The sequence below is a fragment of the Ruegeria sp. CDSB013 genome (genome assembly GCF_059611165.1).
In genome coordinates this window covers 1-56129 of the sequence record NZ_JBXWPA010000018.1, presented here as the reverse complement: position 1 = coordinate 56129, position 56129 = coordinate 1, and the positions used below count along the sequence as shown (strand labels likewise).

The window sequence follows — 56129 nt, the reverse complement described above, 5'->3', positions numbered from 1 at the left end:
ACGATGAGGGGTATCCCAATCCCGAAACGCAGCCATCCTGGAACTGCCAGATCGCCCCACCCCCAGACGCCAAGTAAAATGAGGATGCCGAATAAGGAGAAGGTCGGCACCCAAACCAGAACGGGTGTGAAAGCTGTGTAGCGCTTAGGTGGCCAGATGCGACGCTCTGGAACGGCGATTGACCAAAGGATCGAAGCCAGTGTCGCTGCTGCAAGCCCCAGACCGAGAAAGAGAAGCGTCGATTCCATCATGGTCCGGCCTCTTCATGCCCATAGAGTCGCGCGCCATTGTGCGCATTCTTAAGATCTTCCAATTCAAGCGTGGAATGCCGGATGCCGAACTCCTCGGCTAGGCGCGCCTTTACGGCAGCTTTGATCCCTTCACCGGATGCGCCATCAGCGGTCACGACATGGCAATCCAGCGCCGCTTCATTCTCCTGCATCTGCCAAAGATGAACGTGGTGAACGTCATGGACTCCGTCGACGTCCCTGATTGCAGCGACAACCGCGCCATTGTCGACGTCGGGCGGGCTACCGAGCATCAGGATGCGGATAGGGCGGCCGATTTCAGTCAGAGCGAGATAGAGGATGTAAAGCGCGATACCGATCGTGATCGCAGGATCGACCCACCACATGTCATAGAGCAGGATGAGGGAGCCGCCGATAATCACAGCAACAGAGGCCAATGCGTCCGACAGGTTGTGCAGGAAGAGAGCGCGGATGTTCACGCTGCTTTTTTGCATCGAGTAGGTTAGCACGGCGGTCAATGTGTCGACGACCAGCGCCACTGAGCCCAGGATCACCACGGTCCAACCGGCCACCTCGGTCGGTTCGATGAGCCGCATCCCGCCTTCGTAAATCAGATAAACGCCGACGAGGATGAGGGTGGTGTAATTGATCAATGCAGCGACGACTTCGATCCGGCCATAGCCGAAGGTCATGCGTTCGTCGGCGGGGCGTCTGGCGATCTTTCGCGCAGCAAAGGCGATCACTAAGGATGCCATGTCCGAGAAATTGTGCAGCGCATCCGCAATAAGCGCGAGGCTGCCGGACAGGATCCCACCGACGATCTGCGCAACCGTCAGAAGTGCGTTAGCCCAGATCGCAATGGAAACACGGCGATCTCCGGACGCCGGGTCAATATGCGCGTGACCCTGATCATGAGGCATGACGTGATTCCTCGTGCTTATGATTAGGCAATGCCACGCTAGGAAGCTGCGGCACGCTACCTGATCTGATCCGGCGCACGCGGGCGTTCATCCAATGGCGGATGATATGGCGGTACAACAGGCCCTTTACGAAGCTGAACGACTGCTGATGTTTTGCGTAAAAGTCGTCGGGCGTCGCGAAGGTCCCGAAATCCTGAACAATGCCTGTCTCTTGGATGTAGGTGTCGCCACCCGTCCACTCCACAGGTGGAGCCTGCAGGCAATCTGTCCCTGCCCCGTATCCGCAAAGACTGGGTGTCCCGGAGAAAGAGGATTGCAGAGCCGTCAGGAACGCAGCGTCAAGGATAAACCCTTCGAGGTTCACCCAACCCGACTCTGTCTCCACCTCAACCCAGGAATGGATGATTTCCTCGGGTGCGATGGGATAGACCAGTTCCGGAACGACACCGCGTTGCAGCGCCTTGTGAATAGTGAAGCCGTGAAGACGGCAGCGTACGCCGACCGCGCGCAACAACGCCATGAGAAGCGTGCCTTTGGTGTTGCATTGACCAAAACCGTCAGCGAGCACATCGGTGGCAGAGATGTCGTCTGAGCGGTTGTACCCAAAGGCAATTTCATTGCGCACGAAATCGTAGACAGCCCCGATCCGATCATGTGTCGACGGGGTGTTCCAAGCTCTATCCTTGACCAGTCGTGCAATTGACGGATGGTCGAAGTTCAGGATTGGGGTTGGTGCAAGTAACGGTTCAGCGATTGTCATCGGCACTCTCCTTGATTCGATTTAGGAGAGTTGTAATTGCTATAGTTACTGTAGCTTCAAGTACCAAATTTGCTAGCTAATCCAGCGTCAATGTCAGGCAGTGCCCTACGGAAAACCCGCGCGCATGTATGCAATTATTTTCCAGACGTCGTCTTCGCTTAGTACTTCTTCAAAAGCTGGCATATCAGTTCCAAAACGCTCACCGCCTTCGAAGATCGCCCAGAGAAGGTACTCGTCTCCCGCCATAGGCATTTGCACGAATCTTTGCAGAAGAGCCGGGGACGGAACCAAAGAGCGTCCGGCCTCACCATCTCCGAGGCCTTTTGCGCCATGGCAACTTGCACAGGAATTCGAATAGAGCGCCTTACCGTCCGCGATGATCTGTGCCGTGCCCCGCACCGTACTGCGGGCACCGCGATAGGCTGTGGGAACCCCTTCGTTCATGTACGTCCAATGCCGCTGCATGCGCATTTGTTGTCCGGGCCCCATGTTGCCCCAACCCCAACCTTGCATGTGATCGGACCCCATTTGGCCGGAACTCATCCGACCGTGCCCCCACCAGCCGCCATTATTCTGTTGGGCCAATGCGCCAATTGACCCGACACTAATTGCCGCGACTACGGCGAGACTAAGAAATGTTCTCTGCTTCATGGCGGGTCGCTCCTATGGTTGGTAATTCCTCTCGACAAAACTGACACCGAAACTGATCTACGTCATTGATACAGATCAACGGTATTGCCAAGTTGTTCATGCTGAGTGACCCGGATAAATCGCGCTTATGAACATGCCAACGATTATGCCGCGCCTGAAGGGCTTTCGCTTTCCTCGTGAGATCATTGCTTACGCGGTTTGGGCTTACCATCGCTTTGCGTTGAGCACCGCTGACGTCGAGGATCTGTTGGCTGCGCGGGGCGTGATCGTCAGCCGGGAAACAGTTCGGTTGTGCGTCAATCGCTTTGGTCGACATTTTGCAGATTGCATCAGGCGGGATCGTCCACAGCCAAACGACAAGTGGCACGTGGACGAAGTCGTGATCATTATCCGAGGCAAGAAGCACTGGTTGTGGCGCGCGATCGCCGCAAACGTGGACACGCTCGACATTCTCGTGCAAACTCGCCGAAACGCCAAAGCTGCAAAGCGGTTTTTCAAAGGGTTGGTTGCCAAATTCGGCGAACCCAGAGTCGTCATCACAGACAAACTGCGCAGCTATATCAAACCAATCAAAGTACTGGCACCGGACGCTGACCATCGTGCCCACAAAGGTCTCAATAACGCGATCGAAGTGTCCCACCGACCGACCCGCAAAAGAGAGAAGCTATTCGGCAAGTTTAAGTCTCATCTACAGGCTCAGAGATTTCTGTCTGCCCATGACCAAATCAACCTGATCTTCCGTCCCCGCCGATATCAACTCACCGCAAAATCATACCGCCAAGCTCGCTCGGACGCATTCAACCTCTGGGACGATTACACCGCGGAAATGGCGGCCTGAACCTACCATTACCAATACCACACAAGCCCACGTCAACAACTTGGCAATACCCGCCAACATGATCCGGAAACAGCAATTCTCCAGCGCTGCCACCTCGGGCTTTCGGGCGTTAGCTGAGATCGCAGGATAAGTGTGTCCGGCAAGAGGTGACTCTGGTCGATCCAAAAGTTAGCGGCACAGCCTTGATTTTCACGGCAGTGCAATATCCCTACCCGCTTTGTACGCAAAAACCGACGTTTTTGATCGCTACATTTGTCATATCACCAAACCCTTATTACATTCGATAAGTTCCCCTTATTACGTATGATTGAAATTTGCCGCGAAGCGATGCAAAATGCGCCCCATGACAGCCCCTGCCCCATACCTGCCCGACGCTCCCCCTGCCCTTTCAAAGGAAGATCAGGACGCGCTCACGGATCTCTATGTCCGCGGCACGCCGGCCAATACGCTGCGGGCTTATGAGCGCGACCTGCTCTACATCACCGCCTGGAAAACAGCGCGCTTTGGCGCGGTGTTGGACTGGCCGGAGAGCGAGCCTACCGCCCTCGCCTTCATCCTTGATCACGCCCGTGATCTGAATGATGCACCAGAAACGGATGTGGCGCGCGAAACCGCAGAAGCGCTCATTGCGCAAGGCCTGCGCAAATCGCTGGCCTGCCCGGCCCCTTCGACGCTGGACCGGCGCATCGCCTCCTGGCTGGCCTTTCACCGGATGAAGAACCTCGCCAGCCCCTTTAGCGCACCACAGGTGAAACAGGCCCGCGCCAAGGCCCGCCGCGCCGCCGCCCGTCCCCCTGCCCCGAAGTCGCAGCACCCGATCACCCGTGAGGTTCTGGAGCAACTGTTGGCCACCTGCCGGGGGTCGCGGCGCGATTGCCGCGACCGGGCAATCCTGATGCTCGGCTGGGCCAGCGGTGGGCGCAGGCGGTCGGAGATCACCGGGCTGATGCGTGAGGATGTCTCTCTCAAGGAATTCGACAAGACCGGCGTGGTCTGGCTCTCACTGCTGGAGACCAAGACCACCCGGAAAGGTGAAACCCCACGGCTGGTGCTGAAGGGTCGCGCCGCGCAAGCATTGGTGCATTGGATCGAGGTCGGACAAGTCACGAACGGGCCGCTGTTCCGCCCTGTCTCCAAGGCTGACAATGTGTTGAAGCGTCGTCTCAGCCCGGATTCGATCTACCAGATCGTCAAACACCGGCTGGCACTGGCGGGACTGCCGGAGGATTTTGCCTCGCCCCACGGGTTGCGCTCGGGTTTCTTGACCCAGGCCGCTTTGGACGGTGCCCCGATCCAGGCCGCCATGCGCCTGTCCCTGCACCGCTCCATGGCGCAGGCGCAGAAATATTATGATGATGTGGACGTCGCAGAAAACCCGGCAACCGACCTGTTGGGGTGATCACTTACTGATTATTCAAAGAAATCTCAGCCTGAGGGAAACTCTGACTGCAGTGCCTATGTCTTTTTCCCTGCCGCATCCATCAAAGTGACCAGCCCGGAAACATGTCGTGGCAAATTACAACGGGAATGCAAGATATCGACTATGATCACACTATCCGGCTGGTCCAGGTAGACGAGGAAATGCTCTCCTGCCTGTACGTATCTGAGATCAGCCGCCTCCTCGACCAATAATGAACAGCTACGGCTGGCCACCCTGCCCTCCGTGATGGCCTGACATCGCGCTATCAATTCTTGTTCATAAAGATCGGCCTGATGCGGTCCGAACTTGTCAATTGTCCATCGGGCAATTTCCACCAGGCTGGATTCAGCACGGCGTGTCAGTCGAAAGGGTCTGGTCACGCTTTGGAACGTGCCCTTGCAAAGGCACGACGGATCGCATCCGAACCGCTGCCTTCTGCCAGATCTCCAGTCTGAGCCTGCGTCACACCCTCCTGCAGGCCTTGTTTGAGAGACACCAGTCCCGCTTCTTCCCGTTCTAGAAGCCGAAGCCCGGCACGCAGCGCTTCACTGGCGTTCTGATAACGACCGGACGCAACCAGATTCTGCACTAGTTGATCCTGCGATTCTGTAAGTACCACATTGCGGGTTACCATGGCATAAGCCTCCTGATTGGCAATATATGCCAAAGAGGAGGTTGGTTCAACAGTTGGGAATTCCACACGCGGCAAATTAGTCAAGCTGTTCTTATTGCCGGCCTAACGGAGCAGTTGAGTGCCCACTGTCGTGGCTGGGTAAACCATCACCCCTCCACTTTCGCACATTCCAAACACTGGGCCGACCTCATTGCCCCGAACGCCTATCTGATCACCCTTGATATTCTCGAACATCAGATGGTCACCAGCCAAGGTTCGCGCCGGGACTCCCCTGACCGGACGATCCTATTACCGGACTGAACTCAGTTAGATGGCAGCGTTCGGTGTTCGGCGCGCCTTATTTTGGAGGCGGGAGTGTCGCTGAAGAAATTCAACGAGAATGACCTAACTTAGGTGTCGCCGCAGGTAGTTGAGACCACCCCAAAACGCGAGGCTCCACGGTTAGTGCGCAAGGGTCGCGCAGCGAGGCCGCTGGCGTGTTGGATCGAAGTGGGTCACGCCGAGGACAGCCCCATGTTTCACTCGGTCTCGAAATCTGGCCGGATACGGAAACGCCGCCTCAACCCGGACGCCATCGACCAGATCGACAAACACTGACTGAAGCTAACAGGACTACCGTAGGATTATGCCTCACCGTAGGGGCTGCGTTCGGGTTTCCTTACTCAAGCCCCGCAGGAGGCACACCGATCAAGACCGACTTGCACCTATCGCACTGGCCCAGAAATGCGGTGACGACGACGATATCGCCGACAATCCGGCAACCGATCTATTGGAATGAAACCAACATCGGTCCAATTGATAAGCAACTTCAGTATACCTTGGTTCACAGGGCAGTTGCTCCAAAGACCAGCACTGGAAGAGTATTAACTACACCATCAAATTAGCGGACACAGAAAGTCAGCTACTAGAACACCGCCCTGCCCTGGCAAAACAATGAGCTTGTCAGCACTTTTCAAGAATAACCACCAATTGGGCTTTTTAGTGGAGTGGGGCTCAATACTAATCTGATTTAATCATCTGCAACTTGAGCAAAACGTGAGCGCATTGCAGTATTTCTGGCAGGATTTCGCTTGGCTGAAAAGACAAAGTGGCCGGCGTCTGGCAACCCTCTAATCTCGAATTCCGAAGGCGAACTTTTGCCGCAAGCATGCAACCTCAAAGCGCCTCTTAAGCACCCAATGGAGACGTGAGTTAACAGCTGTTAACTTCGGGACGCTTGTGCAGGCTTCGCAACGACCCACAAGTTATTGATTTTTCTCTTGACATGAATCGGAATACGAGTGCCTAAATGTACTCAAGTTGCGCAACCAAACAAAAAAGAGCAGGAAATCTGCAACTATGTTACAAACCACACCAATTGCTGCGACGACGCAGTCTCACGTTACACGTGAAATCTCTGATCGTCTACAAGTTGCACTGACGACCCACTTAACTCAGGCGTATTCTCCTGAGTTGTCAAAGACCCTCCGACTCTTCAGCGCGACAGAGGTTGCCGACCTGTTTGGCACAACCGGACAGTTCTTGCGAAAGGGCCATGCTGAGGGCTCTCTTCCAGAGCCGGAGTTCAACAAGAACGGACGTCGCTTTTATTCCGGAGCCGAAATCAAAGCAATGCGCCAGATCCTTGAAGGAAGTTCCAGAAAGCCCGGAAAGTACCTTCCCGGTCGTCGCGATGCCGACCAGCTTCAGGTTGTTCAACTCATGAACTTCAAGGGTGGTAGTGCGAAATCCACCTCAGCCATTCACCTTTGCCACTATCTTGCACTTCAAGGTTATCGCGTTCTGGCTATCGACCTTGACCCACAAGGCAGCTTGACCGGATTCTGTGGAATTCAGCCAGAAATCGAGTTTGAGGGGAATTCGATCTATGATGCTCTGCGCTACGAGGACTCGGTCCCGATGTCAGAGTGCGTCCGGACCACTTACTTCCCTGGCTTGGATCTTTCCCCCGCCCAGTTGATCCTGTCAGAGTTTGAAACGGAAACCGCTGTCTACGCCCGCAAAGGCGTTCCCTTCTATAATCGTCTTGCCAGCGCAATCGAAGAAGTCGAAGCAAACTATGATGTAATCATTATCGATAGCCCGCCTTCTTTGGGTTTCTTGACGCTGGCAGGATTGTTTGCCGCAACATCTGTGATCGTACCGCTGACACCGAGCATGTTGGACGTGGCCTCCACCCAGCAGTTTCTTGAGATGACTTCGGCATACCTGGAAGAGTTTGAGAACTCCGGGATTCCGATTGTCCATGACAATTTCCGGTTCCTCATAACACGGGACGACCCCTCGGATACCCCATCACAGCAAATTGTAAGCCTTATGCGGGCGCTGTTTCAGGATCGAGTAATCGGAGCAACTGCGCTGCGAAGCACGGCGATTGCCGATGCCGCGATGCTGAAAATGACAATGTACGAAGTTGTTCGATCAGAAATGACACGGTCTACCTATGACCGCGCCCGATCGAGCATGGATGCCGTCGGGCACGAAGTCTCAAACATGATTCAAACCGCGTGGGGCCGTTGAAATGGCACTTAAACAAAACAAAACCAGCATGGCTGCAGCAATAGCGGCGGCAGCCGGAAACCCTCCCATTCCGCCTACGAAAACCGAGCGTGCCAATGCCGCGCTTCCACGAGGCACCATAGCCTCCGTCCGTGTTGGCGCCGGCGGAATCCAAGAAATTGATACCTCGCTCATATTGCCTTGGGGTCCGAAGGACAGGCTTGGAGTGGAGTTAACACCTGTTAACTCAAAAGCCGAGCCCAACGTCGATGCAGCTGTTCTGGAGCTGGCCGAAAGCATCAAAGACGCAGGAGGCCAACAGGTTCCTGTCCTCTTGCGTCCGTCTGAGGAAGTGGACGGCCACTTCGAAGTTATTTACGGCCGCCGCCGTATCCTGGCCTGTCAGCATCTAAATCAGCCTGTACGCGCGCTTGTACGGACTCTCGATGACAAAGAGGCGCTTCAGGCAAAAGGTTTAGAGAACTCTTCTCGTGTTGACCTCAGCTACTACGAGAGAGCCCGGTTTGCTCGAGAGATTCTGAACCAAGGATATGACCGTTCGGAAGCGATCACGGCGCTGGCAATTTCTAAAAACACGCTGTCGCAATTGGAGCGAATTACAAACGATATTCCCGAAGATCTTGGCGATATGATTGGCCCAGCACCGAAATCCGGACGGCCCAAATGGACGGCACTCGCCGATGCGTTACGAAAAAAGGTGATAACAGCGGACAAGGCTATGAAGCTCTTGGAGACACTCAACCCAGGTAGTTCAGACGATCGGTTAAATGGGCTTTTAGGCAGCCTGGCTCGAAAAAAAGAAGCACAAGAAAACCGACCGGCACCCGACGTTGTTATCAAGACCAGCAATTCAGCGGTGAATATGACGATCAAAAGAGCAGGGGAGAATGAAGCCTACTCACGTTGGCTTACGGAAAACCTTGCTCAGTTAATTCAGGAATCCTACGAGCGCTTCAAAGAAAACGCCGAGGAGTAAGCGAGTTAACAATTGTTAACTCTACATGAGGCAACGAGCAAAGAGGAGGAAAGCAAAGAAGAAACCCCCGAAACCTAAGGCTCCGAGGGCTGAAAACCAACTAGTGGTTATAGATTTGACACCTAAACCCTAACAGCCCGCGAATCACGAGACAACAAAAAACGCCTCTGGGTGAATAGGTTTTCTTTGTCTGCTGACATAAAATTATGAAAACAGTAACAGCATTGGCTCCAAACGGAGCAACCTTGTTGGGAACGGCAGGGCAGGGGGGTAGTACGCCTAAAAAATGGTTGCTTCTTCGAGCCGTCGAGGAAGCCAGAGAACCGCTTGGGCTTAAATCCACTTCCCTCAACGTCCTGAGAGCGATGATTTCCTTTGTGATTGGAGATCAGATTTCACCAGACCAGGATGATCACCATGTTTGTTTTGCCTCCAACGCTGCGATCGCCAAACGAACTCACGTCAGTGTACAGACCGTTGAACGCCATATCTCGGCGCTGGTTGAGCTTGGGCTTATCCGCCGCGTCATGAGCGCCAACGGAAAACGTTGGGCACGCCGGGATCGACAGGGCAGGGTGGTCGCAGCAACTGGACTGTCCCTGATGCCTTTGTCTGAACGGCACGCTGAGTTCATCGAGGAAGCCCAGAGGCATGCTGATCGAGTTCTGGAGTTCACGGTGCTCCGCGACAAGGTTTCTACAGCTCTGGCGCGTCTCAGAGAGCTCGTGGCAAACGACGCCACAATCTCAGATTTGATGGTCACCGCACGCAATGCTCTGCGTCGCAAACCAGATGCAAATGTACTCAGCGAACTGCTGGCTGAAATCTCTGTGGAAATCTCTGAGATAAAACGGACAGATTCAGATAATTTGAGGGACAGTGACAATGAAATTGAGGGGCACAAAGAGGACTCTTTGAATCCAATAGTTAAGAAAGAAGAATATTCTCAGATTCAAGTTTCTCCAGATCAAATGGAGCGCAGCTTTCCACGTTTGTGCTCGGAACTTCGCTTTGCCCGGGATCAGGCACATTGTGACCGACTTATGGACGATATCGCCGAGTACCTAAGATTTGGTCAGACCTGGTATGCTATGAAATCGACATATGGCCCAGCTCTCCGTTTCTTAGTGCTCGGATATATTTTCCAACGAGCGGAGAACATAAAATCCCATCAAGCCTATTTGATCTCACTGATTTCAAAAATCGATCAAGGAGACATACAACCAACCGCATTGTTGACGCAAAATTCAAAATAACCGCAGAAGTGAAGGCCGCACCCATGATTTCTCCTCACGCTCATGAGTTCAGAACAACAGGTGCGGTACATGCCATCGGTCTATTGTGAATTTCATTCAGATGTATTACATTGTACTACAACACGGAAACAGGTGATTGCGATGAGTACCAGCCCATATTCAATCCGTCTCGATGAAGACCTGAGAAAGACCCTGGAACGGGAAGCTGCGATCGAAGACCGACCGCCTGCACAACTCGCCGTACGGGCAATTAGAATGATGTTAGAATCCAAAGCCGCTAAACGTGCAGCCATTGATGCGGCTGTTGAAAAAGCAGACCAAGGCAAGTTCATCACGGCAGACGAAATGAATGCCTGGATAGACAGCTGGGATACCGAGAATGAACTTTCGGCTCCGGTAGCAAGCGGGCAATCCAACAGCCAATGAAGATTGTATTTCTCGAAGATACGGCCAGGGACATTCAGTGGTTCCGTTACTACTACACGTCAGTTTTTCCTGAAGGCAGCGAAAGGGCACGAGCTCAGCTCAAAGCCATTCAGCTTACTCTTGCAGCCAACCCTTATGCTGGTCACCCAAGTGACACACGGCAAGACATACGGGAGCTTTCAGTACCCCGAACCCCATTCACGCTAATCTATCGTGTAATGCCTACTCAGATAGAGATTCTTCGTCTCTGGGATACCAGGCAGGGTGCGGATTACTGAAACCAGGAGTTTAAATTGGTGGCATCAGGCGGGCAGGGTAGGGGCGGGCAAGCAACCGAACCTACTTTGCTGTTAGATCGCTAGATTCTGCACAGAGGGCGGGAAGCGGTCATTCGCTGCGGTATACGCCAAGGTCTGCTCCGCGCGATAAGCGCCAGAAACCTCGGTCCTCGTAGTGACTGCTCCACTGCCCAAATCGGCATTCGTGCTGAAAGCTCGTTCGTTTGGATGTGGGTATAAAAGCCGCTATGTCGTGTATCTGCTGAGAGCGCAACCCGAGTGCTCGCGACTGTTTTCTAAAACAACGTCATCCAGCAAGAACAATGGCTAAGCGTTCAACCAACGCTCGTTGAACGATAGCAAATCTGGGAGTGTTCGCTATTTCCTCCAGCGTCGCGACCCAGAGCGGAACCTCAATTTCTGGGGTCACGTCGTGCGACTTTCGAAGCCGGGAATCCGCGTCGCCCAAAAACGTGGGTAAAAACGTTTTTCCGACTCCTGCAGCGGCCATCTCCTGTAGCACCAAAAAACTGTCTGCCCCGTTGGTCATTTCGTCAGCACTGACATTCGTTTCCAGCCATTTGGCAGGAAGTGAACGGCTTAACGCCCCATCAAGCCTCATCCATTTGCTATTGGGAGAGCCGTCGTCAAAGACGCCGAACGACAGTGTTCCGGCACGCTGCCCAATCAGCCCCTCCCCGAGCTTTATCGATGGCCGCACGGCGATGTCTGCGCTCAACCGGGATAGATCATGGTGACTATTTCCGCTTAGCAAAGTCAGCTTCAGGCCGGGGTAAAGCTGTGAGATCTCATATAGTATTGGAGGTAGAACAATCCGGCAAAGACTGTCGGTAGATGTAATGCGTACCTGACCCATAGGAGACCGATTTGCTCCGACAACTGCCCGCTCAACCGACAGCACCGCTTCTTCAACGCTTTCCATGGCCGAAAAGACCGCACTGGCTTCGGGGAGAACGGAATATCCTGACGGGTTTTTCTGAAAAATCCGGCAACCATGGCGCTCTTCGAATGCGGCCACTCTGCGCAAGACTGTGGCATGCGTAACGCCCAGAGCCGCCGCCGCCGCGTTCAACGAACCGTATTTGCTTACTGCTAACGCGTACCGAATATCATCCCAGTTTTCATTGTTCATAAATTAACAGGTGACGACCAATAACAAACAATTACAAGTAAATTCGTTCAAGGTAACATTCGGAGTATTGAACAGGGAGACACACCATGATGCAGAAAATTTCGATCTTTGCGGCCGGTATATTATCGGTGGCTGCAATTGGCACAGCCATCGCCCACGAAAGCGAAAACCCGGCTGTGAAAGCTCGAACCTCAATCATGCAACTCTATGCCTTCAATCTTGGTACACTTGGCGGCATGGCCAAAGGTGAGGTGGATTATGATGCCGAGGCCGCAACACGGGCTGCAAACAACCTTGTTGTACTAACGCAGATCGACCAATCCGCGATGTGGCCCGCGGGATCCGACAATGTATCCGATCCGTCCACCCGAGCGCTGCCTGCGATCTGGGAAAACTTCCCTGACGTTGGTGCGAAAGGGCAAGCCATGGCAGAGGCAGCTGTTGCGATGCAGGCTGCAGCCGGACAAGATGTTGATGCCCTGAAAGCTGCGATGGGCGATCTGGGTGGAAGCTGTTCGGCATGTCACAAAGCGTACAGAGCACCGAAAGACTAATTGGTAGATAGTTGTGAAGCGGTTTTTCCTTTTCGCCGCTTTCGTTGCACTTTTAGTTGGGTTGGCTGGTTTGGTGCTGACCCGACCACAAAGAATGGATCAGTCTCAACTCGACGATCTGAACCCAGATCTCGCCAGAGGTGAAATCGTGTTCCACGCCGCAGGATGCGCATCCTGTCATTCAGCGCAGGGCGCGATTGGAGAGGACAAGCTCATGCTCTCCGGTGGTCGTAGGTTCGAGACGGATTTCGGCACGTTCATTGCCCCGAACATATCCAGTGACCCCGAGGTTGGCATCGGGTCCTGGTCTGTATTGGATCTGGCCAATGCCCTAATCCATGGAACCGGGCCCGAAGGGCAACACTATTTTCCTGCGTTTCCTTATACGTCTTACGCCCACATGACGACCGATGACGTTGTATCGCTCCATGCCTTCCTGAGCACCCTTCCTGCGGTCACGGCAGAAAGCAAAGCGCATGAGGTTGGTTTCCCTTTCAACGTTCGACGCGGACTGGGCGGATGGAAGCTATTGTTCATGACGCCAGAATGGGTGGTCGAAGGTGATCTGACCGACCAACAAAGACTTGGCAGGTATTTGGTCGAGGCGCTGGGTCACTGCGCTGAATGCCATACCCCGCGAAATAGTCTAGGTGGTTTGAAACGAGACCTTTGGCTGACAGGTGCACCAAATCCAAACGGGAAAGGTCGTATCCCCGGCCTGACCTCAGACCAGCTTGAATGGTCTGAGGCAGACATTGGCGAATACCTGAAATCTGGTTTCACGCCAGACTATGACAGTGCAGGTGGTGAGATGGTGGAGGTCATCGAGAACACGTCTCGCCTTACGGATGAGGACCGTTTGGCGATTGCAGCATATCTCAAGGCGGTTCCTGTTTCGTCGGCCGTGCTTGCATCAGAGTAACAGTCGTTTGGCGCCATGCAAGGGGGCCAGATGCTGTCGTAGGTCGCCGGTAGGAAGCCACAGGGCCTATTCCCTTTTCACCAACCACCTGTTTTACGTTTTGAACGTCGGAACTCAGCATTAACCCGAGTTTCTGTTCATGATTGATTGAGGGTTGTGGCCAAATGACACAAAAAATCGCTCTTTGGTCCATTCCAATATCCATTGCGGTACTGGCCCTGAAACTGCTGGCCTGGTGGCTGACGGGCTCGGTGGCGTTGTTGTCGGACGCAATGGAATCAACTGTAAATGTCGTTGCGGCGCTGCTGGCGTATTTTGCGGTTCGGATTGCCAATATACCCCCTGACGAAAACCACCCCTTTGGTCACAAAAAAGCCGAGTATCTTTCCGCTGTCGCCGAGGGCGTACTGATTGTGCTGGCGGCGTTCTTGATCATCAGAGAAGCTGTGCTGGCACTCCCGAACCCGCATCTTGAGGATGCGCCACTTCTTGGAATCGTCGTCAATGTCATTGCAACTGGTGTGAATGGCGCATGGGCTTACCTATTGCTCAAAATCGGCAGGCGCGAGGGTTCGCCTGCATTGGAGGCAAGCTCCCGGCACATTTTCACAGATGTCATGACCTCAGTTGGTGTCATCGCAGGTCTGATACTGGCGCTTGTCACCGGCTGGTTGATCCTCGACCCGATCCTGGCAATTCTTGTTGCTCTGAACATCTTGTGGGAGGGATGGAAAGTTATTCGGGCTTCAGTCGATGGTCTGATGGATGTGACACTGTCGGAGCATGACTTGCAGACCGTTTCTAAAGCAATCGAAGCAAACCTCGGCGCAGCCTTAGAATACCACGACCTCAAAGGGCGCAGGTCCGCAAATGTCATCTTCGTGGAGTTTCACCTTGTTGTGGACGGCACAATGCCAGTCAGCGCGGCGCATGATATATGCAATGACATCGAGGAAGAATTGGATCGTTTGTATCCGGGTTCCGTCTTTGTCATTCACCTCGAACCCGATGACGAGTTGAAGGGTGACGGGGTCAGTTCCCACTAAACTGGTCACATGGCTCAACAAAAACTCTATTGGTTTGACTGATCTGACTAAGACGTTCGGCTTGAAATTCGTCAGACCTAAGCCCGATGTGGAAAAGCCGAACCAGAAGTAACCTGTCTCCAACGTCACGAAGCGTGACGCTCAGAAATGGAGGCGAAAATGAAAATTCAAAGAAAACTGGGCCAACTTCTTAGTACTGCGGCGTTGGCTTCGTTGATCGCGGCGACACCTTATGTGCCAGTGTTCGATGCCGATGGTCGCCTACATTTTGAACCGTCCTATGCCTTTGCCAAGAGCGGCAAGGGAAAAGACGGGGATGGTCGCGACGATGATCGGGATGATGATCGTGACGACGACAGAGATGATGACCGCGACGACAACTCGGGGTCGGGCAATAGCGGCCGTGGTGGTGACCGGGACGATGATCGTGATGACGATAGAGACGATGATCGCGACGACGACCGAGATGATGATCGTGACGACAATTCGGGATCAGGCAAAAGTGGTCGCGACGATGATGACGGTGACGATGACGATGATGACTCGAAACGCTCCAATAGAGGCAGCGGAAAGAAGGACCGGTCTCAAGCAGGGGGCAAGCCGTCGGGTTCGGCTGGGATAACAAAGGTCGAGACAAACGCCAGCGGCATTGAGGTGCGTTACGCCGACGGAACCAAGGAGGAGATCGAAAACGGGCGGTATGAGAGGAAAAATGCTCAGAATCGAACTGTTGAGGAGCGCCCCGCGACTGGTGCTGACGTTTCAAGGCTTCGGTCTTTGTCGAATGGTATCTCAATCGACAACGTGCGCTCTTCTGGGCAAGGCGGCACTGCTGGAAGTCGACCCACGAAAATCGAACGCCAGGGCAACAATATCGAAGTGAACTATGCCAATGGTTGGAAAGAGGAGATCGAGTTTGGGCGCTACGAGCTGAAAGACCCGTACAACCGGACTGTTGTTGAAAGAAACGCAACGGCCTCTGATCGCCGGAGGTTACAGTCGGTTGCCAACTGAACAGGAACTCTAGTCGATGATCCGTTGGCGGCTTCTCTTAGTGAGGAGCCGCCATCGTCGTCAAAGAGACCGCGGTTAATCTCCCTTGTTCCAAACATCATGTGCGATAAGCGCGGCCTCTACCCGATTGCGCGCATGAAGCTTGGACAGGATTGCCGTCATGTAGTGCTTCACGGTTTTTTCCTGAAGGTCTAACTCGTCAGCGATTTCACGGTTACTCAGTCCTTTGGCCACACGTCTCAGTATTTCTTCCTCACGATGCGTAAGGTCATCGAGAATGCTGCTGTTAATAGACATGCCACTGTCAGCATTGATTTGCAGCAATACTCGCGAGGCCAAGCCAGGAGAAACGAACCCTTCACCTGCGGCGATGCTGCGTAAGGAAGCGGTTAGTTCGCTCGCGGTTACTCCCTTCACAATGTACCCAATCGCGCCCGCCTCCAAGGCGTCCGCGACATCGCTGCTGTTCTCTGAGACCGTCAAGATTGCAATGACGGGTGGATTTTCCATTGCCGCAATTTCACGTGTCGCGCTTATCCCGCCACCGGGCATAGAGAGGTCAAGAATAGCTATGTCCGGCTGATGCGTGCCGACCAGCGATACTGCTTCTTCAGCGCTGGACCCAGCAGCTAAAACTTCAAAACCATCAGTTTCATCCAACGTGCGTTGCAATCCATCCCTGAAAATCGGATGATCATCGGCTATGATGACAGATGTTGTCATGATGCACTCATTTTTCTGGAAAACAGTGTCATAGCAATGGTGGTGCCTTCACCCGGTCTCGATGCGACTTCGAACCTGCCACCAATACTCTCGACCCGATCTCGCAAGCCCATAAGTCCCTGGCCACCATCATCTCGCAAAGCGGTTTCTTCTGACCTGTCAAATCCAGGTCCGTCGTCTGTGACCTTCACAACTATGCAGTCGCTCTGCGCCTCAGAGATAACAGTGCACTTGGAAGCTGGAGCATATCTCGCGGCATTGGAAAGCGTCTCCTGAAGGAACCGAAAAACGCACAGCTTGTCGGACAATGACAACTCTGGGGCCTGACTACCCAGGAATGATATATCCGGTCGCAACGGGCTGTGTTCAGCGTGATCCTCTACGGCTCTCTTCACGACATCGACGAGCGCCAGGTTGTCGATATCCGGCGCGGACAGCCCTCGCGAAATTGCACGAATTTCAGCCAGAGATTTTTGCAAAGACTGCTGAATTTCCTCTGCCTCTTTAGGCCTTTCGGACTCTTTGGAAAACGCCGCCTCCAGTCTAAGAGCGGCGAGGGACAGGTATTGCGCAGGACCATCATGTAGCTCAGCACCAAGCTTCTTGAGGAACCGATCTGTTTGCGTGGCATATCTTTCTGACGCCTCGACGACACGCGAGCGCAGCCGGGCATTCTGCTCGGCCATCCTCTCACTTTCTGTCAGGCGCTGTTTAAGAAGAGCCCCTTGTCGTCGAATTGTTTTGTCACCAATTGCGACGATGGAATACAGAACAATAGTACTTGCGAGAAATGCGGAACCGACGACCAACCAACTTGTTCGCCTGGCCTTGGCTAAGTCTAACTCAAGCTGATCAGCTCTTTCGTAGAACTCCGCAACTGCGATGATTTCGCCGGACCAGAGTTCGCGGATGGGGCTGTAAACTTCAAGTAGTGGTATCCCCAATGCCGCCTCGGCGGCGCTCTCGGCATGATCGAGCTCTTCGAAAGAGCCGGAGATATCACCGCTCCACGCCCGCCTTAAGTCATCAGTTGGATTGAAACGGTTTCCAATGATGTCTGTATCCGAGGCATGCGCAATCACACCGCCTTGCTTCCAGAATTTGTAGGAGACGATGCGGTCACGCATTGGCTGGGTCATGAAAATCTCGTCCAGCGCTCGGCTTGCCTGCTCAGAAAGATGGTCGCCATGTGCCAATTCCTGGCTGAGCGGGGATACTACGCTTTCCATATACAGCGCTGCGGAATTGGCGGAGTTTTGCACGACGGCGTTCTGAATTCGATTTGACACCCAGACCCCGACTATTGCGGTCGCGGTGCCCATCACAACGATGCTGGTCGCAAGGAAGACTCGCGACAACGACCAATTGCCAATCATCAGGTCAGCTACTTTCGCTCTCATCGTGAAATCGACTATGAACTACAATCTGTTACCGCACCACAGACCTTGGTCTGACGCGATCTGGCTAAATCTCAGACCCTTTGATTCCGCCCAGCGGCCAGAGTCAGATATTGTCCATCGTTCTCAGTCTTTGCAGCATCGGGCATTGAACGTTTCCGCTATCACAATTGGCCGTAAGCTCACTCAAGGCGTGCTCCAGGCGTCTGAGCTCATCAATCTTGCTTCGAACGCTGGCAATGTGTGCCTCGGCCAATTCTTTCACTGACCGGCAGTCTTCCGCACTTCCTTCTGACAGCTCCAAAAGCGCCTTTGCGTCAGATAGAGGAAACCCCAGGTCGCGGCATTTCTTCAAAAACCGAAGTCTACCCACATCGTTTGCGGAATAGAGGCGACGATTGTTCAGAGCTCGTGCGGGTCTTGGTACGATACCTTCGCGTTCGTAATAGCGGATGGTTTCTACTCCGACCCCGGATTGCCGGGAAGCCTCACCTATCGCAATCATGTGAAGTGTCCCCTCTTGATCCTGTAGTAACTACAGGAGTTATACGCTCTGAATGCCGGTGCCTCAACACAATCAAATCGCCTACCCAAGGAGCGAGAGATGAAGAAGTATGTGACATTCAGCTACCTGGGATCGGTTTCCGCTCTGGGGGTGGCGGCATGCTGTGTTCTTCCAATGGCCATGATGTTGTTAGGCTTGGGTGGCAGTTGGTTGGCGGTATTCGGAAGAATAGCGGCGGCAAGCTACTATGTTCTCGCCATCTCAACAGCGCTGGTCGCGGTTTCATGGATCGTAGCGCATCGAAACGGGACGATGGCAAATCTGAAATGGTGGCTTGTTGGAAGCTCAGCGATCACCGCGCTGGCATGGGTCATCGTGTTCAATGAGGCTCAAATCAACGATTATCTAATCATGCAGATGTGAGACAATGACAAAACAAACTGTGGTGCTGGATAGCACTTTGACTTGCCCTGAGTGCGGGCACATTGAAACCGAGAAAATGCCAACCGAAGCGTGCCAGTGGTATTATGATTGCAAGTCGTGCAGGGCAGTCTTGAAGCCTTTAGAAGGCGATTGCTGTGTTTTTTGCTCCTACGCTACCGTTCCGTGTCCTCCTATCCAGTTAGGGGACGGCTGTTGTGGATAGCTTTTCTGTGGGTTGGTTTCTTTGACTGCGGGCAATGCCGAAAGAGTACAAGATCGAATATTTCGGGCCAAACCGGCCGTTCGGCACAGGGTTCTTGAACGACTGATATGGGCCGGACTTCCCACCGTGGGAGGCGAATGCAAAATGAAACGTTGCTGATGGCTGAGAACCATACTAACTGCAAAGCTTCGGGGAACTTGCGCTCGTGATTTTCCGGCCGTAGAACATCAGGCGGACTCCAGCCCAGTATGCCGCGGCTTCACACATGGGACATGGTCGGGAGGATGAGTACATGACCGATCCGGTCAAATCTCGGTGATTAAGGCGTCGCGCGGCATCCCTGATCGCGGCCATTTCAGCGTGGGCCGTGGGGTCTTGATCCAAGATGACCCTGCTCCATGACTGGCCAATAATGACATTGTCGCGCACCACAACTGCGCCATACCCTTGATCTCCATGGTCAATCGCATACTGACGCATCTCGAAGGCGCGCTCCATGAATGAGGCATCTTTGGGATCACTTGGCTGAGGTATAGCGTCGTCCGCACCCGAAGAAGTTTGGCCCAGGACAGAGCCACTCAAGCCGACCGTCAGCGCGCCAAAGCCTGATGCAGCAAGAAAGCTGCGCCTCGCGCAAACAAGCGCGCTGTAGCCGACCTGTTTACTTTTTCCGATCTTGTTCATTTTGCCGTTGTCCTTGGGATGTCTTCATCTTTGTCGCCACTCTACCACGCCGAGACCTTGACCCGAGGTCGGTCATATCCAAGCTGCCATCGGTGCCTGTCCGGTGAAACTCACCGCTTCCGCCTGCCGGACAGGCCTCAATCCTCTGTTCTCAGCCGCTCTGCCATCTCGGAAAATCCGCGAAGTTCGGCGTGTTCGAGTGGGGTAATTCCGTTACGATCGGCAAGCGATCTGTCAGCACCCGCAGCCAATAAGGCATCCAGAACCGCAAGATGATCCGGGCCGCCGTCGCCAAGCACAACGGCTTCGATAACGGCTGTCCAATGAAGATTGTTCACATGGTCCAGAGGCGCGCCGGCGGCGATCAGCCGTCTGACAATCTCGACATGACCGAGATGCGCGGCCGCGATAAGAGCGGTTCCGTCATAAGGGCTGGTCGTGAGGCCGGGATCGTTGCCGAGCTCAATGGCGAGCGTCATCAGTTCCGGATCATTTGCAACGGCCGCAATCGTGACCACGTCGTAGGCCTGATCTTCAAGTGCATTCATGTCGGCGCCAGCCTCAGCCAGTGCACTCAATGCCTCGTCCTCTGAAGCAAACGCGGCCACATGGGCTGGTGTGCGACCCCACGAGTCCCGCGCGTTGACGTTTGCCCCTGCCGCAACGAGTTGCCGGATCATTTCTTCGTTGCCGGTGTGAGCGGCTGCGAAGAGACCGTCGTATTGCGCGACCTCATCAGCCGAAGGCGGTGTCTGCGCCGCACCCGCGTTGGCGGCAAGACCCATCACGAAAGCAAATAGTAGAAAACGAAACATGGCAGATCCTATTACCTACATATTGGTCAGCTATAGTAGTAGCGGATGCATTCGATGTCATTTTCCGTTCAGGATCAGGGTCCTTTCCCGGGAATTGATTTCGCAATGTCATTGGACAGAAGGGCTGAATTGACCGACAATCGCGTCATGGAACTGACAGCAACGACACCTGTCCACCTGATCCATGTGGACCCCGACGTTAACATGGCGCGGTTCTATGGAATAGAGTTGCAGCCGACGTTGTTTGGCGAAGTTTCTGTTCTTCGTACCTGGGGACGTATCGGCACAAACGGGCAAGCCATGTTGGTGACGTACGAAGACGCAGCCCAAGCTAGTGAAGCGCTTCATAACCTTGAAAAGCAAAAGCTCCGACGAGGGTATGTTCCGGTCGGTGAGTGATTTCGGGCTGCGGCCTTTGTCCCTTGGCAAATCCCGAGCCAGCTGGCTCGTGACCGGGCTCTAGGTTTCAGTCGGCATGCCGGCTTCCACCCAGAACACCCCAGAATGATCTCCCTGTCCCAGTAGCCCCTGAACCGTCTCTTGCGAGCCGGGCAGGGGCTTTGGGTCATGGTCGGTCCATGCCGTGGTGATCTGCCCGTTCGGGTGACGATCCCTTTTGCGCTCCCGCAGGATCAAAGATCCTTTGGCTTCTTTTTTGTTGGTCAGGCGGGATTTGGGCAAGCCAAACGCCCCCCCGACGTCAGGGGGAAGGCGCGGCCTCCCCCCTCGGACAAGACAAATAGACAAGACCGTGTCCTCGCGCGTTGCGCTGCGGGCCGCACCACTCTTGTCGATTTGTCCTGTCTCGCCCCTCTCCGCGTTCGCCACGGGGCAGGTTTTAGAGACGACGCCCTTTCAGGGCTCGGCTCAAAACCAGCACCAAAGGGGATCAGCCCCGGAGGTCACACCATGAGAGGAGAGACGGTTTTGAACCTTGAGACGACAAATGACATCGAAAATGACACCAGCCTTCAGGCGGCAGAGATTGCGGTCCAGAATGACCTGTTTCGGAAAGCCCTGATCGATCCGACTACAGCGATTGAGATGCACTCCAACGGCATTCAGGGTCAAGTTCTCGTCACACCCGGCGTGTCAGGCGAAGGGATGGAGTTCCAGACCGCAGCTTTGAAGGCGGTGGCGTCGGATGACCAGTTCGATGAAGGCAATGACCCTTATGGTGATCACACATTCGGGACGGTGATCGTCAGCGGCCAAAAGCTGTTCTGGAAAATCGATCTTTACGACGCGGATTACACATACGGCTCCGACCGCCCGTTTGACCCCGCAGTGACGCGTCGCGTCCTGACCATCATGTGCCCCAGCGAATACTGATCCCAATCCCAAACCAGAAAGGAGGTGAACACCATGAGCAATGAAATCTTGCAGCAGCGTATCGCAGAAGCGTGGGCGCTAATCAGGAAGGGCGATGACTTCGACATCGGACGCCGCTTCCTGATCCAAAACGCAGCCGTTTAAGCGGCCTCGCTCTACCCCCACGAGGGGTAGGGCACCCTTAACACAAAGCAAAACACTCAAACAAGGATTTGCCCCATGAGCAAACTCGAAACATTCACCGCACCGGAAACCATCGAAACCGTCGCTCTGTCTGATCTGTACCTGTCGGACATCAACCCGCGACAGGAGGTTGCCGAAGAAGGCATTGCCTTGTTGGCCGACAGTCTTGTCATGTGCGGCCTGATCCAGAACCTCAGCGGTCTGCGCGACGCAGATGGCAAAGTTGCCATCGTCGCTGGTGGTCGCCGCCTGCGGGCTTTGACCATCGCTGTGACCGAGCGGGCCGATCTGGCACAGGTTCCCGTGAAGATCACAGACAATCCGTTTGTGGCCGAGCAATGGGCCAATGCAGAGAATACTGCCCGCGAAGAACTGGACCCGGTGGACGAGGTCCGCGCCTATGGCAAGATGGCGGAGAAATCCCTGTCTGTTGCCAAGATCAGCAACGCGTTCGGCGTGACCGAAGCCCATGTGCGCCGCCGCCTCGCATTGGCCGGTCTGCCTGCCGCCGTATTGGACGCGCTCAAAGCCGATGAGATCAGCATGGGGCTGGCCAAGGCCATGACAGTCAGCACCGAGGAAGAGAAAATTCTGGAGGTGCTGGAACAGGCCAAAGAGTGTCGGTGGTTTAGTGAGCATGATGTCAAACAGGCCCTGACCTCTGAGGCTGTCAGCAGCACCAACCGCAAGGCTGTGTTTGTCGGGCAGGAGGCTTATGTTGAAGCCGGCGGCACGGTCACCACCGATCTCTTTGCCGATGAGACCCTGTTCAATGAAGGTGAGCTACTGGACCGTCTCTTTGCTGAGAAACTGGCGACAGAAGCAGAAAAGCTGCGCGAAGCGGAAGGCTGGGACTGGGTGGACACCCATGACGAAAGCTACATTCCCTATCGGTTCTCGGGAAGTGAAGGCATGCACCGTCTGGAGATGGTGAGCCGGGACTTCACCGAAGAACAGGCCGAGCGGTATGACGAACTGGCCGAACTCTATGAGGCTGAGGCTCTGGATGAAGATGGCGAAAAGGAGCTTGCAGCGCTCGAAGACTATGCCGCGCCGTTTTACTCCGACGATCAGCGCATGCTGTCCGGTGTGTTTGTCTATGTCGGCAACACTGGCGAGATCAAAACATCCTCGGCCTATGTCGCGGCGGAACATCTCCAGGCCGCCATTGAGGCCGGTATTCTGGCCCCGGTCAAAGAGTCCGAGGCCAAAGAGAAACCAAAACCTGCCTATTCGCAGAAGTTCATCGACGACATGGTGGCGATCCGGCTGGCGGCGGTTCAAACGGCTTTGCTGGACAAGCCTGACTATGTGCTGAGCCTGTTTGCGTTCTTCACCACCCCGGCCTCCGGTCTGACCAGCACCTTGTTTGGCTTTGGCGGCGCTGAACGGAATACGCCGGAAATCGACGACCAGTTCATCCTCGACCCGCGTCTTGGCGGGGAGCGGGATGCGGCAGCAGAGGCAGCCTATGATCAGTTCCACGAAATGGCCGCACAAGGCAACGTAGAGGCGTTCAAAGCGTTTCGCGATCTGGGCAAGAAGACCCGCAATGGAGAGATCACAGCTTTTCTGGCCCGGCGGTTCCTGACCCAACGCCCGGAGTTCATGGGCGAGATCGAGGCTGAGATTGGTGCCGGCATGCGCGCGATCTGGACCCCCTCTGCTGAGAACTGCTTCAAACGGCTGAAAGGCTGGCAACTGGATGATCTCTACAAGGACCTGCTGGACCTGCATGGCGACACGGATATGTTCAAAGCCTTTGCGAAATCCAAGAAAGGCGCGAAGAACGAGGCGATGCACAAGCTGTTCAACGATGCAGAACATCAGGTGGCATTGGGTGTGTCAGAGGCACAGAAAGCGAACATCGACGCTTGGGTGCCGGATTGCTTCTGAACCCAATGGGGCAGGGCGCACAGCGCCCTGCCTATCAATCTCTGGCTGTGTCATCCTCAATGAGGAAAACTCAAAGTGGCATTGCGTGAACACCCCGTCGCGCATAGCTAACAGAGGTCGGTCACCCGGCTCATTCTCAAAAGCGATCACTTGATCAAAACGGATTTGGATAGACCCATGGACACCACTTCGAACAAGCTCGAAAAAGCCGCTCGCCGTGTCTGGAAATCCGCGCAGATGTTTGTCGGGTTTCATACGGATCAGAAGGGCAAACCGCGCGAACAGCCAAAGCTCTGGCCGCCGAAAAACGGGAGCGCGTCGATCCATGGTGACCCCAGCGCGCAAGAGGCCATCGTTGTTGTGAAAGCGGCTGATCCAGAGGCGGCACAGGACGTGCAGATCAAGCTGCATCCGAACCGTATTGTTGTGCGCCGCGATGCGGAAATGTGGTGGCAGGGTGTCGCCGTGGATGAGCATTCTGTGACGGTCCGCATGGCCGACAACACGATCATCGAAATCCGACATGACGGGTCGGTCATACGCCGCTCGGCGGAAGATGAAACCCATGTTGAAGCCGATGGCAGTATCTTCAAGTTCACCGAGTTTGCCGAGGCGCATATGACGGGTGACGGGGTGGAAATGACCCGCCGCACCGAGGATAGGATCGCTACGATATCAGCCGACGGTGTTGTCGATCGCGCGCGCAAGCGTTAGCCTGGTTTCAATACCTCGAGACTTTCCTTCGGTTAAACTTGTGGCCCGCTTCGGTGGGCCTCTTTCTTGCGGGAAAGATTGTCGGCAGAGGCTTGCCGAAGTCGCCTCTATTCCTTCCATATGCCGTTCCAAACCCATGTTGACTGTTGTCGCCAACCTAGCCAATGTCGCGCGTTCGTATCGATGCGTCTGCCTCAGCGTAGATGTGTTGGAGCCGATGAAATCCCACAAGGAAGCGTAAGCAACATGACCGATGACTGGAACGACTATGCGGATGGCTGGGACGACAACAGCGACGTTAGACGCTACGCAAACCACGCTTTTGCCTCGCTCGACGACCACTTGAATCTTCGTGGGAAGGATTGGCGATCAAAACGCGTGCTCGACTTTGGATGTGGTACCGGATTGCTGGCGGAGAAAATTGCACCGCATGTGGCGGAAGTTTTCGCGGTTGATACTTCGGAGAATATGATTGACGTCCTTCAGAACAAACAGCTGCACAATGTCAGGGCCGTTCACGGAGATATGCTGGCTGGAGATGTTCCGGAATTAGGGAATGAGTTTTCAGAATTCGATTTGATCTGCGCGTCTTCCGTTTGCGCCTTTCTTCCAGATTACAGTGGCGCCGTGGCAGTACTGGCGGGTTTGCTCAACAAGGGTGGGCATTTTGTGCAGTGGGATTGGCAAGCGTCAGATGATGACGGCTTTGGATTGACGCTGAACCAAATGAAGGCCGCGCTGGAGGCGGCACGACTAGGCTCCATTCGGGTCGAACAAGTATTCGAAATCAATTCTGATGCGCGGACGATGCCGGTTTTGATGGGAGCGGGCATTCGCAATCCGGAATGAATTTGAGTGTGGATGGGTGACAACCAGTGCGTCCAGTTAGCCGGCCATTGATATTGCTCAAGTGCGTTCAAGACTTTCGGATGAACAGGTACCCTTTCCTTGAAAGCTTCGTGCTCCAGTTCGCCCGATGAGCCTGGACCAGGCAATTCTGCTTCTGGCAGCGAAGCTCAAGTCTGAGTGGTGGCGGAAGTTATTTGGTCAGATTCCACCCCGCCAAATTGAGTCCGGCTGATCACCTGATCCGCGCAAGCGCGGACTAGGGCCGGACCGTCCGGTCTTTGGCCTCCGCCAATTCAACAGGGCGACTTGCACCGCTAGCGGCCCTCCATTCTTTAGGACGAGTGTCATACCGGTTGAGAAAGGACACCCCGCACTCCGCACTCGAAACTGTGCGCCGCGCCTGCGTCGGACCGAAGCAATGTTGCTGCCATAAACTACATCGCTACGTTCAAATGACCCGCGTGCAACGATCCCAGAAATTTTTGCCTTTTCACTTGGCCTGACAGTTTCAAACTCGTTGCCTCAGAAAATCCTAGGCTGCCGTGTTTCTGAAGGGATGAACATAAGCGGGCAGTCGGGGAAGACGCGCGGTGCCCGGTCCGGGCATCGCGCTTCAACAGGGGATTTCCCCTGCGCCTGCGGCGCATTCCGCGCGGACCAAATTCCCTGCTGACGTCCCCTTGATGCCCGCTTTTCCCATGTTCACCGAAACACGTCATAGCGAGGATCAAACAATGGCAACTCAAACTCTGAAACTGAACGTCAAGACCGGTGAAAAAGAAGGCAAAAACTTCTGGGATCGTTGCGGGGTTCTCTTCGTCAACACCGATGAGACTGGCAACATCACCTCGATCCAGGTCAAGCACAGCATGTTCCCCGGCGTCGAGATGGTGGCCTTCCCGAAGCGCACCGATGACGATCCCGTCACCGAATGACATAAGGGCAGGGCGGCACAAGCCGCCCTTTCTTCTGCTCCGGCCAAAACCCGGACCACAGATGCGCCACGTGTGGCGCGCGGTCCAAGGACCGGGCAGGGGCGGTGACCTTCCGCGGTGCGGCAGCTCTCAACCCTGCCACACCCGCCGCGCATGCGGCGGGAAACAGAGCGCGCTGAGGCGCGCGAATAATGCCATACTGACCTTGAACGTGCCGGTATGTGACGGGCGCTGTTCGGGGCAGCCCACGCTTTGCGTGATTGCCCTGCGCCAGTCCACCGGCACCCACGCCTGCTGGCTGGAAAAGGGGCGGGACCCTTTTCCCGGCGTGGAGATTGCCTCCAAGAGCAAAACTGTTCCGAGGGCAATTTTAGAAAATGCGGATTTCTAAAATCACCCCCGGTTTCCTCTTGGAGAGTATGACAGGATAAGGTAGTTGTGTTACAAACTGAAAATACAACCAGAGGTATGCATTGAGCAAGCCCGCCGATACCACTGTCTTTTCCGTACGCTTGCCAGTGGATGCGCTGGAGCGTTTGGAGGCAGCTGTAAGTGTGCTGGGAGCCAAGAGCCGCAATCAGATCATCCAGCGTCTGATCTATCGGTTGATCGGTTATCTCGATCCCGACCCTGCTGTTGTGGATCTCTGGCAGAAGCACTTGCGGCAGGTTCAGGGTGGATACACCAACCTCAATCAGCTTGCGAAATCGGCTAAGCGCGGCACGGTGATCTGGACGGATGACGACCGCCGCGATGTCGAAGATCTCCATCGCGCGATCATCCAGCACCGGCAAGATTTGAAGGCGATGATCACAGCGGCCCGCCGAAACCGAGAGCCAGAATCCGCCATTCGCCGGATCTTGCGCGACGACGATTGGACACCAGAAAAATGAACGCCGCAGCCCACGGTCTGACAGCCGGAGACTTCCTGGAACTTGCCTTCCGTGAGGCTCAGAAGGGTGTCGATCGTTCCAAGCGGATCAATCAGCAACTGCAGACAGCCAAGCGTATGAAGTTCATGGTTTCGCGGGCGTCGTCCATCAAGGCGCGGCTTGGTGCCGTGCTCGGAAAGCCCGAGGCGGTTGTGAAACACGTCCGCAAAGGCGGGGTGAACAACGCGCATGAGCTGCGCCGCCAGATCAACTATCTGACCGTCAGGGCAGAGGGTGTGTTGGACATCCGAGACAATGGCGTTACCCCGCTCGATGCCGATCAGGTCAGTGATTTGATCGAGACTTGGGCAGAGGATTTCAACGGGAAAACCAACTACGGATATACCCGCCATATGATCGTATCCTTCCCGGAAGGGACTTATCCGGATGCGGCTCATGAGGCGGGTCTTGAGTTTGCAGATCGTCTGTTTGGAAGCGGTGATTTTGGCGATACCTGGGACTACCTGACGGTGTTCCACAACGACACTGACAACCCCCATGTCCACATCGTTGTGAACAACCGAGGCGTCGAACGTGGGCAGTGGTTGGCTATGGGAATGAGCAGCGAAATGAACATCGACGTTCAGCGCTCTATCCAGGTCGAGGTCGCTGAGGAATACGGAATTGAGCTGACCGCGACGACCCGCGTTGAACGCGGTTTGCGGCAGGAAGTTGAGACCGACACTTGGAAAGTTCAGGCCGGAATGTCGGTTGTTGAAAGCACTCCGGAAGTCGAAGTTATGGCCCGCGACATGGCCGCCGATGTGATGACTCTATCCATCGCAAGAATGTCGGATCTGTTTGATGAGCGCGCCAACGCCGTCAAAGACCGGATCGAAGAGTACGCCATCATGCTCGTTGAAGGAGAGGAACCTATGGTATCGAGAATGGAACATCTGCTGGATCAGGCCCATCATTTTGATGATTACGGCGAGCCAGGAGACCCGTCTTACGTGTCGCCCGAAGTCATGAGCAACTTGCGGCGACACATCGAATTAGGCGGTTCTGAGTTAACAATAGCACCCGAGCTGAAGGCTAAGGTTGTTGCCCATATCAGCGACGTTCGGGACAACGAACAGAGCCATCCGTATCTGTCTGCCCTTGCTGATATTGTCGATGACAAGGCGTTCCAGGCGTCCGCTGATTATGCCCCGGCAGCACGCCGCTACGAGGTCTATATGCAGGACACCTTGGGTGAGGGGGCCTATGAGGACTTCCAGACTCAGACCAAAGATTTGTTGCAATCCATCGACAAGATGGAAGGGCTGGCCCGTGAGGTTGACGACCCTCATTTGCGTGTCGCTATGGATATTCAGATTGGCGAGCTGAAGGGCGACGTGGCGGATCTGCGCACCAACGATCCGGACCTTCAAGCCTTCATCATCGAGGACCGTAGCTATTCAACGATGATGGGAACGGGCACCGCCGAAATGGATGTCTTGGATTACCCAGAGGCCGACAAGTGGGCGGCGATCCGCAACGAAGTCAGCGACACGGCCAGCAGCTACGGCCTCGATGGTGAGGCGTTCGTTGCCCGTTTTGGCGACCATCAGAACGTCACTTTGGGCACAACAATGGGATGGCGCAGCGACGATATTTCGACCGCCGCAGCCCACTTCCAGGCTCAAGGATTGTCGGACAGCCACGACCGCGCGGAGGCCGTTGTTGACGAGCTGCACCAGCTTGCTTCTTCCAAGATCATCGCAATCTCAGAAGAACTCTCAGAGGTTCACGCCCACGCAACACACCCGCTGTTGCAAGGGCGCGGTGACGATGACGGACACAGTTTATAACACTTCACCCGGTCTGCCTGATGAGCGCGCCAACGCCCCAGGCAGAACCCTCACAGAGTTTTCCATCAGCTCGCCAAGGAACAACTATGGTTTCGCGTACAGACTATCTTTTGAACGAAGTCGAACACTTCGCACCCTATTCCCAATTTGATCAATCCGCCCCGCGCGAGGATCGCGTTTCAGAGCAGATCAACATTATCAAGAAAGAACAGCGGGCGATGGGCTATGATCGTGCCGCCATCGCTTCAAACAGCTTCGACATCGAGGACCAGGCGAGCCGTCGTGTAGATGAACATACGGCGCAACAAGATCTGGTCGAAGAACTGAAAATCGAGTTAGAGCCTGCGGAGCGGTCAGGGGAGCCCGTTGATCTGAGCGATATGCAGGCTTTGGTTTCTCAGCACATGAACGATGCTCAGGAATACGACCTGTTTCACCCCTACTATTCGTCCCTTGCGGATCTGTCCGGCGACAAAGGTTTTCAGGATTCCGACGAATACCAGTCTCCCGGTGATCGCTATGTTCAGTATATGCAATCCGCTCTGGGGCAGGCCGGTTTTGAGAACTACGAACAGCAGACCAAGGATATTGTGAACTCTATCGAGAATATGGAAGCTCTTGCACGAGAGGTCGAAGATCCGCACTTACGTGCCGCCATGGACGTGCAGATCGGCGAGCTAAAGGGCGATGTTGCAGAATTGCGCCCATACGACACTGACCTGCAGGCGTACGCTGTTACTGATGACAGTTACACCACATCCATGAATGCGGCCGAGTTGGACAACCTGGACCCGTCCGACGCCGAAAAATGGCTGGCAGTGCGTGACGACATTGTTGCAACCGCCAACAGCTTCGGACTCGATGGAAACAAGTTCCTGGCTCGCTACAACGATCATGACAGCGTTTCAGTCGGCACAACGGCGACTTGGAAAGGCGCGGACATTTCCACCGCTGCTGCCCACTTCAACAGCCAAGGCGTTCCGGACAGCTACGAGCGCGCCGAGACCGTTGTCGGTGAGCTGCACCAGGTTTCATCCAGCAAGATTGCCGCCGTGGTGCAAGAGATTGCCCATACCCGCGAACAGGCTACCCACGTCCATGAGTATGATGGACACAGTCTGTAATTGCCGAGCAGAAGGTATTTATTGATGCAACAGGGCTAAATTCAGGCTCGGCGCAAAACAGGGCGGGATGGAATCTTCCGTACAGGATTTTTGGAAAACGACCCTTCGCTGCCGTTGACGTGTGCGACCGCAACGCGGACGGAGTTGCCGTTTGCTTTCGCGGATATTACTGACGCAGCATTTGCTCGCACTTGCAGCACGGCCATCTTTGCACTGCAGCCGAGGTCACTAGAGCGGCCATTGTAAACGGGACTGTTGCATTAATCGGCAACTTTGGTGACTTTCAGTGTGTTGGGGTTGCTAATGTCCCGTAAATCGCCATTCAAACACCTCCGCTTCCCGCGTAAGATTATTCTGTGCGCTGTTCGTTGGTATCTTCGGTTTCCACTGTCCTACCAAGACGTTGTCGATCTGCTGGCCGAACGGGGCGTAGACGTTGACAGGTCGACAGTCTTTCGGTGGGTTCAGAAGTTCGGCCCTGACCTGGCCAAACGAACTGAGAAACACCTGCGCCGTGCTAGCGTCGACTGGCACGTAGATAAAACCTACATCCGCGTCGGTGGCAAGTGGCGCTACCTTTGGCGCGCTGTCGACGCCAACGGCCAGATGGTTGACTTCTGGCTCACAGCCCGGCGAGATGCAAAAGCCGCCAAGGCCTTTCTGAACAGGGCCATTGAACGCGTCCGCTTGCACAGGCCCGTGACCATCGTGACTGATAAAGCCCCCGCCTATCGGCGTGTGATTCACGAAATTAATCGTCGTTATGATCCGCGCTTCGACAGCATTCGGCACATTGACCGAAAGTGGCGAAACAATCTGATTGAGAGCGATCATGCGGCACTGAAACGGTTGCTCGAATACCGCCAAAGCTTTCAATCCTTGCGATCAGCAAAGGCGACCCTGAGCGGCAGAGAAACAATACGAACCATCAAACGCGGCCACATCTATTACAAGCAACCAGGCGTCATCGCGGAGATCCAGTTCATCGCGCGGCTGTTTGAGACCGCTTGATCCGAAGGCATTCGACCGCATCAATCCGACCTCGGAAGATTAACGCAACAGTCCCTCGCAGCCTGCTCGCCGAGTTTGGTGTCATCATACCACAAGGAACCGGAGCCGCGGTCAAATACGCCTAAGGTGTTCTCGAAGGAGAGAACCCGGCCCTACCGCAGATCGCAATCGATGTTCTCAGACAACTCAGCCACCAACTGGTTGCGATGCACCTCCGGTTCCGTCGGTACGTGATGCGCATGCGGCTTCACTCAAAACTGGACAAATGGGTTATGCTTCTGCGGACGATCCCAGGCGTTGGGCCTGTCACTGCTTCAGCCATTGTTGCGACAGTCGGCGATGCTAAACAGTTCAAGAATGGTCGACAATTTGCGGCATGGTTTGGTCTGACGCCCTTGAACTTTTCGAGCGGCGGAAAGGAAAGATTAGGGCGCATTACAAAGATGGGCGACCGGTACATCCGGCGCCTTTTGGTGACCGGCATGACCGCGCGATTGCGACAAATGAAAGTGAATCCTGACCGCGTCGATCCATGGGCGATCGGTCTTCTCGAGCGCAAGCCCGCTCGACTGGCGACCGTCGCGATGGCGAACAAGACCGCACGCATTGTCTGGGCGGTGCTGACCAAGAACGAATATTATCGACCTCACGCAGCCTAAGAAAAGTAACACCCGAGACAGAAAGACCTTTGAAATGATGGCGCACAGTCAGCCCGCCAACCAAGACACCCCGTCGAATGTCCGGGACACATTGTTGTTCGATAAGCCGTTTGGGACTTGGCCGCGGAAATCATTAGGGCCAGAGGCTACGAGTGCCGCGCAAACAGGCCGGACACACGTCTGCTTCTGACCAGTGCAAAATTACGTCAAAAATGTCTTGCTATGCAGGAGCTATCCACACAGGCCATTCGGCTTGCCGTGCGGAAGTTTATTTTGCGGGACGGCGCTGGCCTGGGAAAAGCCGCCGTTCAGGTGTCCATGGATAGGGCTGCACCAGCCCAAAAACGACGTTATGTTTCGGCTGGATGCGCGCGTTGTCTGTGTTCGTCGCACAAGCGGAGATACAAAAATCGGCAGATGCATAAACAGGATGCACCATAGAAACGCTGCAAACCTGCCCGAAATGGTTGCCTCACTTTAGGCAGCACACGTATATTTGGGCGTCCGGCAAGTTGGTTGTGCACTAGGTCCACTGCCCATCTTTCAATGCTTTGCGGTGTTTCGGCTCGATCCTTCCAAAGTTTGGCTTTGACCCGGCGCTCCGCGGTCTCCTGTTCTGTCGAAAGTACCACAGGTTCGGACCGCCCCTGACATTCCCAAAATATACCGTCATTGCCTACACCTGAAATCTCGTGCATCAATTGGTTTTGTAGGACACTTGGTTTGGTGGGAGCACCCTTGTTCATGATGTCGCTTGGCCTGAATTTACTTCGCCTACTTAAGGCAATTGGACGCTCTTGGAGCATTCCCGATTTTCGAGCTGGATTTGTGCTCGCATCATTGATTCTTTTTTCAGGCACCGTGTTTTATCGTAGCGTAGAAGGCTGGAGTTGGACGGACTCACTCTATTTCAGCGCCACCACAGTATCCACGGTAGGTCTGGGCGATCTGTCGCCGCAGACTGATCTGGGGAAGATTTTTACCGTCGTTTACATCTTTGTCGGAGTGGGGGTTTTCGTTTTGTTGTTTACACAATTTGCTCGGGCTCTAACCCATGTTGAGAATGAGAGAGTTTTAAAGGATAAGGCCGCAAGCACAGAGGCTTTGAAGCCAGCACACTCGCCTGAATCAGACACTGAGTGATATTGATCTATCCCTCCTTCGCAGTGCCAGAGGCGATGAGCCTCTTTCATTTTGGCCACGCCGAATTGAGAAGTGAGCGATCTACGTATTAAGGGAAAATTTCTCGTTGGCTCATGCAGTCTGGTCCAGACCAATGACTTAACATGCTATTGGGGGATGACGGATCGTGGATAACCCGCGCCGCGAACATCGACTTCTGCTATCTCTATTCGGCCGTTTTGTTGCGCCATCGCAAGTGGATCACCGGTGCAAACAAAGAGGGTTGTGCCATTTTGGCCACCGAGCATACATGCAATTCCACCTTGAGAGATCACAACCTCATCAACCTGCTTACCCGTAGGAGAGATACATCGGACTTTGGCCTCAAGCGGGTTAGCAACCCATATGTTACCAGCTTCGTCTAGACATATTCCGTCTGGAGCGGACTTGCGTGTGAAGGTTGCTTCGAAGTCTTCAATCACGCCGAGGTTATCAAAGGCGACGTGTACATAGTGTTCCAAGAGACTGTTATCAGAGCCAAATTTCAATTGCGACAGGCGGCCTGCGAATGACTCTGCCATGGTCAGCGTTCGCCCGTCGGGCGTGATAGCAAGGCCGTTTGGAAAGGGCAGCTCGTCGCAGAGAACACTTGCGGTTCCGTCTGTTTCCACAACAATAAGTCGCCCTGACTGGTAAGGATCGACACCGACCTGAAAGCCGCTGTCTGCGATGAAAATTCGGTCGCCTGGCCCAACAATCAATTCATTGGGGTAAGCTGCAATGCCGTCAAGATCAAGGAAGGTTGAGAACGCTTCGTCATCAGGGCCGCGCTTGAGGATTTTTCGATCGAACGCAGCAGCTAACACCGCCGTACCATCGGACAGAAAATCCATTCCAGCGGGTCCACCAGAGACCGGGATATGTAGTGTTTGCGTTCCATCTAGAGAGACAGACCTAACTCCAGACTTTTCCGCAAAGGCCTCCGTTATCCAAAGCTCTCCAGCATGCCAGCGCGGGCTTTCAGGCCAAACTAAGCCCTCGCAAATAACTGTTGTCTCGTTTGTCATGTGTTCATCAACGCCTCGTTTTGGGTTTGATTAAGAACCTCAGATGGGAGTTCACCGAACTGTCTGAGAAAACACTCCGCAAAACGCCCTGATTTGGTGAAACCCGTTTCCAGAGCGACTTGCTTCACCGAGTGTGGCGGATTGTCTTTGTCGGTTAATCTTTCGCGTGCGGCGCTCAGCCTGAATGCCATAAGGCATTTGTACGGCGCCAAGCCGTGAACCTCTTGAAAACACTCAAAGAGACGGGTTTGACCGACACGCGTTATCGCGCAGATTTCTGAAAGACTGGGTACGGAACTAGAGTGCGCGAGTGTAAGCTGGCGTGCCTCGGCAACCACATCTACGGCGCGACGGCTTAGTCCTCTTGTTACTGCGTTCGCACTTTCGGCCGAACGGAATTCCATAGCCAAAACATCTATGAAGTCGCGCTCAGCAACTTCAGGCATAAAATGTAATTCTTGGCGAGCCCCTAGTGAACGCTCCACCTCCATCGCGGCGTGGATCTGCCCCGCAACGGCTTGCAACAGGACAGTGCTCGGCTGAATAATAGATGCGCCAAATTCGAAAGAGCTATCACACCCGCCATTCATGGATCGCATTGCTGATTCAATTGCTTCGCGTGTTGCTCCCAAAGTGATGGCGTCACGGTTCTCGCCCGCTGTCGAGTAGCCGTTCAAACAGTCTGCGAGAAAGGCATCGCCCTCGCTGACTTGGTATCCATCAAAAACATAGTCCCCGCTCCACGTAAGAGGGATATGCAGGGTGATCCAATTTGGATCCGGAACATTGTAGGCGGTATAAGCTTGTGGCACATGCATGCGCGTGATCACGCAATTTCGTCCTGCCATCTTGAAAGCGCGCATCGTTGGGCGGCGATTACCCAAAAACACGATACCGCCTTCGACAACCGGCAGCCCGATGTTTTGCTCGCGCATAGTTGAAATTGCGCGCAGGCCCAATGTCCTCCCGAGGTCCGAAGGGGCAAACAAACCAGATTGTGTATCAAAATCACTTATCACAGCAGATCAAAAACCAATCTTTACAGAAATCAACAACAAGCCGAAGAACCTGCGCAATATAGTTGCGCAGATGGCGAAAAAAATTGTGTTTACCAACAATGGAGCATGCCTTGATGTCTGTCACGACAAAAAATCGTGTGAAAATCTCGTGCAGGTTGATTTGATGGGGAGATGATCCTCTTACTTGACCTCCGTAATTGAGCCGCTGCCGGCTTCGAAACGGCGCAGATGATTATTCTGTGCGGTTGGTCGTTTCAGCAGCTGGTGCTCAAAATTCGGCTTAGTGACAAGACGTCATGTTGTTGCTGGATTGACATCAAAACGAGTTTCACCTGAGTTCCAGCTCCGCGTTCAATATTGGTTGCATTGCCGAAGTCCGCACTGCAACGCCTTGTCGGTGCACCTACTTGGCACAATGGGCCTTTCAGTCCCTCGGACACTGCGAATTGCACTCGCGTAACTTAGACGTGCGACACATGAAGTTTTCATATCGGATGGCGAGGTGAAAGATTTGGACCTCGAAATATGGCCCCAAATGCGTGGTTGCCGGTTATCGTTTTTAATTGATGCAAATTTTTTCAGGAGATGGTTGATGTTGAAACTCAATCGCAGAGCCTTCGTTGCCGGGGGTGCCGCAGCATCTGTGTTTCCAAATGCCGGACGCGCGCAGGTCCCTTCAACCAAAGCCACGCTTATCCGCGGTGCAAAAATCTTTGACGGAACATCAGAAGAGTTGATGACCGGGCTCGACGTTTTGGTGCGCGATGGGATGATCGCTGAGGTGGGCGAGGCATTGTCGGACGCTGATGCCACCGTGGTCGATGCCGACGGGCGAACACTAACGCCCGGAATGAGCGACGCACATGTCCACATCATGTGGAACGATACCATTGAAAATCTGATTTACGCGTCCCCGCAAGAATACACGGGGGCCATGGCCGCTCAAAGCGCAGAGCGCATGTTGATGCGCGGTTTCACAACCGTGCGCGACATGGGCGGTCCGTCCTTCGGGCTCAAACAGGCAATTGACAGTGGCGTTGTACCGGGTCCCCGAATACTTCCGTCAGGGTTCTTCATTTCTCAGACATCTGGCCATGGTGACTTCGATCCAAGGATGAATTATCTGTCGCCGCATTTCACCAACCAGATAGACCCCGCATATTTGCGGGGTTGGACGATTGTTGCCGACGGTGTGCCCGAGGTGCAGAAAGCAGCCCGGGAAATACTTAGATATGGCGCGACCCAGATAAAGATCATGGGCTCTGGCTCAATTACTGGTGCACACGACCCTCTAGACGTCACAGAATACACTCAGGAAGAGCTCTCTGCGATCGTTCAGGCTGCCAAAAATTGGGGCACCTATGCAACGATCCACGCCTATACCGATATGGCGATACAAAACGCTATCAAAGCAGGTGTACGATCAATCGAACATGGCCTCTTTGCGTCCGAAGAAACGATGCAAATGATGAAAGACGCCGACATCTTTTTTTCGACCCAGTTTTTGTCTTTCAGCGTGGGGCCTGAACAGGCGGGAATGACTGGGAGTTCCGTTCCAAAATACCTTGAGGCACAGGCAGGAGCGACCAACGGATACGAACGCTCTAAGGCGCTTGGTCTTAAAATGGCCTTTGGGACCGATATTTTGGGAACGATCGACCTTGGTCCGTTCCAGAGTCAGGAGTTTGTGGCGCGTACTGCCTATTACGAGCCAGTCGATATTCTCCGTCAGGCAACCTCTTTGAATGCGGAGCTTTTTGAACGGTCTGGGCGACGCCACCCCTACTTGGACGGACCGCTTGGGGTCATCAAGGAAGGTGCTTACGGCGACCTCCTTTTGGTCAACGGAAATCCGCTCGAAGACATTTCACTTCTGGCTGAACCAGAGAGTGGGCTGGGCTTCATCATGAAGGGCGGCAAAATTTTTAAGGATACTTTATGAATAGCCTCTGCATACAGAAATCCGCGCCGGCTTACTATGCGGTTTCATATACGAACCGCGCAAAGATTGGGCTATTTGCCTCGGTCTTGTTTTGCGGCCTGCCGGTTTCGCTCCATGCTCAGTCGGCCGGCGATGTCCTTGCTGGGCCGGACTCGACGCCATCTTTGCTTGCCTCCGACGATCAGGAAAAGGACGATGTACTGGATGTCGACCTTCAGAAAACCTGGTCGGACAGAAAAGCGACGATTAAAGAGAAGACCGGTCTAGATTTCGGCTTCGACTACAACGCCCTGGGATATACCGCTTCTGCCAGCCTTGGCGAAGACTCGGCTGGCGGTGGCGCATTCCGGCTTTTCGGTTCTTGGGAGCTGGCGGGCCGTGGTTCAGCGAACAGCGGTAGTCTCGTGTTCAAATTCGAGAACCGGCACAAGTTCGGGGATGTTCCCGTGACCGGCTTCGGTGCGGAGCTGGGCTATGCGGGACTGGTGAGTTCGGTCTTCAGTGACCAGGGATGGCGCACAACCCACCTTTACTGGGAGCAGAATTTCGCCCAGGGCCGCGGTGTTGCTTATGTCGGCTGGCTGGACGTGACGGACTACGTGGATGTTTATGCCCTTGCGAGCCCATGGAGCGGGTTCTCCAATCTCGCATTTCAGACCGGATCTGGCACTATTGGCGGGTTGCCGGACGGTTCCCTTGGTGTGGCGGCCGGCTATTTTCTGAACGAAAATGTATATGTGTCGGCGGGCATCGCGGATGCCAATGCGGATGCTTCGGATCCGCTTGCTGGATGGGACACGCTTTTCGGTGAGGGTGAGACCTTTAAGTCAGTCGAGATCGGCTGGACTACGGGCCAAAAAGCGCGCTTCGTCAACAACGCGCACCTGACGTTCTGGCAGATTGATGAACGCAAAAAGGCCGGAACGCCAAAGGGCCATGGTGTGGCGTTCAGTGTCAGCCAGATCGTGGGCGATCATTGGTTCCCATTTCTGCGCGGCGGCTGGTCCGAAGGGGGCGGTAGCCTCTATGAGGCCGCATTGAGTGCTGGATTTGGCTACACGCAGGATCCAAGCCGCAATATTCTTGGTGTTGGTGTTAACTGGAGCCGCCCTAACGAAGACACATTTGGGTCGGGGCTGGACGACCAAATCACGGTTGAGGTCTTTCAGAAGTGGCAGCTGACCGAGGGCATCGAGCTTACGCCGAGCTTCCAGATTATCCATAATCCGGCGTTCAATCCAACCGAAGACACGATCGCGCTGTTGGGTCTGCGTGCGCGCATCGCTTTTTGAAGCGGTGCAGAGTCCGGAAGTTGATTAGTTTTGGGAGCAAGAGAATGACCGGAAAAGCGAGGCAACTGACCGGTTTCTTAGCATTCCCCAAAAAGGTTACATTCGTCGCAGCAACAGTATTTTCGGGCGCCCTGTTGTTTTCGGTTCCCACGTCGGCTCAGGAAGGTGCAAATCTTGATGATATTCAACGACAACTTAGCGACTCGACAGATGCCGAGAATGGGACCAACCCCACCAAGTTGACCACACAGATGGGTCTGCAATATTCGTATAACAAAATAAATCCGAACTTGAACAACGGACTGCTGGAGTTTTTCTACCAACACCCGATCGGGGATGGCTCCAAGGCGTTGAAGTTAACTATTCCTTTTGCGGAAAACCCGAATCTGCGGCAAAACTCCAACCTGTTTGAAGATAATGCTGTCGGGGACGTCAGCCTGACGTTTCTCAATGTCTTTCATCTGACCCCAAAGGCAGGTACCGCCTACTCTGCTGAGCTGTTTTTCGACACGGCAAGCAAAGGTGCCGGTTATGGTCAAATGGTGCTCGAGACTTCACTATTTTATGCGATGTTCCTCGATAACGGCGCAATTTTTGCTCCGGCCTGGGTGCAGACCTTCGGTCTGGAGGGCGGCAATAGTGCTGGACAAAAACTCAACATAACTACGCTGGATTTCTACTACGTGCCCAAGCTGCCCAATCGGAAACTGTTCATGACCTTTGACCCCGCCATTGTCCATAACTGGGAAAGCAACGACACGTTTGGCAGCCTGCAGGTCACCTATGGAATGTTGACGGGTCAGCTTTTTGGCGGGGACAGCCAAGTTTTTATCAAGCCCGGCATAGGAATTGGCAAGGACGCTCCGTTCGACTGGTCGTTTGAAGTCGGCTTCAAAGTTTTGAACTTTTGAGGTGTGCCGCAGTTGGCGCGACACGGAACCCGTCAAGATTTTGACTAGAACAAGTACTGGAAACACTATGCTACGGCACATACTGACTGCGACGATATATTCCGCGTTTGCAACGCTATCCAGCGCACAGACCATTGATGCAATCGATCTGAATGGTCTGATTTCTGACGCTTCCCCAGAAACGGAGGCCGAGAACATCAACGCAGGGGCCGGCACCACTGCTTTTGATGATCTTGTGCGCTCGGCTGCGCTGGACCTTAGCACGATTGGCGCGACGCTGGGAAAAGGCGGTGCTCCCATTCGCAATGGTGTCAGCATCGCTCAAGTGTTCTGTGGCACGCATCAGCGCTTTGAAAGCCGCTTCAATGCTCCAAGCTTTGCAAGTTCGAACACGCCGAAACGCGGATCCTTTGACCCGCTTGCACTGGAATAACCATGAAGTTAGGCAAAAAGGAGAGTTTTTGGATGTCACTTCCCATCAAGAAAATAAGAGGCAAATTTACGGCGTGTTCCGCGTTGGCCCTATCGGCTGGATTGGTTTTCGGCCAACCGGTTTTTGCGCAGGATTATGACTTAGTAATTCTCAATGGCCGCGTGATGGACCCTGAGACGATGCTGGACGCCGTCCTTAACGTTGGTATCACGGATGGTATCATCCAGACGATCACGGCGGACGAGATCACCGGTAGCGAGACGATCTTTGCGCAAGGGCATGTCGTGTCGCCAGGATTCATCGATTTCCACTTTCACGCACTTGACGGTCTTTCGTTGAAGTTGGCTGCGCTGGACGGCGTTACGACGGGTATGGACCTTGAGATCGGTGCAATCAACGTCGCCGAATGGTACAGCGCCAAGGAAGGCGCGTGGCCATTAAACTACGGCACTGGTGTTAGCCAAGAGGGTGCCCGATTGCGGGTGCACGACCCAGAGGTCGAGATCGATGGCTGGTATGATGCGCCGCTTATACTGGGTGGGCTTCGGGCTGAGGCTTGCTCAGACGGGTTCTGCGGTTGGCAGGACGGGCGCAGCGATCTGGATCAGTTGAATCAGGTTTTGTCTCTTATCGATGAAGAGCTTCGTCAAGGCGCACTCAATATTTCTTCCACTGTGGGCTATATGGCCAATGGCCTTACAACCTACGAGATGTTCAAGACGCAAGAGATTGGTGGACACTACGGCCGTTACCTTGGGGCGCATGTTCGTTTCCACGGTAGTCCTGTGACACCTGAAGCGCCTCTGGGCTTTGATGAAATTCTGGCCAACGCCATGGCGCTTGATGCACCGGTTAGCCTGTTGCACAACAATGACTACGGGTGGTGGGAGAACGAGGAAAAGCTGCAAGCCGCGAGAGCCCAAGGGTACAATGTGTGGTCCGAGTATTATCCATACACTGCGGCTTCGACGTCAATTTCCTCTGACTTCTTCAAGCCCGAAGTCTACGCCACATTCGGCGTTCCGTACGAAGACTCGATGTATGATCCCATCGCCGACAAGTTCCTTACGCAGGCGGAATATGAGTCAACGCGAGATTCTGACCCCAGCCGCCTCGTGGTGGTCTTCAGCCCCTCTCGCGAAATATGGCTGCCCTATTGGCTGCGGATGCCGCACATGATTGTCGCCTCTGACTCGATCTACTCTGGCAAAGGTCTCGACAGTTGGGATCTTGATCCGTCTGAGTATCAGGGGCACCCAAGAACGGCTGGCACCCGCGGAACGGTGTTTCGGCTTGGGCGCGAACAGGGTGTTCCACTCATGTTTACTATTGCGCAAATGTCGTATTGGCCGGCGAAACATCTAGGCGATACAGGTCTCCAAGACATGAAGGTGCGTGGTCGAATGCAGGAAGGGATGGTGGCCGATATCACCATATTCGATCCAGAGCGCGTTCGTGACAATGCTACTTACAAAGCTGGTGAACAGGGTAATCCGACAACAGGTATTCCCTACGTCATCGTCAACGGTCAACTGGTGGTCAAGGATGGAGCATTCCGAAAAGTATGGGCCGGCCAACCCATCCGTTTTCCGGTAGAAGATCGCGGCCGATTTGAGCCTATTGTTGTTAAGGAGTGGTTGGAGAATTTCGCGATCAAACCCTTCACCGTCGACCAATCCGGCGCGGACAGCCCGGGAGTGGCTGACTCTAGCGCGTCAGAATGACGTTTAACGTCAGTTATCTTGTCTCTGTTCACGCCGTGGTAAGGAACCTACCACGGCGTGAACAGATCGCTTCTGGTAAAAAGGACCCCTACTGAAAGCCACACGCAAGTACGCTCCTCGGATTAATGTCGGGGAGCTAGTTTATGCGCACCGCTGTTTCACGCTGCCGTCTGACACCTCGCCCATATTAAAACGGCTGCTTCTCCTGATTTCAGTCTGCGCCTGGTGGAGTCCGTGCGAGTGTTTTCGACTGCAAAAGTTCCTGCCATCCATTAAGAGTAACGCTGTTGGCAGATCCAGTGGCCGCAACAACATCCTTTGCATTGAGTTGCCACATACTGTGCATTCGGGTTTCTCCATCTGAGATAAAGATGGTCTCATCGCTGGGTTGCACCCGAAGAGTCCCGGAAACCTGTACCATAACGTAGGGTGTGTTGACTGGAGACAGTTCTTTAAGCTGGACACGGACAAGTTGGTTCGGAGGAGGCGCGGGTTTATGGCTGCACATGCCAATTTCTGGAACGAGATATGCAATCGGGAACCCTGCGTCATTTGATCCCGCCGGAATAAGAAAGCCATTCATTCTGACGTACGAATTCTCAAGCTCGGGGTTCGTCGCGGTGGTGGCACGCTTACGGTTTTCTGCAACTGTCCAACGCTGCGTCAAAAGAGCATCGATATCATGTCCATTGTCCTGAAGCCGTTTTCGGGCATCTTCAAGGCTGGTCATTAGGCGTTCTTGCGCGTCTTCCGGAATGTCGCCTTGCTCAAACCTGGCCTCAAGCCTGACGACGGTCCGAAGCTCCTCAAGCATTTGGAGGCCCATGTCCTGGAACGGGTCTTCGTATATCAGAGCTGCAGGATCCCGCAGCTCTGAAAAAGTGATGGCCTGCGATTCGGCCATGGCCTGTGAACTCATGATCACAACCGCAAAGGCAGCAACGGGATTGTGCATCCAGTTTTTTCCAAACATTTCAGTTCCCACCCTTAGGCGGAATGCCGGGCGCAACATCTGGCATGCCGGTGGAAAACTTGAGATTCCAGGCTTCCTCTGAAACCAGCTCAAACCGTGGTTTGGATTCTGGCTCGAAGCGAATAGGCTGTCCCGCAAATACTTCCAGTAAGTCATCGTCCTGCACTGTGACAGTTCCATTCACGATCACCGCTTTAAAGCCAGTCGACGGGATCGTACCCTGCTCATACGTGGCATTATCGGTCACTGTTGCGGGATCAAAGACCACAATGTCGGCGATCATACCTTCTTGAACGCGTCCGCGTTCCTGCATGGCTTTGAGCCCGGTATCTCCAAGATGCTTTGCAGCATTGTAACTCAGGATGGATAGCAGTTGCATAAGCGGGATGTCATTCTCACGACCCAGACGCAGAGAGATGCTCCGAGCTCCGGCGACACGCGGATGCGTATTGCTGAGTTCGTCGAACGGGGTGTTCCACGGTCCAAAGAGGGGTTCTGCAAACATGGCATCGCTTGCCATGGTTGCACCTTTTAGCGTCAGCCATTTTATCGTGTCTTCTGCGGGCATTTTCCAAAGGAGAATTTCCTTTGTTGGCTCACTCTTAACGCCTTCTTCGTAGGTCGCTTCGGTGTAGAAATTACCAGTGATTGGATCCTGCAAAGTATCTTCGAACTTGTGACCAAGACGCTCGACCCAGTTTTCCGGTTGAATGAATACCGCGTTCAATGCCGTAGAGCCAGCGGCGTAAGGATAGATCTCGCCCCAGATGTTGTGACCCTGTTCCTGAAGTCGTTGGATAATCTCATGGGCCAAACGCCAACCGGGATTGTTGTAGTGGTTAATTGTGGCCGGTGCACCCAGAGCGAGCGCATTGGCGATGATCTCCTGCGCTCCCAGGTTCTCGTGGACTGAATCGTCTGGCGTGAAACGGGTATGAACGGCCGTGTGTCGACCGTATCGCGCGCCAACCTTTTGCACTTCAAACATTTCGCGGGTGGTGACCCCATCCCGCATATACCCAACCGTGCTGCCGATGCCGAGAGCACCATCCTGCAGCCCCTTGTCGATGATCCGCAAAATCTCGTTTCCGCTGTCGAAATCCGCCTTCCCAAGGCTCCAGCCCGAGTCTTTTCGCGTCTCTAAGGCGGCCGCTGGCCCCATCACCAAGACGTCCTCATTGTCGAACCCGTCAATGGCCATGGCACGCGCCTGTTCGTGGCTTGAAGCACAGCCATAGTTGGCTTGGGTGACATCCTTGCGCATCTCGTACCACTTGGCGATGACAGTGCCGGCACAGCCTTCCTCAATGTCCATGCTGCTGGTCAGCCCATCGCGCAAGCCAAGCGCATAGCCGAGCGGCGCCTGCCAATGGAAATGCGTATCGATGAAGCCAGGCGCCACGACATGACCAGTCGCGTCGATCTCGGATGTGCCGGAAAGCGGCTGCTTGGAGATCTTTGCAATCCGACCCTCCTTGATGCCGACATTCGCAACGCCGTCATAGAGGGTTTCGGGGTCCATCACCCGACCGTTGCTGATGACAATGTCAAACTCCTGCGACTGGGCAGAAAATGCACTCAGTGCCAGAACTGACAATGCAAGGGCGAAAGCAGGGCTTTGCTTCATAATCTTCTCCATAAAACCAATTTCTTGGATGCTTCTGGTGATGCCTAGTCCGCGAGAGGACGGCGGATCGGGCGGCCATGAGGGGCATCGAGAACCAATTCTCCGTCGCGTACGACAACGCCGCCGTTCACTATAACAGTCTGCACGCCCGTTGCCGGTTGGTTGGCATTCTCAAACGTCGCGTTGTCAGTAATGGTTGCTGGATCAAAGACAACGATATCGGCATCCATCCCGATCTGGATGCGCCCCTTGTTGCGCATTTGCGGGACGAAATCCTCCAGCGTCTGCGCGGGCATTAGGGACATCTTGCGAATTGCTTCTTCCAGCGACATCAACCCGCGTTCGCGCACGTATTCACGCAAGATCTTTGCAAAGGTGCCCGACGATCTGGGGTGGCTGAACACGTTATCAGGCAAGGGCCATGCATCCCCTTCGTAATTGGATATCCCACCGTTTTCGTCAAAGTAGGACCAGAAAACTGAATCGGATTCGATCAGTATTTCGGGATGCGTGATGGACGCGTCGAGCAGAGCGAGATCCGTCGGGTTTTCCTCATCAAGGAAATGCCATGTGATGAAGGTGCCGGGCTTGTTGGCTTGATAATCTGCCAATTCTTCCTCGGTCATGCGGTCAGCACCCAGTTGAAAATTCTCTGCCGTGGACGACATTCTTTCGCGCCAGTTTTCGCCACTGAACATAGCCGCGCCCACAACTGTGTTTGCAGCTCCATAAGGGTAGGCACCCACAGAAATATTGATACCTTTCGCCTTGGCATCGTCCACCAGTTCGAGAGTTGCGTGAATGTCGGACAGAGACGTGCTGTTGATGTGACAGATGTGCATGTGGGTGCCGGTGAGCGCTGCGTTTGCTATGAGCTCCTTCACTGCCTCAAATGAGCTCTGCGGCTCAAGATTGCTGGCATAGCGCACATGGGTGAAGGTCGCCGCACCGTATTCGCCCGCCAGTTTTGCGAGCGCGTAATACTCCTTCTGGCCATATCCTGGGGCGTATCCGGCATTGATCCCGATCCCCAAGGCGCCCTCGCGCAACCCTTCTTCGACGAGCGCAAGAATGCGGTCGGTTTGCTCAGCGCTTGCTATGTCGAGTTTCCAGTCATCTCGCCCCTGCGCGTCCTGAAAATAGCCCGGCGTGGCCAGCGGATCGGTGTTGGTAAACGTCGCAATGCGCCCAAAGGTCCAGGCTGCCGAAGCGCCAAAGTTGATCGGCAACCCCTTTTCCTCTTGAGTGGCATACCAGTCCTTGATCGGCAGCACCCCGGACTCCAATTCGAGCGCGGTAGTCACGCCCTGCATCGCTTGCATCCTATAGTCGCCAATGTTTTGACCATGAGCGTGCAGATCGATGAAGCCCGCAGAGACGACATGGCCCGAAGCGTCTATCACGGTTTCACCTGTCAACGCGAACTCGCTAATTGCTGTGATTTTGCCATTTTCGATTGCGACATTGCGGACAGCATCTAGGCCGGTTTCAGGATCTATCACCCTGCCATTCAGAATAACGACATCATTTGCAAATGAGGGACTTGCAAGTGCGATAGAGAGCCCCAGTATTCCACAACTTCTTAACATAACCAAAAATCCTAATCTCCGTTTTTTGCACATTAAGGCAAGGGAACTTCGAATTCAAAAATAGTTAGGCCCAAATCTTTCGTTGGCTTTGTCAGGTTGGTGGTGGAGGGTTGGTGATAATCTTCCATCTGATGGAACCTGTTCCCCGAGACTCCCTCATTCATAACGGGAGGTTGCGGGTTTTTCATATTCTTCGTCGTCAGTTTGGCAGCGATCCTCTTCATTTCCTTGCGGATGTCAGGGCCGCCATTGTCGCTCGATCCAATAGCGCGACAATAGCTGGCTCCGGTGGACGATCGCGCCGAACAGATCTTCGGATCGACACCAACGAGCCTGCACGCTCGACGTTGTGAGATATCATGATCCCGCACCGCCCAAAGCACCGCATTCCGTCGGTCTGTTGGTGTCGTCAGCTCTTTACCAGAAAATCCTTTAGAACGACGTTGTCCAGCATCTGATCCGCCAGTTGGCGTTTGAGCTTCGCGTTCTCATCCTCCAGCGCCTTCAGCTTGGTTGCATCCGACACTTCCACTCTCGGGACATCGCTTCGCGATACCCTGCCATGCAGTGCATGCCGCCGTATTTGGATTTGAACATATAGAGTGTGCCCTGACTGGGGTCACTGCATAAAAGTGACATTATTGTCCGGCTCGCGCGAACTTTACGGGAACATCCGCGTTTTCAGTCGGATTTCTGACCTTTGAGAGCATTGTAGAGGCTGGTTTTGCTGATTTTGAGGCGGGCAGCTGCCTCTCGGACGGTCAATCCATCACCGATATGGGCCCTGGCCTGCTCCAGCTTTTTGGGCGTGACGACAGGTTTTCGGCCTCCCTTTCTGCCGCGCGTTGCGGCGGCTTTTAGACCGGCCTGAGTGCGCTCGATGATGAGGTCACGCTCAAACTGGGCAAGTGCGCCGAATAGATGGAACACCAATGTACCGCCGGTGGTAGTTGTGTCCACGCCTTCGGTCAGGGATCTGAAGCCAACACCGCGGTCTCCGAGTTCTGTCACGGTTTCCACAAGGTGCTTCATGGACCGGCCCAGGCGGTCAAGTTTCCAGACCATGAGCGTGTCGCCTTTTCGCAGGAAGGTCAATGCTTCCTGCAGGCCCGGGCGGTCTGCTTTGGCACCGGAGATAACATCTTCAAATACGGTTTCGCAACCCGCAGCTTTGAGCGCATCGACCTGCGGTTCCAGTTTTTGGTCTGTTGACGAAACCCGCACATATCCTATCCGTGCCATGATGACAGCCTTGTCCGTTTTCCCGTCCTTAAATCAACTTGTCCGACTTCCCGTTGTCAAGCCATATTGGCGGACGGAACCGGGAGTTCCGCCAAACGAGCGTTTCACGGACATGCATTTGAGAAGGGTATTTCATGGCACGGCGACAAATATTGACGGCAAGTTTTTGGTCTCGATTGATGGCGCCGCCCTCGGAGGATCGGGAAGTTGCGATGCATTGTACGCTCATCCCGGATGAGATCGAGGCTGTTGCCAGAAAACGAACCGCTGCGGCACGTTTGGGCTATGCCGTGTCATTGGCTTATTTGCGCCATCCCGGGCGGGTTCGTGAGGTTGGAGAACAGCCCAACGACATTATGCTGGCCTTCCTTGCAGATCAGGTTGATGCCAGCGCCTCCGATCTCGCGGTCTATGATCGACGCCCGCAGACGCGACGCGAACATATCGGTCAAATCATGGCTCGCTTCGGATATCAGGCCTTCACAAGATCCCTCGTACGGGAACTTGTTCATTGGCTGACACCATCTGCGGGAGAAGACCCGCGGGCAGAGCCTTTGGCGATCTCGTTGATTGAAGAACTGAGGCGTCGGCGTATCCTGGTCCCGGCGCGCCGTACCGTTGAACTGATTGTCAGGCACGCGATCCGGCGAGCAGAAAATGTCAGGAATTCTGCTCTGACCCAGGACTTGCATCCGGACCACCACAATGCTCTGCGCACTTTGATTGTGCCCACTGAATCGGGCGAGGTATCGACGCTGAGTTGGTTGAAGGCAGCACCCAAATCAGCCTCGGCCAAGTCCATCAAGGCTGTTCTGGATCGCCTGAAGGTGGTTCGAGCGATCGGCTTGCCCACCAGTTTGCGTCAGAACATCTCGACATCGGCGCTCGACAGTCTGGCCGGGGAAGGTTTGCGGATCACGGTGCAAAACCTGCGCCGTATGGCCGTGCCACGGTTGTGGGCAGTTTTGTCGGCCGCCTGCCTGCGGCTGGAAGAACAGCTTACCGATCTTGCGCTGGATATGTTCGACAAATTGTTGGGCCGAAGCTTTCGAAAGGCGGAACAGCAAAGTTCCGACAAGGCGTCCCAGCTCCTGATGGACATCTTCCGCCCCTTGCAGTCTCTCAACGCCTTCTGCCGTGAGGCACTGACGGCCCGCCAGCAAACCGGTGATCTCAACGGGATGCTGGACACGGCCAATTGGGATGAGATCGAGAGTGCCACATCCGCAATTGAAACTGCCCTGGGAGACGGAAAGCCCGACAAATACGCGGAGCTCATCGGAAAATATCAGACCGCACGTCAGTTTGCGCCCCTGATAATAAAGACGTTCTGCTTCAAAGGTGCGGCCAGCGCTGCCAGCCTTCTGCGGGCCGTGGATCTGTTGCGCATCATGTTTGAGGCGAACAAACGCAGCCTGCCGGACAACCCGCCAACCGGGTTCATTCGGAAGGTCTGGCGCCCATTTGTCTTCTCTGCACCAGGGGAGGTCAACCGGCGTGCATACGAGCTGTGCGTCTACTTCGAATTGCGCGATCGGCTTCGGGCAGGGGATGTCTGGGTCGAAGGAAGCCGGCAGCGCCGCAACTTCAATGATCGGCTCATTCCCAAGGCCACCTTCGAGATCTTGCGTACCGAGGGATCGTTGCCGATCGCCGCCGCGGCCGACGCGGAAACCTATCTCGCAGAGCGGCAAAAGCAGATTGAGGAGGCCATAACCATTGTCGCGGCCCGAGCCGAAGCGGAAACACTGCCGGACGTCGCCATTCGCGATGGGAACTTGAGCATTACCCCGATCAAAGACGAAACGCCTGACGCCGCCACGGCCATGAGCCGTCTGGTTTATGGGCAATTGCCACAGATCAAGATCCCCGACCTGCTGACGGAGGTGAACGCCTGGACCGGATTTGCGGAGTGCTTCACTCACTATCGCTCGGGCAGACCGGCGGAAGATCAAAAATCACTGTTCGCCGCCGTTCTGGCCGACGGAGTCAATCTGAGCGTGTCCCGCATGGCAGCTGCAACCCACAATCTGTCTGCCCGGCAAATTGCGTGGGCGCATGATTGGCATTTGCGAGAAGAGACCTATTCAGCCGCCTTGGCCCGTTTGGTCGACATGCACCGCGAACTCCCGCTGGCCAAGCTATGGGGGGACGGCGTGACGTCATCCTCAGATGGACAGTTCTTCCGGGCCGGCGGTCGCGGTGAGGCTTCGGCAGACATCAATGCAAAATATGGGCGCACCCCTGGTCTCAAGTTCTACACCCACATCTCCGATCAATTCAGCCCGTTCCATTCGACGGTTATCACCGCCACCGAAAGCGAAGCGCCCTTCGTTTTGGACGGTCTGCTCCGCCACCAATCGGGTGTCGCAATCGAAGAGCACCATGTGGACACTGGTGGTGCGACGGATCACGTCTTTGCCCTTTGTTATCTCCTAGGCTTCCGCTTTGCGCCGCGCTTGCGAAACTTCAAGGATCGCAAATTGTATCTCTTGCCCGGCATGCAGCCCCCGGCCATCATGACACCCTTCATAGGCGGCGCAATCAAGGTCGGTCACATTATCGACAACTGGCCCGAAATCCTCAGGCTGGCAACCTCCATAAAGGCTGGAACCTCCACCGCATCAGCGATCCTCAAGAGCTTGTCCGCATATCCCAGGCAAAACGGACTCGCAATTGCCTTGCGCGAACTGGGGCGATTGGAGCGAACCCTCTTTGCCCTGGAATGGATGCGTAGCCTGGAATTGCGAAAGAGAACCAGCGCGAGCCTGGCCCGAGGCGAAGCCCGAAACGCCCTCGCACGCGGGGTCTTCTTCAACCAACTCGGTGAAATGCGCGATCGTAGCTATGAGCATCAGATCCACAAAGCGTCGGGCCTCAACTTCCTGGTCGCCGCCATCATCCTGTGGAACACCAAGTATCTGGAAGCCTCAATCACTGATCTCAGGAAAAACGGCGTGGCCATCCCAAATGATATTATCAAACATATCGCGCCGCTCGGATGGGCCCACGTCGGATTGACTGGCGACTACCTATGGAACATGAACCCGCCATTCAGCCCAGATCGCCTCAGGCCACTGCGAAAAAATGATCTTCGCGAAGCCGCATGAGTTCCCCGTTAGTTCGCACGAGCCGGACTATAATGTCACTTTCATGCAGTGACCCCAGCAGCGGACGCGCCACAATCTATGTTGATGGCGAGTTGCTTCGTGTGTTTGCACAACCTGTCGAAGGTGCACGTCTGAGCTCGGTGTTTGGCCGGCGCAAACATCCGATCTACGGCAACGTGCGGATGCATACCGGCGTCGATTTCGCCGCCGCGCGCGGCACCCCTGTGCACGCAACAGCGCCTGGACGGGTGTCCTATGTCGGGTGGCGCGGGGGATATGGCCGCGTGGTGGAAATCGCGCACGGGTCGGACACGGTCACACGCTACACTCATCTCAGCTCGGTCACCGATGACCTGTCAAAAGGTCAACGCATAAAGGCTGGCGAAGTGATCGGACGCGTGGGATCGTCTGGAACTGCGACCGGGCCCAACATGCATTATGAGGTGCTGGTCGACGGACGACCAACCGATCCGCTTGCAGATGACCGCCTCGCTGAAATCACAGGTGACAAATCTGCGGACACTGCCGCTCTGGAACGGCTGACCGTCGCACGAGCCCAGCTTGAGGAGCATCTTTCGGAACGGGTTACGGACAGGCTCTGATCCATTCGACGTCCCGCTCGGCAACACACCTCAAGTAACTTACCTTGCTATGTGTTGATGACGGCCCCGATCTTAATTCAGAACACGAAAACCGAGGAAACGAGGATTAGATATGATTGCAATTGCGGGCGCCTTGGGTGGTGCAATTTGGGGCGGCTTACTGGCCAAACGGAGAAACGGAAACCGTGTTGACATACTTCAATACGCAACAGGATACGGAATCGCATTTGGCCTGCTTGCTTTTATCGCTTCGGTTGCCATTTTGCGTCTGGTTTCCTAATGCAACTCTTGCTGATGCGGCGGGAAGGAACGTCCCTTCACGAAAACGCTTCGAAGTGTAATGGCCTTTGCGATTCACATCGTTGCCAGTATCTGGTGAAGCCCTATTTTGTTGAAGTCTTTTGAGAGTTCACGCCTCTGTCAGGCAAGAATGTAGATGGGCGTTCCGTCGGGCACCATTGCGTAGACCTCTTCGATCTGGCGGTCTGTGACAGAGATGCACCCGGCGGTCCAGTCTCGCTTACCCATCGGATCAACGCCTCGTCGCGGGCCACCATGAATGAAGATGTCACCTCCTGGCGACTTACCCTGCGCCTCAGCGAAAGCGCGGTCTGCTTCATTCGGGTATGAGATACCAATGGACAAATGGAAAAGGCTGTCCGGATTTCGCCGGTCGATGACATAAGCGCCTTCAGGTGTTCGCCCGTCGCCTTCGAACTGCTTGTGTCCATTTGGCGCGAAGCCAAGGTCGACCGGATAGGTGCGCAACACTCCTTCTGCTCCATCCAGAACCAGCAATCGCTCCGACTTGTACAGGCGAAGCCGTGTGACTTCTGGCCCTGTGTAGGAGCGGAACTTGTTCGCGCATCCCGACAGGAAAGCGGTCACGCCGCCCAAAAGGAAAAATCGTCTTGGAAATTTGCCAACCATCACTGCTCTATGCCTCTTTTTAGAGGTCTCCTATGTGGATCTGATACCACGAGGTCAGAATCCGATCAATGTCCATGCGCCACAGCGCGCTCCGCCAGAGGTTCGCTGACCCTTTGTCCTCCACGCGGCCCAGCCTTGTCTTCCTCTGCTCTCAGCAGGCGTAGTGCATTGGCCACAACCAGCAGTGAAACACCGACATCTGCTGCGATGGCACCCCACATTGAAGCCATACCTACACTCGTGAGGCCCACGAACACAGCCTTCGTCGCAAGCGAGAAACCGATGTTCTGACGGATGATCGACATGGTCCGGCGCGAATGTCCGATGAGCCACGGCACCTTGCCGATATCATCCGTCATCAGCGCGATATCCGCCGTTTCGATCGCCGCGTCCGAGCCGACCGCCCCCATGGCGATGGCATAATGCGACCGCGCCATGGCCGGCGCGTCGTTCACGCCGTCGCCGATCATGGCCACAATCTCGTGACGCTCGGCCAGTTCCTCGATTGCCGTCACCTTGTCGTCGGGCAACAGTTCGGCGCGCACCTCGTCGATGCCAACCTCGGCGGCCACAGCCCGCGCTGTGCGCTCGTTGTCGCCTGTCAGCATGACAATCGTTTTCACGCCCTGCGCGTGCAGCTTTGCCACAACATGTTTGGCGTCAGGCCGAATACGATCGCGCACTTCTAGAACACCCGTGACCCCGGTCTCGTCACCGACAACCACAAGCGTACTGCCCGCGCCTTCGATCTGGTTACGCAGACCGGTCGGGATGGCATCACCAAATCCCTTCTCGGTGGCAAAACGATCCGAGCCCAGCCAGACCGAGCGGCCCCCGGCACGGCCTTCCAGACCCCGGCCCGGCACTGTGCGGGTATCTTCCGCGGCAGAAGCCGTAATGTCCTCGGCCTCGGCCCGTGTCAGGATGGCACGCGCCAGCGGGTGCGAGGATCGCACTTCAAGGCTGGCGGCACTTGCCAGCAACTCGTGCTTGGACGTGCCGCCCAACGGGTGGACAAGCGCCACCTCCGGCTCGCCCATGGTGATCGTTCCGGTCTTGTCCATGGCCAGCGCCGTGGTGCGGCCTGGGGCCTCGATGTAGGCACCGCCCTTGATCAGCACTCCGGCCCGCGCCGATGCGGTCAGTGCCGCGACGATGGAAACCGGCGTTGAGATCACCAGCGCGCAGGGGCAGGCAATGACCAGAAGAACCAGCGCGTTATAGATCCAGAATCCCCAAGGTGCACCAAAGGCAAGCGGCGGAATAAGAGCGATGGCAACCGCGACGATCATCACGATCGGCGTATAGATACGGGCGAATTTGGTCACCCATTGTTCAACCGGCGCACGCCGGGCATGGGCATCACCGACCATGCGGATGATCTTGGCCAGAACAGTGTCCGACGCCGCCTTTGAGGCGCGCACCATAAGGGTCCCTTCGCCGTTGATAGTACCGGCATAGACTTCGTCGCCCTGTTCCTTGGGCATCAGGGCGCTTTCACCGGTGATCGGTGCCTGATCGACGGCGCCAGCACCGTCTATGACCTCTCCGTCCAGCGGAATGCGGTCGCCCCCGCGCACGATGAAACTGTCGCCGACAACCACTTCGGCCGCCGGAACCACCTCTTCCCGACCGTCCGGTCGCAGCACCAGCGCCGTCGGTGGTGCAAGATCAAGCAGCGCCGAGACAGCATTACGCGCGCGCCCGACACTCCAGCTTTCCAGATAGAGAGAGAGCGAAAAGAAGAAGGCAACGGTTGCGGCCTCGAAAAACTCGCCCAAACCGATTGCGCCGCAGACGGCAACAACCATCAGCAGGTTCATGTCAGGCGAAAGCCGCCGTGCCGAGGACCAGGCCTTGGGGGCCACCAGCCAGACGCCAAACAGGATTGCAACGGCGAACAACGCCGCCTCAGGCAAGGGCATCTGCACGTCGCCATGTCCTGAAAACAAACCGAGCGCACCACCCATTCCGGTTTCGACCAGATGCCACAGGAAACCAGCCGCCCAGAACCCACCACTGAGCATGGTGAAACGTCGCTGCCGCGCGATATGCGCCGCCTGATCTTCGGCGGCATTCTCATCGTCCCAGGGCTTGGCACTCATCCCGGTGCTGGCGACCAACTGCTTGATCTCGTCATCAGAGATTTTTTCCGCAGTTTCAAGTAACGTCATCCGTCCGTTGATCACATCAAACGCGATATGGTCTGTTCCACCGACCTTCGGTCCGACGACCCTGTTCAGGATCGCCACCTCTTCGGCGCAGTCGAGACCCGAGACCTGAAAGCTTCGGCCATTGACGGGAGCTGGCACGGACGGCGCCACATCTGCGCTGGCTCCGCCACCACAGCAATGTTGGCCTTGTTTGGCATCATGATCACGATTGCGATCGTGGCAATGGCTGTCGGACGGCATGAAAATACCTCAAGATTTTCCGTGGTCAGAAACAGATAGTCCCTACAGCAACTAGAGCTTCAAGGCCCAATTTTCGATAATTTCCAAAATGTGTGCTGTCTTGCAGAACATGCGATGTCATTGCAGCTTGCGGGCCATCAACGCCGGTGCGACCTTTCCGGCAACGAATCGAAACAATGGTCGGAAAAGCCTACATGCAGAAGAAGATCTTAGCTGTCGTTGCAGCGCTGTCCGTCACCGCTGGGTGTTCATCGCAGTTTGATGCGGAAAACCAGATTGGAAACCTGCCGGATTCCGTAGTGGCCCTTGCTGCCCCGGGGCAGAATTTGGCGACTGCACGCCTCGATCCGCAAGACAATTGTTATTGGTACGCGTATAGCGGGGCGGTCGAGACGACCCTGGTACCGTTACGCGCCACAAATGGCGGCCCGATCTGTGTTGCACGCGAAGCGTGACAATCGGGCGGCCGCCAACTCATTTTCGGGGGCCATTACGTTTGCGCGGTAACGCTGTCCTCGGCTGAGTATAGATATGCGGTCGAGCCGACTTTGACGGTTGGATAAAGATCGTTGATATGCGCCATGATCATGCGGACGCAGCCTGAACTGGCGCGTCCGCCAATGCTTCTGGGTTGCGGCGTGCCATGGATCCTCAAATAAGTATCTCGGTCGCCAACGAACAGGTAAAGCGCTCGGGATCCCAATGCATTGTTCGGCCCCGGCTCCATCCCGTTCCTGAATTCCGCATATTCCGGATTGCGCTCGATCATGGACGCTGTTGGGGTCCAATGTGGCCATTCAACCTTGCGCCGGATCGTATATGTCCCCGGCTCGTAGAGATTTCCACGCGCAATGGCGACGCCATAACGCATCGCCGTGCCGCCCTCTTCGATATGATAGAGATACCGCGCCACCGCATCGACATGAATATCACCAGGCACCAGGCCATCGTTCGCAGTGACCCGCCGCGGCAGAAAACGTTTGTGCACACCCCAAGGGTTTGTTGTGGCGGCATCATATCCAGATGGTGTAACCTGGGCGTCCCAGGCGGACTTTTGCGAACCCGTTGGCCAGGTCTTAGCCAACAGCGGGCTGGATACCGACGCTGAAAACAGCGCGGTGGTTTTTTGTATGAAATGGCGTCTCGTCAGCATGGTCCTGGTCCAATTCTTCAATCATGTCTGCCGGTTCAACGGTCCAGCGATCAAAGGATATCCATAATGCCTCTAGCAGCTAGAGCTTCAAGTGGTTTCCGGTAACGTTTTGGACATCAGCACCATTTTTGAGCTAGCTTGTGACCTTTGTGCCGGCGTCACGGTGACCCTGGAAGATGTGCGCTGACCTCGTTGACAGAATTGAGTGTTTTTTCATTAGGTCGTGCTGGCGCCACCAGGAACTTATGCTGCAGGGTAACTGGCAAACACCTCTGTGGTTCCATCCTTGTGGATCAGGAAGACGTCAAAGGCTTCGCGTTCGCTTGCTGGCCCCATGCCCGGCGAGCCGAAAGGCATACCCGGAACCGACAGTCCAACAGCATCCGGGCGTTCGTCCACCAGGCGTCGAATGTCATCGGGTGGGACATGCCCTTCGATCATGTAACCCTCTATGCGACCCGTGTGGCATGACATCATGCCCTCCGGAATTCCGTTGGCGGATTTGTAAGCGTTCAAGGCCTCCCATGCGCTGTTTTCCACGGTTACTTCAAAACCTTCCGCTTGCATGATTTTGATCCACGAGCCGCAGCACCCGCAATTCGGATCCTTCAGGACATGGATTGACGAACTGGATTTGGCGAAGGCAGGAAGCGCCGCAGCCGCCGCAAACGTTGCTACTCCGTACACCACGGCTCGGCGGCTCAGATTATTCATAGTCATATTTCCCTCCTAGGAAAGGTTACCCTGACCCGCTACGAAAGCGCGCCTGCTAGGTTGTCGCTAAAGTCTTAACACTGACGACAGGCATCTTGCCTCACTGAAAATCGACACATTCGTCACCCATGGATTCCATCTGATGTTGCTTTCTTGGTGATGTCAGAATTTGCCGCAATGATCTTGGTCAATTTATATAACGAACGAGATACCTTGGTCTAAATATTGCCACCGCATCCGGTGTTCAATGTTCGCCTCAGTAATTTTCGGTTTCGCAGACGACATCAACGCCGAAGGTGATTCAACGGCATTGCCAAGTTGTTCAGGCTGAGTGATCCAGCTATGTCGCGCTCATGAACATGCCAACGATTATCCCGCGCCTGAAGGGCTTTCGCTTTCCTCGTGAGATCATTGCTTACGCGGTTTGGGCTTACCATCGCTTTGCGTTGAG

The 56129-nt window shown here is 54.8% G+C and carries 55 protein-coding genes and 4 pseudogenes (1 of these 59 running past the window's edge); 35 read left to right on the top strand and 24 right to left on the bottom strand.

Annotated elements, in window-relative coordinates; genetic code table 11:
• The 4 genes from AC2FJF_RS22465 to AC2FJF_RS22450 all read right to left on the bottom strand — a co-directional run.
• Positions 1 to 251: the 5' portion of a methyltransferase family protein gene (locus AC2FJF_RS22465; RefSeq protein WP_496727252.1), read on the bottom strand. It extends 301 nt beyond the left edge of the window; the window shows 251 of its 552 coding nt (coding positions 1-251); its start codon is at positions 249 to 251; its stop codon lies off the left edge, out of view.
• Positions 248 to 1168: a cation diffusion facilitator family transporter gene (locus tag AC2FJF_RS22460; protein ID WP_496727251.1), complete on the bottom strand. Its 921-nt coding sequence runs from the start codon at positions 1166 to 1168 to the stop codon at positions 248 to 250. The genes AC2FJF_RS22465 and AC2FJF_RS22460 overlap by 4 nt, the downstream gene beginning before the upstream one ends.
• Positions 1158 to 1928 carry a transglutaminase-like domain-containing protein gene (locus tag AC2FJF_RS22455; RefSeq protein WP_496727250.1) on the bottom strand — a complete coding sequence of 257 codons (771 nt, stop codon included), beginning with the start codon at positions 1926 to 1928 and terminating at the stop codon, positions 1158 to 1160. Before AC2FJF_RS22455 ends, AC2FJF_RS22460 begins: the two co-directional genes overlap by 11 nt.
• Before the next feature lie 105 nt (positions 1929 to 2033).
• A complete protein-coding gene (locus AC2FJF_RS22450; protein ID WP_496727249.1) occupies positions 2034 to 2579 on the bottom strand; it encodes a c-type cytochrome in 546 nt (181 codons plus the stop codon).
• A 127-nt stretch (positions 2580 to 2706) separates the two neighbouring features.
• On the opposite strand from AC2FJF_RS22450, the gene AC2FJF_RS22445 reads away from it, so the two are divergent.
• Positions 2707 to 3417, top strand: a complete 711-nt coding sequence (locus AC2FJF_RS22445) for an IS6 family transposase (RefSeq protein ID WP_496727248.1) — start codon at positions 2707 to 2709, stop codon at positions 3415 to 3417.
• 343 nt (positions 3418 to 3760) lie between these two features.
• Positions 3761 to 4816: a tyrosine-type recombinase/integrase gene (locus AC2FJF_RS22440; protein ID WP_282121183.1), complete on the top strand. Its 1056-nt coding sequence runs from the start codon at positions 3761 to 3763 to the stop codon at positions 4814 to 4816.
• Between the two features lie 56 nt (positions 4817 to 4872).
• On the opposite strand, the gene AC2FJF_RS22435 is transcribed toward AC2FJF_RS22440, so the two are convergent.
• Both AC2FJF_RS22435 and AC2FJF_RS22430 read right to left on the bottom strand, forming a co-directional pair.
• Positions 4873 to 5217 (bottom strand): type II toxin-antitoxin system RelE/ParE family toxin, encoded by a 345-nt coding sequence (locus tag AC2FJF_RS22435; protein ID WP_282121182.1) that lies wholly within the window; start codon positions 5215 to 5217, stop codon positions 4873 to 4875.
• On the bottom strand, positions 5214 to 5471 hold the full coding sequence (locus AC2FJF_RS22430) for a type II toxin-antitoxin system ParD family antitoxin (protein ID WP_282121181.1): 258 nt from the start codon (positions 5469 to 5471) through the stop codon (positions 5214 to 5216). Before AC2FJF_RS22430 ends, AC2FJF_RS22435 begins: the two co-directional genes overlap by 4 nt.
• Positions 5472 to 5915: 444 nt before the next feature.
• Here AC2FJF_RS22430 and AC2FJF_RS22425 point away from each other — a divergent pair, with 444 nt between their 5' ends.
• The 6 genes from AC2FJF_RS22425 to AC2FJF_RS22400 all read left to right on the top strand — a co-directional run bounded on the left by AC2FJF_RS22425 (position 5916) and on the right by AC2FJF_RS22400 (position 10927).
• Positions 5916 to 6068 carry a hypothetical protein gene (locus AC2FJF_RS22425; RefSeq protein WP_496727247.1) on the top strand — a complete coding sequence of 51 codons (153 nt, stop codon included), beginning with the start codon at positions 5916 to 5918 and terminating at the stop codon, positions 6066 to 6068.
• Between the two features lie 741 nt (positions 6069 to 6809).
• The gene (gene repA / locus AC2FJF_RS22420) at positions 6810 to 7991 is read left to right on the top strand and encodes a plasmid partitioning protein RepA (RefSeq protein ID WP_282121179.1); all 1182 of its coding nucleotides are present in this window, start codon (positions 6810 to 6812) and stop codon (positions 7989 to 7991) included.
• Between the two features lies 1 nt (position 7992).
• Positions 7993 to 8967, top strand: coding sequence for a plasmid partitioning protein RepB (repB, locus tag AC2FJF_RS22415; protein WP_282121178.1), 975 nt, complete (start codon positions 7993 to 7995; stop codon positions 8965 to 8967).
• 206 nt (positions 8968 to 9173) lie between these two features.
• Complete coding sequence (locus AC2FJF_RS22410; protein ID WP_282121177.1) at positions 9174 to 10223, top strand: helix-turn-helix domain-containing protein; 1050 nt, start codon at positions 9174 to 9176, stop codon at positions 10221 to 10223.
• A gap of 69 nt (positions 10224 to 10292) precedes the next feature.
• Positions 10293 to 10649 (top strand): CopG family ribbon-helix-helix protein, encoded by a 357-nt coding sequence (locus AC2FJF_RS22405; protein WP_282121176.1) that lies wholly within the window; start codon positions 10293 to 10295, stop codon positions 10647 to 10649.
• On the top strand, positions 10646 to 10927 hold the full coding sequence (locus AC2FJF_RS22400; RefSeq protein ID WP_170592490.1) for a type II toxin-antitoxin system RelE/ParE family toxin: 282 nt from the start codon (positions 10646 to 10648) through the stop codon (positions 10925 to 10927). The genes AC2FJF_RS22405 and AC2FJF_RS22400 overlap by 4 nt, the downstream gene beginning before the upstream one ends.
• 307 nt (positions 10928 to 11234) lie before the next feature.
• On the opposite strand, the gene AC2FJF_RS22395 is transcribed toward AC2FJF_RS22400, so the two are convergent.
• Positions 11235 to 12080 carry a LysR family transcriptional regulator gene (locus tag AC2FJF_RS22395; RefSeq protein ID WP_282121175.1) on the bottom strand — a complete coding sequence of 282 codons (846 nt, stop codon included), beginning with the start codon at positions 12078 to 12080 and terminating at the stop codon, positions 11235 to 11237.
• An 86-nt stretch (positions 12081 to 12166) separates the two neighbouring features.
• Between AC2FJF_RS22395 and AC2FJF_RS22390 the strand changes: the two genes are divergently transcribed.
• The 4 genes from AC2FJF_RS22390 to AC2FJF_RS22375 all read left to right on the top strand — a co-directional run bounded on the left by AC2FJF_RS22390 (position 12167) and on the right by AC2FJF_RS22375 (position 15616).
• The gene (locus AC2FJF_RS22390; RefSeq protein WP_282121174.1) at positions 12167 to 12634 is read left to right on the top strand and encodes a c-type cytochrome; all 468 of its coding nucleotides are present in this window, start codon (positions 12167 to 12169) and stop codon (positions 12632 to 12634) included.
• A 13-nt stretch (positions 12635 to 12647) separates the two neighbouring features.
• Entirely contained in the window at positions 12648 to 13556 is a 909-nt protein-coding gene (locus AC2FJF_RS22385; RefSeq protein ID WP_432653458.1) for a c-type cytochrome, read from the top strand.
• Between the two features lie 164 nt (positions 13557 to 13720).
• Complete coding sequence (locus tag AC2FJF_RS22380; protein WP_282121172.1) at positions 13721 to 14602, top strand: cation diffusion facilitator family transporter; 882 nt, start codon at positions 13721 to 13723, stop codon at positions 14600 to 14602.
• Positions 14603 to 14761: 159 nt separating this feature from the next.
• Positions 14762 to 15616 (top strand): hypothetical protein, encoded by an 855-nt coding sequence (locus AC2FJF_RS22375; protein WP_282121171.1) that lies wholly within the window; start codon positions 14762 to 14764, stop codon positions 15614 to 15616.
• Between the two features lie 75 nt (positions 15617 to 15691).
• On the opposite strand, the gene AC2FJF_RS22370 is transcribed toward AC2FJF_RS22375, so the two are convergent.
• The 3 genes from AC2FJF_RS22370 to AC2FJF_RS22360 form a co-directional block, all read right to left on the bottom strand.
• Positions 15692 to 16339, bottom strand: a complete 648-nt coding sequence (locus tag AC2FJF_RS22370) for a response regulator (RefSeq protein ID WP_282121170.1) — start codon at positions 16337 to 16339, stop codon at positions 15692 to 15694.
• Positions 16336 to 17661, bottom strand: coding sequence for a sensor histidine kinase (locus AC2FJF_RS22365; protein ID WP_299641065.1), 1326 nt, complete (start codon positions 17659 to 17661; stop codon positions 16336 to 16338). The genes AC2FJF_RS22370 and AC2FJF_RS22365 overlap by 4 nt, the downstream gene beginning before the upstream one ends.
• A 181-nt stretch (positions 17662 to 17842) precedes the next feature.
• The gene (locus tag AC2FJF_RS22360) at positions 17843 to 18241 is read right to left on the bottom strand and encodes a MerR family transcriptional regulator (RefSeq protein ID WP_282121168.1); all 399 of its coding nucleotides are present in this window, start codon (positions 18239 to 18241) and stop codon (positions 17843 to 17845) included.
• Between the two features lie 99 nt (positions 18242 to 18340).
• Between AC2FJF_RS22360 and AC2FJF_RS22355 the strand changes: the two genes are divergently transcribed.
• The gene (locus AC2FJF_RS22355) at positions 18341 to 18664 is read left to right on the top strand and encodes a hypothetical protein (protein ID WP_282121167.1); all 324 of its coding nucleotides are present in this window, start codon (positions 18341 to 18343) and stop codon (positions 18662 to 18664) included.
• A 4-nt stretch (positions 18665 to 18668) separates the two neighbouring features.
• Complete coding sequence (locus AC2FJF_RS22350; RefSeq protein WP_282121166.1) at positions 18669 to 18887, top strand: GDCCVxC domain-containing (seleno)protein; 219 nt, start codon at positions 18669 to 18671, stop codon at positions 18885 to 18887.
• A 174-nt stretch (positions 18888 to 19061) separates the two neighbouring features.
• Here the strand turns inward: AC2FJF_RS22350 and AC2FJF_RS22345 are convergent, their stop codons facing one another.
• Positions 19062 to 19571, bottom strand: a complete 510-nt coding sequence (locus tag AC2FJF_RS22345; RefSeq protein WP_142638752.1) for a nucleoside deaminase — start codon at positions 19569 to 19571, stop codon at positions 19062 to 19064.
• A 137-nt stretch (positions 19572 to 19708) separates the two neighbouring features.
• Positions 19709 to 20386, bottom strand: a complete 678-nt coding sequence (locus AC2FJF_RS22340) for an ankyrin repeat domain-containing protein (protein ID WP_142638754.1) — start codon at positions 20384 to 20386, stop codon at positions 19709 to 19711.
• 147 nt (positions 20387 to 20533) lie between these two features.
• Between AC2FJF_RS22340 and AC2FJF_RS22335 the strand changes: the two genes are divergently transcribed.
• On the top strand, positions 20534 to 20785 hold the full coding sequence (locus AC2FJF_RS22335) for a WGR domain-containing protein (protein WP_142638756.1): 252 nt from the start codon (positions 20534 to 20536) through the stop codon (positions 20783 to 20785).
• Between the two features lie 60 nt (positions 20786 to 20845).
• Here AC2FJF_RS22335 and AC2FJF_RS22330 read toward each other — a convergent pair whose 3' ends face one another.
• Positions 20846 to 21067: a hypothetical protein gene (locus AC2FJF_RS22330; protein WP_185956720.1), complete on the bottom strand. Its 222-nt coding sequence runs from the start codon at positions 21065 to 21067 to the stop codon at positions 20846 to 20848.
• A 228-nt stretch (positions 21068 to 21295) separates the two neighbouring features.
• On the opposite strand from AC2FJF_RS22330, the gene AC2FJF_RS22325 reads away from it, so the two are divergent.
• The 11 genes and pseudogenes from AC2FJF_RS22325 (at position 21296) to AC2FJF_RS22275 (ending at position 32957) form a co-directional block, all read left to right on the top strand.
• Positions 21296 to 21718, top strand: coding sequence for a DUF3768 domain-containing protein (locus AC2FJF_RS22325; protein ID WP_282121164.1), 423 nt, complete (start codon positions 21296 to 21298; stop codon positions 21716 to 21718).
• A gap of 219 nt (positions 21719 to 21937) precedes the next feature.
• Complete coding sequence (locus tag AC2FJF_RS22320) at positions 21938 to 23797, top strand: ParB/RepB/Spo0J family partition protein (protein WP_282121163.1); 1860 nt, start codon at positions 21938 to 21940, stop codon at positions 23795 to 23797.
• A gap of 177 nt (positions 23798 to 23974) precedes the next feature.
• Positions 23975 to 24511, top strand: coding sequence for a hypothetical protein (locus tag AC2FJF_RS22315; protein ID WP_282121162.1), 537 nt, complete (start codon positions 23975 to 23977; stop codon positions 24509 to 24511).
• Between the two features lie 246 nt (positions 24512 to 24757).
• Positions 24758 to 25360, top strand: coding sequence for a class I SAM-dependent DNA methyltransferase (locus AC2FJF_RS22310; protein WP_142638764.1), 603 nt, complete (start codon positions 24758 to 24760; stop codon positions 25358 to 25360).
• A 734-nt stretch (positions 25361 to 26094) separates the two neighbouring features.
• Positions 26095 to 26295 carry a hypothetical protein gene (locus AC2FJF_RS22305; protein ID WP_142638766.1) on the top strand — a complete coding sequence of 67 codons (201 nt, stop codon included), beginning with the start codon at positions 26095 to 26097 and terminating at the stop codon, positions 26293 to 26295.
• Positions 26296 to 26768: 473 nt separating this feature from the next.
• Positions 26769 to 27188 (top strand): hypothetical protein, encoded by a 420-nt coding sequence (locus AC2FJF_RS22300; protein WP_282121161.1) that lies wholly within the window; start codon positions 26769 to 26771, stop codon positions 27186 to 27188.
• Positions 27185 to 29020: a relaxase/mobilization nuclease domain-containing protein gene (locus AC2FJF_RS22295; protein ID WP_496727245.1), complete on the top strand. Its 1836-nt coding sequence runs from the start codon at positions 27185 to 27187 to the stop codon at positions 29018 to 29020. Before AC2FJF_RS22300 ends, AC2FJF_RS22295 begins: the two co-directional genes overlap by 4 nt.
• A gap of 86 nt (positions 29021 to 29106) precedes the next feature.
• On the top strand, positions 29107 to 30144 hold the full coding sequence (locus AC2FJF_RS22290; RefSeq protein WP_282121159.1) for a hypothetical protein: 1038 nt from the start codon (positions 29107 to 29109) through the stop codon (positions 30142 to 30144).
• A gap of 303 nt (positions 30145 to 30447) precedes the next feature.
• Positions 30448 to 31155: an IS6 family transposase gene (locus tag AC2FJF_RS22285; protein WP_282121158.1), complete on the top strand. Its 708-nt coding sequence runs from the start codon at positions 30448 to 30450 to the stop codon at positions 31153 to 31155.
• Between the two features lie 53 nt (positions 31156 to 31208).
• Positions 31209 to 31814, top strand: a pseudogene (locus AC2FJF_RS22280) (IS110 family RNA-guided transposase); the annotation flags it as partial.
• Between the two features lie 744 nt (positions 31815 to 32558).
• Positions 32559 to 32957, top strand: a complete 399-nt coding sequence (locus tag AC2FJF_RS22275; RefSeq protein WP_282121157.1) for a potassium channel family protein — start codon at positions 32559 to 32561, stop codon at positions 32955 to 32957.
• A 146-nt stretch (positions 32958 to 33103) separates the two neighbouring features.
• On the opposite strand, the gene AC2FJF_RS22270 is transcribed toward AC2FJF_RS22275, so the two are convergent.
• Both AC2FJF_RS22270 and AC2FJF_RS22265 read right to left on the bottom strand, forming a co-directional pair.
• Positions 33104 to 34003, bottom strand: coding sequence for an SMP-30/gluconolactonase/LRE family protein (locus AC2FJF_RS22270; protein ID WP_282121156.1), 900 nt, complete (start codon positions 34001 to 34003; stop codon positions 33104 to 33106).
• Positions 34000 to 34938, bottom strand: a complete 939-nt coding sequence (locus AC2FJF_RS22265; protein ID WP_282121155.1) for an AraC family transcriptional regulator — start codon at positions 34936 to 34938, stop codon at positions 34000 to 34002. The genes AC2FJF_RS22270 and AC2FJF_RS22265 overlap by 4 nt, the downstream gene beginning before the upstream one ends.
• A 676-nt stretch (positions 34939 to 35614) precedes the next feature.
• On the opposite strand from AC2FJF_RS22265, the gene AC2FJF_RS22260 reads away from it, so the two are divergent.
• The 5 genes from AC2FJF_RS22260 to AC2FJF_RS22240 all read left to right on the top strand — a co-directional run bounded on the left by AC2FJF_RS22260 (position 35615) and on the right by AC2FJF_RS22240 (position 41324).
• Positions 35615 to 36964 carry a metal-dependent hydrolase family protein gene (locus tag AC2FJF_RS22260; RefSeq protein WP_282121154.1) on the top strand — a complete coding sequence of 450 codons (1350 nt, stop codon included), beginning with the start codon at positions 35615 to 35617 and terminating at the stop codon, positions 36962 to 36964.
• The gene (locus AC2FJF_RS22255) at positions 36961 to 38256 is read left to right on the top strand and encodes a carbohydrate porin (RefSeq protein WP_282121153.1); all 1296 of its coding nucleotides are present in this window, start codon (positions 36961 to 36963) and stop codon (positions 38254 to 38256) included. The genes AC2FJF_RS22260 and AC2FJF_RS22255 overlap by 4 nt, the downstream gene beginning before the upstream one ends.
• A gap of 44 nt (positions 38257 to 38300) precedes the next feature.
• Positions 38301 to 39167: a hypothetical protein gene (locus AC2FJF_RS22250; RefSeq protein ID WP_282121152.1), complete on the top strand. Its 867-nt coding sequence runs from the start codon at positions 38301 to 38303 to the stop codon at positions 39165 to 39167.
• A 67-nt stretch (positions 39168 to 39234) separates the two neighbouring features.
• Entirely contained in the window at positions 39235 to 39600 is a 366-nt protein-coding gene (locus AC2FJF_RS22245; RefSeq protein WP_282121151.1) for a hypothetical protein, read from the top strand.
• A gap of 32 nt (positions 39601 to 39632) precedes the next feature.
• Positions 39633 to 41324 (top strand): amidohydrolase family protein, encoded by a 1692-nt coding sequence (locus tag AC2FJF_RS22240; protein ID WP_282121150.1) that lies wholly within the window; start codon positions 39633 to 39635, stop codon positions 41322 to 41324.
• A 211-nt stretch (positions 41325 to 41535) separates the two neighbouring features.
• Here the strand turns inward: AC2FJF_RS22240 and AC2FJF_RS22235 are convergent, their stop codons facing one another.
• The 5 genes and pseudogenes from AC2FJF_RS22235 to AC2FJF_RS22215 form a co-directional block, all read right to left on the bottom strand.
• On the bottom strand, positions 41536 to 42279 hold the full coding sequence (locus tag AC2FJF_RS22235) for a DUF3299 domain-containing protein (RefSeq protein WP_299642392.1): 744 nt from the start codon (positions 42277 to 42279) through the stop codon (positions 41536 to 41538).
• Positions 42280 to 42298: 19 nt separating this feature from the next.
• Positions 42299 to 43924 carry an amidohydrolase family protein gene (locus AC2FJF_RS22230; protein WP_282121148.1) on the bottom strand — a complete coding sequence of 542 codons (1626 nt, stop codon included), beginning with the start codon at positions 43922 to 43924 and terminating at the stop codon, positions 42299 to 42301.
• Between the two features lie 44 nt (positions 43925 to 43968).
• Complete coding sequence (locus tag AC2FJF_RS22225; protein WP_282121147.1) at positions 43969 to 45513, bottom strand: amidohydrolase family protein; 1545 nt, start codon at positions 45511 to 45513, stop codon at positions 43969 to 43971.
• 277 nt (positions 45514 to 45790) lie between these two features.
• A pseudogene (locus AC2FJF_RS22220) lies at positions 45791 to 46128 on the bottom strand (hypothetical protein); the annotation flags it as partial.
• Positions 46129 to 46194: 66 nt separating this feature from the next.
• A complete protein-coding gene (locus tag AC2FJF_RS22215) occupies positions 46195 to 46755 on the bottom strand; it encodes a recombinase family protein (protein ID WP_282121146.1) in 561 nt (186 codons plus the stop codon).
• A 134-nt stretch (positions 46756 to 46889) separates the two neighbouring features.
• Here AC2FJF_RS22215 and AC2FJF_RS22210 point away from each other — a divergent pair, with 134 nt between their 5' ends.
• Both AC2FJF_RS22210 and AC2FJF_RS22205 read left to right on the top strand, forming a co-directional pair.
• The gene (locus tag AC2FJF_RS22210) at positions 46890 to 49865 is read left to right on the top strand and encodes a Tn3 family transposase (protein ID WP_282121145.1); all 2976 of its coding nucleotides are present in this window, start codon (positions 46890 to 46892) and stop codon (positions 49863 to 49865) included.
• Positions 49866 to 49915: 50 nt separating this feature from the next.
• Positions 49916 to 50467, top strand: a pseudogene (locus AC2FJF_RS22205) (M23 family metallopeptidase); the annotation flags it as partial.
• A gap of 420 nt (positions 50468 to 50887) precedes the next feature.
• On the opposite strand, the gene AC2FJF_RS22200 reads toward AC2FJF_RS22205, so the two are convergent.
• Positions 50888 to 51397, bottom strand: coding sequence for a L,D-transpeptidase family protein (locus AC2FJF_RS22200; protein ID WP_496727244.1), 510 nt, complete (start codon positions 51395 to 51397; stop codon positions 50888 to 50890).
• Between the two features lie 65 nt (positions 51398 to 51462).
• Positions 51463 to 53811 carry a heavy metal translocating P-type ATPase gene (locus AC2FJF_RS22195; protein ID WP_496727243.1) on the bottom strand — a complete coding sequence of 783 codons (2349 nt, stop codon included), beginning with the start codon at positions 53809 to 53811 and terminating at the stop codon, positions 51463 to 51465.
• Positions 53812 to 54005: 194 nt separating this feature from the next.
• Between AC2FJF_RS22195 and AC2FJF_RS22190 the strand changes: the two genes are divergently transcribed.
• The gene (locus AC2FJF_RS22190) at positions 54006 to 54266 is read left to right on the top strand and encodes a hypothetical protein (RefSeq protein WP_496727242.1); all 261 of its coding nucleotides are present in this window, start codon (positions 54006 to 54008) and stop codon (positions 54264 to 54266) included.
• Between the two features lie 35 nt (positions 54267 to 54301).
• On the opposite strand, the gene AC2FJF_RS22185 is transcribed toward AC2FJF_RS22190, so the two are convergent.
• Both AC2FJF_RS22185 and AC2FJF_RS22180 read right to left on the bottom strand, forming a co-directional pair.
• Complete coding sequence (locus tag AC2FJF_RS22185) at positions 54302 to 54964, bottom strand: L,D-transpeptidase (RefSeq protein ID WP_496727241.1); 663 nt, start codon at positions 54962 to 54964, stop codon at positions 54302 to 54304.
• A gap of 243 nt (positions 54965 to 55207) precedes the next feature.
• Complete coding sequence (locus AC2FJF_RS22180; RefSeq protein WP_496727239.1) at positions 55208 to 55684, bottom strand: DUF411 domain-containing protein; 477 nt, start codon at positions 55682 to 55684, stop codon at positions 55208 to 55210.
• Positions 55685 to 56031: 347 nt separating this feature from the next.
• Between AC2FJF_RS22180 and AC2FJF_RS22175 the strand changes: the two are divergent.
• A pseudogene (locus AC2FJF_RS22175) lies at positions 56032 to 56129 on the top strand (IS6 family transposase); the annotation flags it as partial.

Bases quoted from the DNA above. Each gene is read 5' to 3' on its own strand.
- AC2FJF_RS22460 (WP_496727251.1), bottom strand. From the start codon at position 1,168: ATGCCTCATGATCAGGGTCACGCGCATATTGACCCGGCGTCCGGAGAT.
- AC2FJF_RS22455 (WP_496727250.1), bottom strand. From the start codon at position 1,928: ATGACAATCGCTGAACCGTTACTTGCACCAACCCCAATCCTGAACTTC.
- AC2FJF_RS22450 (WP_496727249.1), bottom strand. From the start codon at position 2,579: ATGAAGCAGAGAACATTTCTTAGTCTCGCCGTAGTCGCGGCAATTAGT.
- AC2FJF_RS22445 (WP_496727248.1), top strand. From the start codon at position 2,707: ATGAACATGCCAACGATTATGCCGCGCCTGAAGGGCTTTCGCTTTCCT.
- AC2FJF_RS22440 (WP_282121183.1), top strand. From the start codon at position 3,761: ATGACAGCCCCTGCCCCATACCTGCCCGACGCTCCCCCTGCCCTTTCA.
- AC2FJF_RS22430 (WP_282121181.1), bottom strand. From the start codon at position 5,471: ATGGTAACCCGCAATGTGGTACTTACAGAATCGCAGGATCAACTAGTG.
- repA (WP_282121179.1), top strand. From the start codon at position 6,810: ATGTTACAAACCACACCAATTGCTGCGACGACGCAGTCTCACGTTACA.
- repB (WP_282121178.1), top strand. From the start codon at position 7,993: ATGGCACTTAAACAAAACAAAACCAGCATGGCTGCAGCAATAGCGGCG.
- AC2FJF_RS22410 (WP_282121177.1), top strand. From the start codon at position 9,174: ATGAAAACAGTAACAGCATTGGCTCCAAACGGAGCAACCTTGTTGGGA.
- AC2FJF_RS22405 (WP_282121176.1), top strand. From the start codon at position 10,293: ATGCCATCGGTCTATTGTGAATTTCATTCAGATGTATTACATTGTACT.
- AC2FJF_RS22400 (WP_170592490.1), top strand. From the start codon at position 10,646: ATGAAGATTGTATTTCTCGAAGATACGGCCAGGGACATTCAGTGGTTC.
- AC2FJF_RS22395 (WP_282121175.1), bottom strand. From the start codon at position 12,080: ATGAACAATGAAAACTGGGATGATATTCGGTACGCGTTAGCAGTAAGC.
- AC2FJF_RS22390 (WP_282121174.1), top strand. From the start codon at position 12,167: ATGATGCAGAAAATTTCGATCTTTGCGGCCGGTATATTATCGGTGGCT.
- AC2FJF_RS22380 (WP_282121172.1), top strand. From the start codon at position 13,721: ATGACACAAAAAATCGCTCTTTGGTCCATTCCAATATCCATTGCGGTA.
- AC2FJF_RS22375 (WP_282121171.1), top strand. From the start codon at position 14,762: ATGAAAATTCAAAGAAAACTGGGCCAACTTCTTAGTACTGCGGCGTTG.
- AC2FJF_RS22370 (WP_282121170.1), bottom strand. From the start codon at position 16,339: ATGACAACATCTGTCATCATAGCCGATGATCATCCGATTTTCAGGGAT.
- AC2FJF_RS22365 (WP_299641065.1), bottom strand. From the start codon at position 17,661: ATGGGCACCGCGACCGCAATAGTCGGGGTCTGGGTGTCAAATCGAATT.
- AC2FJF_RS22360 (WP_282121168.1), bottom strand. From the start codon at position 18,241: ATGATTGCGATAGGTGAGGCTTCCCGGCAATCCGGGGTCGGAGTAGAA.
- AC2FJF_RS22355 (WP_282121167.1), top strand. From the start codon at position 18,341: ATGAAGAAGTATGTGACATTCAGCTACCTGGGATCGGTTTCCGCTCTG.
- AC2FJF_RS22350 (WP_282121166.1), top strand. From the start codon at position 18,669: ATGACAAAACAAACTGTGGTGCTGGATAGCACTTTGACTTGCCCTGAG.
- AC2FJF_RS22345 (WP_142638752.1), bottom strand. From the start codon at position 19,571: ATGAACAAGATCGGAAAAAGTAAACAGGTCGGCTACAGCGCGCTTGTT.
- AC2FJF_RS22340 (WP_142638754.1), bottom strand. From the start codon at position 20,386: ATGTTTCGTTTTCTACTATTTGCTTTCGTGATGGGTCTTGCCGCCAAC.
- AC2FJF_RS22335 (WP_142638756.1), top strand. From the start codon at position 20,534: ATGGAACTGACAGCAACGACACCTGTCCACCTGATCCATGTGGACCCC.
- AC2FJF_RS22325 (WP_282121164.1), top strand. From the start codon at position 21,296: ATGAGAGGAGAGACGGTTTTGAACCTTGAGACGACAAATGACATCGAA.
- AC2FJF_RS22320 (WP_282121163.1), top strand. From the start codon at position 21,938: ATGAGCAAACTCGAAACATTCACCGCACCGGAAACCATCGAAACCGTC.
- AC2FJF_RS22315 (WP_282121162.1), top strand. From the start codon at position 23,975: ATGGACACCACTTCGAACAAGCTCGAAAAAGCCGCTCGCCGTGTCTGG.
- AC2FJF_RS22310 (WP_142638764.1), top strand. From the start codon at position 24,758: ATGACCGATGACTGGAACGACTATGCGGATGGCTGGGACGACAACAGC.
- AC2FJF_RS22305 (WP_142638766.1), top strand. From the start codon at position 26,095: ATGGCAACTCAAACTCTGAAACTGAACGTCAAGACCGGTGAAAAAGAA.
- AC2FJF_RS22295 (WP_496727245.1), top strand. From the start codon at position 27,185: ATGAACGCCGCAGCCCACGGTCTGACAGCCGGAGACTTCCTGGAACTT.
- AC2FJF_RS22290 (WP_282121159.1), top strand. From the start codon at position 29,107: ATGGTTTCGCGTACAGACTATCTTTTGAACGAAGTCGAACACTTCGCA.
- AC2FJF_RS22285 (WP_282121158.1), top strand. From the start codon at position 30,448: ATGTCCCGTAAATCGCCATTCAAACACCTCCGCTTCCCGCGTAAGATT.
- AC2FJF_RS22275 (WP_282121157.1), top strand. From the start codon at position 32,559: ATGATGTCGCTTGGCCTGAATTTACTTCGCCTACTTAAGGCAATTGGA.
- AC2FJF_RS22270 (WP_282121156.1), bottom strand. From the start codon at position 34,003: ATGACAAACGAGACAACAGTTATTTGCGAGGGCTTAGTTTGGCCTGAA.
- AC2FJF_RS22265 (WP_282121155.1), bottom strand. From the start codon at position 34,938: ATGCGCGAGCAAAACATCGGGCTGCCGGTTGTCGAAGGCGGTATCGTG.
- AC2FJF_RS22260 (WP_282121154.1), top strand. From the start codon at position 35,615: ATGTTGAAACTCAATCGCAGAGCCTTCGTTGCCGGGGGTGCCGCAGCA.
- AC2FJF_RS22255 (WP_282121153.1), top strand. From the start codon at position 36,961: ATGAATAGCCTCTGCATACAGAAATCCGCGCCGGCTTACTATGCGGTT.
- AC2FJF_RS22250 (WP_282121152.1), top strand. From the start codon at position 38,301: ATGACCGGAAAAGCGAGGCAACTGACCGGTTTCTTAGCATTCCCCAAA.
- AC2FJF_RS22245 (WP_282121151.1), top strand. From the start codon at position 39,235: ATGCTACGGCACATACTGACTGCGACGATATATTCCGCGTTTGCAACG.
- AC2FJF_RS22240 (WP_282121150.1), top strand. From the start codon at position 39,633: ATGTCACTTCCCATCAAGAAAATAAGAGGCAAATTTACGGCGTGTTCC.
- AC2FJF_RS22235 (WP_299642392.1), bottom strand. From the start codon at position 42,279: ATGCACAATCCCGTTGCTGCCTTTGCGGTTGTGATCATGAGTTCACAG.
- AC2FJF_RS22230 (WP_282121148.1), bottom strand. From the start codon at position 43,924: ATGAAGCAAAGCCCTGCTTTCGCCCTTGCATTGTCAGTTCTGGCACTG.
- AC2FJF_RS22225 (WP_282121147.1), bottom strand. From the start codon at position 45,513: ATGTTAAGAAGTTGTGGAATACTGGGGCTCTCTATCGCACTTGCAAGT.
- AC2FJF_RS22215 (WP_282121146.1), bottom strand. From the start codon at position 46,755: ATGGCACGGATAGGATATGTGCGGGTTTCGTCAACAGACCAAAAACTG.
- AC2FJF_RS22210 (WP_282121145.1), top strand. From the start codon at position 46,890: ATGGCACGGCGACAAATATTGACGGCAAGTTTTTGGTCTCGATTGATG.
- AC2FJF_RS22200 (WP_496727244.1), bottom strand. From the start codon at position 51,397: ATGGTTGGCAAATTTCCAAGACGATTTTTCCTTTTGGGCGGCGTGACC.
- AC2FJF_RS22195 (WP_496727243.1), bottom strand. From the start codon at position 53,811: ATGCCGTCCGACAGCCATTGCCACGATCGCAATCGTGATCATGATGCC.
- AC2FJF_RS22190 (WP_496727242.1), top strand. From the start codon at position 54,006: ATGCAGAAGAAGATCTTAGCTGTCGTTGCAGCGCTGTCCGTCACCGCT.
- AC2FJF_RS22185 (WP_496727241.1), bottom strand. From the start codon at position 54,964: ATGCTGACGAGACGCCATTTCATACAAAAAACCACCGCGCTGTTTTCA.
- AC2FJF_RS22180 (WP_496727239.1), bottom strand. From the start codon at position 55,684: ATGACTATGAATAATCTGAGCCGCCGAGCCGTGGTGTACGGAGTAGCA.